Origin of the sequence: Micromonospora vulcania, from assembly GCF_042658605.1 — a bacterium.
In the GTDB taxonomy this organism is placed as follows: Bacteria; Actinomycetota; Actinomycetes; order Mycobacteriales; family Micromonosporaceae; genus Micromonospora; species Micromonospora vulcania.
Map to the genome: position 1 here is coordinate 19,363 of NZ_JBHSQS010000002.1, position 57,671 is coordinate 77,033.

Sequence of the window (57,671 nt, forward strand, 5' to 3'; positions counted from 1 at the left end):
CAGCGCGGGCAGCGCGGGCAGCGCAGGCAGCGCGGGCAGCGCAGGCAGCGCGGGCAGCGCGGGCAGCGCGGGCAGCGCGGGCAGCGCGGGTTATCCACAGGGGCGGCGTGCGGCGGCGGGATCGGCCAGCCTGGATACCATGTCGAAGGCTCCCCGCAGGCCGCCGCAGTTGCGCGGCCGGATCTTCCGTGGCTCAGTCGCCGTTCAACGCGGCCTGCTGACCCGCAACGACCTACGCAGCTCCGCATGGCGCCCCCTGTTCCGCGACGTCTACGCCGACGCGCGGATGCGGATCACCCATCGGACCAGGTGCGCCGCCGTCGAGCGCTGGCTGATTCCAGCCGGCGCGGCCATCGCCGGACGCGCCGCAGCGGCGCTGTACGGCTGTGCGACGCCAGCTCCGGATGATCCTGTTGACGTACTGGTGCCCAAGGACAGCCGGATCGGGCCTGCCGCTGGCCTCCGAGTTCGCCATGGGGAGATCGACCCGGACGACGTGGTCGTCCGAGCGGGGGTCAGGGTCACCGGTCCGGCTCGGACCTGCTGGGACCTCGCCCGCTGGCTCGGCGTGGTCGAGGCGGTCGTCGTCATCGACCGTCTGCTGGCCCGCCGGATCACCGACATTCCGGCACTGCGCGAGTACGCGCTGAGGCGGGCCGGCCGGCGCGGCTGGCGGCCACTGCTGCGCGCCGTCGACCTGGCCGATCCGGGTGCCGAGTCACCCCAGGAGTCCCGCACCCGGGTACGGCTTGTGCTCGCTGGCCTGCCGAAGCCGGAAACGCAGTGGGTCGTCGCCGATCACGGCCGGTTCGTGGCCCGGCTGGACCTGGCCTGGCCGGAGTACAAGGTCGCGGTGGAGTACGACGGGCTCTGGCACGACGATCCCGAGCAGTTCCACCGGGACCGCCGACGGCTGAACCGTCTGCTCGGCGGCGAGTGGATCGTCCTGCACCTCACCGGCAAACGCCTCCGGGAGGACTTCGACGGCTTCCTCGCCGAGGTCCGGGCCGCGTTGAGGTCGCGATCCCGCTCAGCCGGGCACAGCGCTCGTGCTTGAACATGGATGTAGTGGCCTCCCGAACGCGGGAAGGCCACTACATCCTGGATCGAGCGTGATCACCGACGGGGGGCGCGCGACGCGCCGGGGCGCGCGGCGCGCGGCGCGGGCGACGCGCGGGAGCGGGTGGGGGGTCAGGCGGCGGGGAGGTACTTGGTCAGGTCGTCGATGATCTTGTTGGCGGCGCCGACACCGATGCCGGTCATCCAGACCTCGTCGGCGACCGGGTACGCCTTGCCGGCCTTGACCGCGCCGAGGCCCTTCCAGAGGGTTCCGCCGGTGACCTTGGCCTGCTCCGCGGCGGTCTTCTCGCCGTAGGTGCTCACGAAGATGACGTCACCGTCGACCTCGTTGACCCGCTCGGGGCTGACCAGGTCGAAGCGCTTGTCCTCCTTGTTGGCGAGCAGCTGCCGCTCCGGGCGACCGAGGCCGGTGTCACCGATCACGATGCCGGAGAACGAGGCCGGGCCGTACACCCGGATGTTGCCCGGGAGGAACCGCACGATCGACACCTTGCGGGCAGCGGCGTTGCCGAGCGTGGCACCGAAGTCCTTGGCCCGCTTCTCGTACGCGCCGAGCAGGTCCTTGGCCTGCTGCTCGCGGCCGAGCGCCTTGCCGTCCAGGAGGAAGTTCTCCTTCCAGGTGATGCCCACCTTGTCGGTGAACACGGTCGGCGCGATGGCGGCCAGCTCGTCGTAGAACTTTTCCTGGCGGAACTTGCTGCCGAGGATGAGGTCCGGGTGCAGCGCGTTGATTGCCTCCAGGTCGGGCTCGGTGAGCGTCCCGACCTCCTTGATGCTGGCGAGCTTGTCCGCGCCGAAGTAGGTCGGCCAGCTCTTGGCCTCACCCGCGACGGCCGCGCCGACCGGCGTGACGCCCAGCGAGAGCGCCGTGTCGATCTTGTCGGTGTCGAGGACGACGACCCGCTTGGGTTCCGCCGGGACCTTGGCGGTGCCCATGGCGTGGGTGATCTCCCGGGTCTCCCCGGTGGTGGAGCCGGCGACCGGGTCGCTCTCACCGCAGGCGGTGAGGCCGACGCCGAGGGCGACGGCCGCGGCGAGGGCGGCGACGAGACGACGCATCAGAGTCCTTTCGAGAGGTGCATGTCGGCGAGCGGGTTGGCCGCTTCGCCGGTGACGGGTCGGGCGTCCGGCACGGACGTACCCGACGGATCGGAGCCGTCCGCGGCAGCGGACGGAACGACGGGGCCGAGGCTGCCGCCGGTGTACGCGGGCACGACCAGCGGTGCGCCGGTCACCGGGCACGGCACGACCACGCAGGCCAGCCCGAAGACCTCGCGGACCAGGTCCGCCGTGAGGATCTCCCGGGGTGGGCCGGCGGCCACCACCGCGCCGTCGCGCATCGCGACCAGGTGGTCGGCGTAGCGGGCGGCCTGGTTCAGGTCGTGCAGCACGGCGACCACGGTGCGGCCCCGCTCGACGCGCAGTCGGTGCAGCAGGTCCAGCACCTCCACCTGGTGAGCCAGGTCGAGGAAGGTGGTCGGCTCGTCCAGCAGCAGGGCGTCGGTGTCCTGGGCCAGCGTCATGGCGATCCACACCCGCTGCCGCTGGCCGCCGGAGAGGCTGTCCACCGGCCGGTCGGCGAGGTCGGCCACGTCGGCCAGGCTCATCGCCTCGTCCACCGCCGCGCCGTCCTCGGGCGACCACTGCCGCCACCACCGCTGGTACGGCTGCCGGCCCCGCCCGACCAGGTCGGCCACGCTGACGCCCTCGGGGACGAGCGGGCTCTGCGGCAGCACGCCGAGCCGGCGGGCCACCTCCCGGGTCGGCAGGTCCCTGATGGCGGTGCCGTCCAGCAGGACCGTCCCACGCCGGGGGGTGAGCAGCCGGGCCATGGTCCGCAGCAGGGTGGATTTGCCGCACGCGTTCGGTCCGACGATCACGGTGAACGCGTCGGTCGGCAGGTCCAGGTCGAGCCCGTCGAGCACGGTCCGCTCGTCGTAGCCGGCGACCAGGTCGCGCGTGGAGAGCATCACGACTCCTTCGAGGGGCTGGTGTCCGTCACGAGGACCGCCGGGCGGCGGTTGGCGGCCGTCACGACGACCGCCGGGCCGCGGTTGGCGGCCGTCACGAGGACCGCCGGGCCGGGGCTGGTGGCCGTCACGACGACCGCCGCCGGCCGCGCAGCAGCAGGAAGATCAGGTACGGGCCGCCGATCGCGGCGGTCAGCACGCCGGCCGGGAGTTGGGTAGGTGCGAACAGCCGCCGGCCGGCCAGGTCGGCCAGCACCAGCAGCAGCGCGCCGACCAGCGCCGCGCAGATGATCGGTGGCCGCTCGGCCCGGACCAGTCGGCGGGCCACCTGGGGGGCGACGAGCGCCACGAAGTCGACGGCACCGACCTGGGCGGTGACCATCGCGGCGATGAGCACGCCGGTGCCGGCCAGCCCGATCCGGCGGGCCACCGGCCGCAGCCCGACCCCGCGCGCGGTGTCGTCGTCCAGCGCGGTGCTGTTCAGCGCCCAGCCGGCCCAGGCCAGCACCGGCAGTAGCGCCACCAGGGTGTAGGCGATCCATTCGGCCTCGTGCGTGCCCTTGCCGGCCAGCGTGCCGATCAACCAGAGCTGCGCGCGCAGCCCGTCGACCGGGTCGGCGGTGAGCATGACCACCTCGGTCAGCGCTCGGAAGGCGAAGGCGACCGCCACACCGGCGAGCACGAACCGCTGGGCGGCCAGCCCGTGCCGGGCCCCGAGGGCGAACAGCAGCACCGCGGCGACCACCCCACCCACCAGCGCGGAGGGTGCCACCACCACGGCGGCGGCGCCGGTGGTCAACGCCACCGTCGCGGCGAGGCCGGCGCCCTGGGTGATGCCGATGACGTCCGGGCTCGCGAGGGGGTTGCGCGCCACGCTCTGGATCAGGGTGCCGGCCACGCCGAAGGCCGCGCCGGCCACCGCGGCCAGCAGCGTCCGGGGCAGCCGCAGATCAAAGACCACCAGGTCGTACGGGGTGCCGGCGCCGGAGAGGGCGCGCAGCACGTCGGCCGTGGCGACGTACGGGGTGCCCAGGGAGAGGCTGAGCAGGATGGCCAGTAGGAGCAGCACGGTCAGCACGGCGGCGACGAGCACCGAGCGGCGGCGGATCTGCACGCTCACCGGGCCGACGTGCAGCAGCGACCGTCCGGGCAGCCGGGCCGTGCCGGCACCGGACGACGCGGCGACACCGGACGACGCGGCGGCGGCCGGGGAGTCGGCGGCGACCGACGGGTCGGCCGAGGAGTCGGGCCGACGGTGGATGGTGGTCACGCGGTCACCACCTTGGCGCGGCGGACCAGCACGGCCAGCAGCGGCGCGCCGATCAGGGCGGTGACGATCCCGGCCGGTATCTCGCCGGGCGGGGCGATGATCCGGCCGACGATGTCCGCGCCGAGCAGCAGCGCCGGGCCGAGCAGGGCGGAGACGGCGAGGGTCCAGCGGTGATCCGCGCCGACCAGGGCGCGGGCCAGGTGCGGCACGGCCAGCCCGACGAAGGCGACCGGCCCGGCCGCCGCCACCGCGGCACCGGTCAACAGCACCGCGGCGAGACCACCGCCGAGGCGGACCAGGCCGACCCGGTGGCCAAGGCCCCTGGCCACGTCGTCACCCAGGGCCAGCGCGTCCAGACCTCGGGCCACCAGGGCGGCGAGCAGCAGACCGGTGAGGACGAAGGGCAGCACCTGCGCGGTGACCGACAGGTCCCGGCCGGCCAGCCCGCCGACCACCCAGAACCGGTACTCTTCGAAGGTGCGGGCGTCGATGCTGAGCAGCGCGTACACCCCGGAGGCCAGGCTGGCGTCGAGCGCCGCGCCGACCAGCGCGAGGGTGACCGGGCTGGCGCCCTCGCGAGCCCGGGTGGCGATGGCGAAGACCAGCAGCCCGGCGAGCAGCGCCCCGGTGATGCCGAACCAGACGTACCCGGCGAGCGTGGAGACCCCGAAGACGGAGATGGCCAGCACCACGCCGAACGACGCGCCCGCGCTGATGCCGAGGATGCGCGGCTCGGCGAGGGGGTTGCGGGTGAGCGCCTGGAACAGCACGCCGGCCACGGCGAGCGCCAATCCGACGGCGAGGCCGAGGGCGGTACGCGGGATCCGCAGTTCGCGGACGATGGTGCTGGCGTCGCCGCCATCGGGCGCGACGAGGGCGTGCCAGACCTGGTCGACGCCGAGCTGACGACTACCCAGCGCGAAGCTGGCCAGCACGGTGAGTAGCAGGGCCAGCGCGGCGGCGACGGTGACGGCCACCCGACGGCCGGTACGGGTGCCGGACCGGCTGGGGGCCGGAGCCGGCCGGGTGGCGAGGGTGGTCACGACTCTCCTACACGTTCACGCTTAGGTTCGCCTTACCTTAGCCGACGTGCTGAGGGCGACCTAACAGGTGGCGGTCGATCCGGAGGCGGGTGACCAGCGCGGACGCCTGCCGAGGGGTGGTCACGCACCTAGGGTGGGTGCATGCGATTCGACCAGCACACGGTCGTGCTCCTGGTCCGGCCGCCGGACGCCCCGGAGCTGCCGCAGGACGCCGCCGACCTGTTGCAGGACGCCCACCTGGCCCACCAGGCGGGGCTCGTGGAGCAGGGCCTGGTGCTCGCGGCCGGGCCGTTCCTGGACCCCGACGACGTCGCGCTGCGGGGCTTCGTCGTGCTCTCCATCGCCCCGGACGAGGCCCGCGCGCTCTACGGCAACGACCCGGCCGTACGGGCCGGTCAGCTGGCCGTGCGGGTGATGAGCTGGCTGGTGCCGGAGGGCAACGTCCGGTTCGAGGGCGTGCCGATCCCCCGGTCGATGCTGGAGACGGCGGCCGGCGACTGACGCCGAGCCGACCAGCGCGCCGACTCGGTCAGCCGGCCACGGCGCTCGGCGCCACCGGGGGCAGCTCGGCGACCGGCACCACCCGCAGGTCGTCCACCGGGCCGACGATCACCCGCAGGGACGGGAAGTAGTCGCCCAGCAACCGCAGGCACCGGCCGCACGGCGGAACGACCGCACGCCCCCGGTCCGCCACCGTGACGAGCGTCTCCAGACCGGTGACCCCCTGCGTCGCGGCGGTGCCGACGACGATCACCTCGGCGCAGGTCCCGCCGGTGTCGTGGTGGACGTTCACCCCGGTGAAGACTCGTCCGTCCGGAGTGCGTGCGGCCGAGGCGACGGTGTGGTTCTGGCTGCGGCAGCGCAGCTTGGCGACCGCCGTGGCGGCCTGCACCAGTGCCCGGTCGGTGTCCCGCAACTCCATCCCGGCCCCCCGGCGCTCGACGTCGGCCGCCAACTCTAGACGGCCGAGGAGTCGCCGGGAGATCGACTACGCCGGTAACCCAGGGGCGGTACGCGGCCGGGCTGCCTATCCTTGCGTACGACATGCAGAATCCAGCCGCCTCCGCCGCGACCGATCCCGTTCGCGAGCTGCACAGCCGTCTCGCCCCACTGATGTTCCGCGACCAGCGCCGGCTCCAGCGGCGGCTGGACGGTGCGCGCAAGCTGCGCGATCCGCAGCGCCGGGAGACGGCGCTGGCCGAGATCACCGCCGACGTGACCCGGGCCGAGCAGCGGCTCGCCACCCGACGGGCGGCTGTTCCGGTGCTCACGTACCCGGCCGGACTGCCGGTGAGTGAACGCAAGGACGACATCGCCGCCGCGATCCGTGACCACCAGGTGGTGATCGTTGCCGGCGAGACCGGCTCCGGCAAGACCACCCAGCTCCCCAAGATCTGCCTGGAGCTGGGGCGTGGGGTGCACGGACTGATCGGGCACACCCAGCCGCGGCGGCTGGCGGCCCGGACGGTGGCCGACCGGATCGCCGACGAGTTGGGCACCGAGCTGGGCGACGTAGTCGGCTACAAGGTGCGCTTCACTGATCAGGTCAGCGAGCGCAGCCTGGTCAAGCTGATGACCGACGGCATCCTGCTGGCCGAGTTGCAGACCGACCGGATGCTGCGCCAGTACGACACGCTGATCATTGACGAGGCGCACGAGCGCAGCCTCAACATCGACTTCATCCTCGGGTACCTGCGCGAGCTACTGCCCCGGCGCCCCGACCTCAAGGTGATCATCACCTCGGCGACCATCGAGACCGACCGCTTCGCGCGGCACTTCGCCGGGCCGCCCACGGCCGACGAGCCGCAGGGCGTACCGGCGCCGGTGGTCGAGGTCTCCGGGCGGACCTATCCGGTCGAGGTGCGCTACCGGCCACTGGTCGAGGTCGCCGACGGCGAGGAGGACGGCGACGGCGACGAGGAAAACGTCCGCGACCAGATCCAGGCGATCGGCGACGCCGTCGAGGAGCTGGCCGCCGAGGGTCCCGGCGACATCCTGGTCTTCCTCAGCGGGGAACGGGAGATCCGGGACACCGCCGACGCGCTGGGCAAGCTGGTGCAGACGAAACGTTCCCTGCTCGGCACCGAGATCCTGCCGCTGTACGCCCGGCTCTCCAGCGCCGAGCAGCACCGTGTCTTCGCCGCGCACACGTCGCGGCGCGTGGTGCTCGCGACCAACGTCGCGGAGACCTCGCTGACCGTGCCGGGGATCAAGTACGTGGTGGACCCGGGCACCGCCCGGATCTCCCGCTACTCCAGCCGGCTCAAGGTGCAGCGGCTGCCGATCGAGCCGATCTCCCAGGCGTCGGCGAACCAGCGCAAGGGGCGCTGCGGCCGTACCTCGGACGGCATCTGCATCCGCCTCTACGACGAGCAGGACTTCCTCTCCCGGCCGGAGTTCACCGACCCGGAGATCCTGCGAACCAACCTGGCGTCGGTCATCCTCCAGATGACCGCGATCGGGCTCGGCGACCTCGCCGCGTTCCCGTTCATCGACCCGCCGGACCGGCGCAACATCACCGACGGCGTCAACCTGCTGCACGAGCTGGGCGCGCTGGACCCGACCGAGCCGGACCCGGCGAAGCGGCTCACCACGCTGGGTCGGCGGCTGGCTCAGCTGCCGGTCGACCCGCGGCTGGCGCGGATGGTGGTCGAGGGCGAACGCAACGGCTGCGCCACCGAGGTGCTGGTGATCGCCGCCGCGCTCTCCATCCAGGACCCGCGCGAGCGGCCGGCGGAGAAGCAGGCCCAGGCCGACCAGGCGCACGCCCGGTTCGCCGACAAGGAGTCCGACTTCGTCGCCTTCCTCAACCTCTGGCGGTACCTGCGCGAGCAGCAGCGGGCGCTGTCCTCCAGCGCGTTCCGGCGGATGTGCAAGGCGGAGTACCTGAACTACCTGCGGGTCCGCGAGTGGCAGGACATCGTCGGTCAGCTGCGCCAGGTTCTGCGTACCCCCGGAGACGGCGACCGGCGCGGTGGGCGACCGGCGCGGGACGCAGCGGCCGGCGCGGACGCCGGCCCGGGTGACGGCCGCCGTGGCGCCGACCTGCCGGAGGAGATCGACACCCCGAAGGTGCACCAGTCGCTGCTGCCCGGCCTGCTGTCGCACGTCGGGCTGAAGGACGCCCAGAAGCACGAGTACCTGGGCGCCCGAGGGGCGAAGTTCGCGCTCTTCCCGGGCTCGGCGCTGTTCAAGAAGCCGCCGCGCTGGGTGATGGCCGCCGAGTTGGTGGAGACCTCGCGGCTGTGGGGTCGGATCGCCGGCCGGGTCGAGCCGGAGTGGGTCGAGCCGCTCGCGCAGCACCTGGTCAAGCGCAGCTACAGCGAGCCGCACTGGGAGAAGAAGCAGGCCGCCGTGATGGCCTACGAGAAGGTCACCCTGTACGGCATTCCGCTGGTCACCTCCCGCAAGGTCAACTTCGGTCGGATCGACCCGACGATGAGCCGGGAGCTGTTCATCCGGCACGCGCTGGTGGAGGGCGACTGGCAGACCCACCACCAGTTCTGGGGCGACAACAAGCGGCTGCTGGGCGAGATCGAGGAGTTGGAGAGCCGGGCCCGACGCCGGGACATCCTGGTCGACGACGAGAGCATCTTCGGCTTCTACGACCAGCGGATCCCGGCCGACGTGGTGTCCGGCCGACACTTCGACACCTGGTGGAAGAAGACCCGCCGGGAGCAGCCCGACCTGCTCACCTTCACCCGCGACCTGCTGGTCAACGACGGCCGGGAGGGGGTCGACGAGACCGACTACCCGGACGAGTGGCAGACCAACGGGGTGACCCTGCCGCTGACCTACACGTTCGAGCCGGGCACGCCGACCGACGGCGTCACCGTCGACATTCCGCTGCCGCTGCTCAACCAGGTGCCGGCGGAGAGCTTCGACTGGCAGGTGCCGGGGCTGCGCGAGGAGACGGTGATCGCGCTGATCCGAACGTTGCCCAAGGCGGTACGCCGGAACTTCGTGCCGGTGCCGGACTACGCCCGGGCCGCGCTGGCGGCGATCACGCCCGGCGAGGAGCCGCTGCTGGACGCGCTCACCCGGCAACTGCGCCGGATGACCGGCGTGACCGTGCCGCGCGACGCGTGGGAGCCGGGCAAACTCCCGGCCCACCTGCGGGTGACCTTCCGGGTCCTCGGCGACGACGAGAAGCCGGTCGCCGAGGGCAAGGACCTGCCGGCCCTGCAACGCCAGCTCCGCCAGGAGGTACGCCAGGTGGTGGCGGCCGCCGCTCCGGAGGTGGCCCGTACCGGGCTGCGCGAGTGGAGCATCGGCACGCTGCCCCGCACCATCGAGCAGGTCCGGGCCGGCTACGCGGTGACCGCGTACCCGGCGCTGGTCGACGAGGGCGCCACGGTCGGGGTGAAGGTCTTCGACTCCCCCGCCGAGGCGGAGGCCGCGCACTGGGCCGGCACCCGCCGGCTGCTGCGGCTCACCGTGCCGTCCCCGGCACGGTTCCTGCAGGGCCGGCTCAGCAACGAGGCGAAGCTGGCGCTGAGCCGCAACCCGCACGGCGGCGTACAGGAGCTGATCGAGGACGCCGCGGGCGCGGCCATCGACCGGCTGATCGGTGCCGCCGGTGGGCCGGCGTGGGACGCCGAGGGCTTCGCGGCGCTCCGCGAGAAGGTCCGCGCCGACCTGGTCGACACCGTGGTCGAGGTGATGGACCGGGTACGTCGGGTGCTCGCCGCCGCGTACACCGTCGAGCAGCGACTCGGCGCCACCCGGAACCTCGCCGTGGTGGCCGCGCTGGCCGACATCCGCAACCAGCTCGCCGGGCTGGTGCACGCGGGTTTCATCACCGACACCGGGTACGCCCGCCTGCCCGACCTGTTGCGCTACCTCACCGCGATCGAGCGCCGGATGGAGCGGCTGGGTGGCAACCCGCAGCGGGACCGCCAGCAGCAGGACCGGGTCGCGGTGGTGCAGAAGGAGTACGCGGACCTGCTCGCCGCGTTGCCGCCGGCACGTCGTCAGGAGACCGCCGTCCGGCAGATCCGCTGGATGATCGAGGAGTTGCGGGTGAACGTCTTCGCACAGGCGCTCGGCACCCCGTACCCCGTCTCAGAACAGCGGATCTACCGAGCAATGGACGACGCCGAAGGCCGCTGAGGGCGATCGACCCGCGCCGGCGGCCGGGACCCCCTCCCCCGCGCCGGTGGCCGGACCCCCTCCCCCGCCGGCGGCCGGGACCCCCTCCCCCGCGCCGGTGGCCGGACCCCCTTCCCCGCCGATCTAGGGCAAATCGCTGCTACCTGATCTCCAATGACGACGATTTGCCCTAGATCGACGCGGGCAGGACGCGGGGCAGGACGGGCGCGCGGGCAGGGCGCGGGCGGGACGGGCAGGACGGTCGGCGCGGGCAGGACGGGCGCGCGGGCAGGACGGGCGCGCGGGCAGGACGCGGGGCAGGACGGGCGCGCGGGCAGGACGGTCGGCGCGGGCAGGACGGGCGCGCGGCAGGACGGGCGCGCGGGCGGGACGGGTGCGCGGGCAGGACGGGTGCGGGGCGGTGCCGGACGGTTAGTGTGCCTGGACCGAGAGCCCTCGGGACGCCGGGACGCCGCGGACCGAGCTGGTCAACGGGGCGCTGCGGGCCTCCGCGTCGGGCGACCACCACGCCCGGTTCTCCCGGTACCAGCGGAAGACCTCGGTCAGCCCGTCCTCGAACCGGATCTGCGGCTCGAAGCCGAGCTCATCGGTGATCTTGCGGAAGTCGAGCGAGTAGCGCTGGTCCTGCACCTTGCGGTCGGGGACGTGCCGGACCCGTTCCCAGCCGGCGCCGGCCAACCGCAGGATCCGCTCGGTGAGCGCCCGGTTCGTCAGCTCGATGTCGCCGCCGATGTTGTAGACCTCGCCGGCCCGGCCCTTGGCCAGCACCAGCGCGATGGCCCGGCAGTGGTCCTCCACGTGCAGCCACTCGCGGACCGCGCTGCCGTCGCCGTGCAGGGGGATGTCCTGCCCGGTGAGCAGGCTGGTGACGAACCGAGGGATGACCTTCTCCACGTGCTGGTAGGGCCCGTAGTTGTTCGCGCAGCGGGTGATGGAGACGTCCACGTCGTAGGTACGCCAGTAGGAGCGGACCACGCAGTCGCTGGCGGCCTTGGACGCCGCGTACGGGGAGTTGGGCTCCAGCATGCAGCTCTCGTCCCACGAGCCCTCGCTGATCGAGCCGTACACCTCGTCGGTGGAGACGTGCACCACCCGGCCGACGCCGCTGCGCGCACAGGCGGCCAGGAGGTGGTGCGAGCCCATCACGTTGGTCTCGAAGAACGGCGCCGGGTCGTCGATGGACCGGTCGACGTGTGACTCGGCGGCGAAGTGCACGACCGCGTCGTGCCCGGGCACCACGTCGGCGAGCAACTGCCGGTCACAGATGTCGCCGCGCACGAAGGTCAGTCGAGGGTGCGTGGCCGGCAGGTTGGTGCGGTCGCTGGCGTAGGTCAGTTTGTCGATCACCGTGACGTCGGCGTGCTCGAACCCGGCATAGCTCCCGGCGAGCAGACTTCGGGCGAACTGCGACCCGATGAATCCTGCTCCACCGGTAACCAGGATCCTCATGTGTTGCCTCCCTGCCGGCGGGAGAGAAGCCCACCGGTGAGCTCTGCCGAGACGAATGGGGCTTTTGCCCCCCACGTGCAAGAACCCACCTTAGGTGACCACATTCCGTACCGACGGTGATATTGCCAGCTCGATGGCGAATTGGCCCACCAGGTTGAAAACCGGACCCGATCAGCGTGGATCAACGCCCGGGGGGAGGTCGTCCTGGTCAATGGCGTTCTGTACGTAGTCGAGCAGGATCCGGCGGAGTTCTCGACCGGCGTGGGTCGGCACGACGTCGCGTCGACGGGCCACCGCGATGGTCCGCCGTACCCCGGGCGGCGCCAGCGGGGTGATCCGCACCCCGGGCCGCCGGGCCAGCACGATGCCGGGTACCAGCGCGATACCGAGACCCGCCTCGACGAAGCTGAGCACCGCGTCCATTTCGCCGCCGTCGACCGCGAAGGTCGGCTCGAAGCCCGCCTCGCGGCACGCCTGGATGGTGGCGTCACGCAGGTCGTAGCCCTCGCGGAACATCACCATCGGCTGGCCCCGCAGGTCGGTGATCTGAAGTTCCCCGGTCGCCGAGGCGGTCGGCACCTCCCCCACCGAGGCCACCACCAGGCTCTCCCGCAGGATCGGATCGACGCGCAGCCCCGGGTCGGCGCCCTGGGCGGGCATGATGATCAGAGCCAGGTCGAGGTCACCGCGCAGCAGGTCACGCACCAGGTCCTGGGAGCCACCCTCCTCGACGCGCAGGTCGACGGTGGGATGGGCGTCGCGGAACCGGCGCAACACCGGCGGGGCGAGCGAGGTGGCGAGGCTCGGGGTCGCGCCGAGTCGGACCCGACCCCGGCGCAGGCCGACCAACTCCTGGACCTCCCGCGTCGCGGTCTCCACGTCGGCGAGGATCCGGGTGGCCAACGGCAGCAGCACCTCGCCGGCGGCGGTCAGCGTGATGTTGCCCCTTACCCGCTCGAAGAGTGGGGCCCCGAGGTCGGTCTCCAGGGCGTGAATTTGCTTACTGAGCGAGGGCTGAGTTATGCCGACGATGTCGGCGGCTTGGGTGAAATGTCGTACTTCGGCCACCGCAACGAAGTACCGGAGCTGATGGAGCTGCATCTACATAGCTTATGGCTATCAACACTGCTGGTTCGATGCATTGGACGACTGATCCAAGTGCTCCTAGCGTCGGACCCGTGGTAATCACGAAAACTCGGTCGCCCATCCGCTCGAACGTCGGCCTCAAGGCCGTCATGGCGGTGACGGGCATCCTGCTGGCGCTGTTCCTCATCGCACACATGCTCGGGAACCTGAAGGTGTTCACGGGGGAGACCTCGTTCGACCACTACGCGCACTGGCTGCGCGACATCGGCACGCCGCTGCTGCCGCACACCTGGTACCTGTGGATCCAGCGCAGCGTGCTCACCGTGGCCGTCCTCGCGCACATCGTGGCCGCCACCGTGCTCGCCATGCGCGCCCGCGCCGCCCGTCCGGTGCAGTACGCCCACCGCAAGAAGGTCCGGGGCAGCTACGCGGCGCGCACCATGCGCTGGGGTGGCGTGATCATCCTGCTCTTCGTGATCTACCACATCCTCGACCTGACCACCGGTCACCTGAACCCGCAGGGCGACGCCAGCAACCCGTACGGCAACGTGGTGGCCGACTTCGCGCCGGAACGCTGGTACGTCACGCTCTTCTACACCCTGGCGATCGTCACGCTCGGCTTCCACCTGCGGCACGGCGCCTTCAGCGCGTTCCGCAGCCTCGGTCAACAGACGCCGAAGGGCGAGCGCCGGGCGCGCAACGCCGCGCTGGTGCTCGCCGTCGCGCTCTGCGCCGGATACCTGGTGGTCCCGTTCGCCGTACTCACCGGATTGGTGTCCTGACATGGAACTCTTCACCGAGGGCGACCCGATCGCCGACACCAAGGCTCCCGACGGCCCGATCGAGAAGCGCTGGGACACCCGGCGCTTCGAGGCCAAGCTGGTCAACCCGGCCAACCGCCGCAAGATGACGGTGATCGTGGTCGGCACCGGTCTGGCCGGCGGCTCGGCCGCGGCCACGCTGGCCGAGCAGGGCTACCACGTGAAGTCCTACTGCTACCAGGACAGCCCGCGCCGGGCACACTCGATCGCGGCGCAGGGCGGCATCAACGCCGCCAAGAACTACCGCAACGACGGCGACTCGGTGCACCGACTGTTCTACGACACCGTCAAGGGCGGCGACTTCCGCTCCCGCGAGTCGAACGTCCATCGGCTGGCCGAGGTCTCGGTCAACATCATCGACCAGTGCGTGGCGCAGGGCGTGCCGTTCGCCCGCGAGTACGGCGGTCTGCTGGACACCCGCTCGTTCGGCGGCGCCCAGGTGCAGCGCACCTTCTACGCCCGGGGCCAGACGGGCCAGCAGCTGCTGCTCGGCGCGTACCAGGCGCTGGAGCGGCAGATCGGCCTCGGCAATGTGGAGATGAACGCCCGGCACGAGATGCTGGAGCTGGTCATCGTGGACGGCAAGGCCCGGGGCATCGTGGTCCGGGACCTGGTCACCGGCGAGATCAGCACCGAGATGGCCGACGCCGTGGTGCTCGCCTCCGGCGGCTACGGCAACGTCTTCTACCTCTCCACCAACGCCAAGGGCTGCAACGTCACCGCCACCTGGCGCGCGCACCGCAAGGGCGCGTACTTCGCCAACCCCTGCTACACGCAGATCCACCCGACCTGCATCCCGGTCTCCGGCGACCACCAGTCGAAGCTGACCCTGATGAGCGAGTCGCTGCGCAACGACGGCCGGGTCTGGGTGCCCAAGGCCAAGGGCGACGACCGCAACCCCCGGGACATTCCCGAGGACGAGCGCGACTACTACCTGGAGCGGATCTACCCCTCCTTCGGCAACCTGGTCCCCCGGGACATCGCCTCGCGTGCCGCGAAGAACGTCTGCGACGAGGGCCGTGGCGTCGGCCCGACCAAGCTCGGCGTCTATCTCGACTTCGCCGACGCGATCGGCCGGCTGGGCCGCCCGGCCATCGAGGCCAAGTACGGCAACCTCTTCGAGATGTACGAGCGGATCACCGGCGAGGACCCGTACGAGGTCCCGATGCGGATCTACCCCGCCGTGCACTACACGATGGGTGGCCTCTGGGTCGACTACGACCTGCAGTCGAGCATCCCGGGGCTGTTCGTGATCGGCGAGGCGAACTTCTCCGACCACGGCGCGAACCGGCTCGGCGCCTCGGCGCTGATGCAGGGGCTGGCCGACGGCTACTTCGTGCTGCCGACCACCATCGCCAACTACCTGGCCTCCGGCCCGCTGGACAAGGTCGACGCCAGCCACCCGGCGGCGGTCGAGGCGCGCACCGACGTCGAGGACCGGATCCAGCGGCTGCTGGCGGTCAACGGGGACCGGACCGTGGACTCGTTCCACCGCGAGCTGGGCCAGATCATGTGGGAGCACTGCGGCATGGAGCGCAGCGACGCCGGGCTGCGCAAGGCGATCGGCGAGATCCGCGACCTGCGCGAGTCGTTCTGGCAGCGGGTCAAGGTCTCCGGCACCGGCGAGGAGCTGAACCAGTCGCTGGAGAAGGCCGGCCGGGTGGCCGACTTCTTCGAGCTCGCCGAGCTGATGTGCATCGACGCCCTGCACCGGGAGGAGTCCTGCGGCGGTCACTTCCGGGCCGAGCACCAGACCCCGGACGGTGAGGCGCAGCGCGACGACGACCGGTTCGCGTACGTGGCGGCCTGGGAGTTCACCGCCACCGGCGAGCCGTCGGTGCTGCACAAGGAAGACCTGAAGTTCGAATACGTCCACCCCACGCAGCGGAGCTACAAGTGAACCTGACCCTGCGCATCTGGCGCCAGAAGGGCCCTGAGGACAAGGGTCAGATGGTGACCTACCAGGTCGAGGACGTGTCCCCGGACATGTCGTTCCTGGAGATGCTCGACGTGCTCAACGAACGGCTGATCCTCGCCGGCGACGACCCGGTGGCGTTCGACCACGACTGCCGCGAGGGCATCTGCGGCATGTGCGGCCTGATGATCAACGGCGACGCGCACGGGCCGCAGCGCGGCACCACGGCCTGCCAGCTGCACATGCGGCAGTTCAAGGACGGCGAGACGATCGACATCGAGCCGTGGCGGGCCCGCGCCTTCCCGGTCATCAAGGACCTGGTGGTCAACCGGAACGCCTTCGACAAGATCATCGCCGCCGGTGGTTACATCACCGCGCCGACCGGCAGCGCGCCCGAGGCGCACTCCACCCCGGTGGCCAAGGCCAACGCGGACGCCGCCTTCGAGTCGGCTGCCTGCATCGGCTGCGGCGCGTGCGTGGCGGCCTGCCCGAACGGCTCCGGCATGCTCTTCACCGCCGCCAAGCTCACCCAGCTCTCGCTGCTGCCGCAGGGCCAGCCGGAGCGGTACACCCGGGTGATCGGCATGGTCGACGCGCACGACGAGGCCGGCTTCGGCGGCTGCACCAACGCCGGTGAGTGCACCTCGGTCTGCCCGAAGGGCATCCCGCTGAACACCATCGGCCGGCTCAACCGCGACTACCTCCAGGCCACCGCGAAGGGCGCCGGCAACACGCCCGGCGCCTGACACGCCGCCGCCCAGACCGCCGTACCTCTTTCGGGGTACGGCGGTCTGGCGTTTGGCGTTCGTCGCCCGGTTCAAGTGCCCTCGCCCGGGTAGCAGTCGGGGGACGGCGGCGAGAGGGGCGAGCGGACATGAAGGCGTTGACCTGGCAGGGCAAGCGGGACGTACGGGTCGAAGAGGTACCGGACCCCCGGATCGAGGAGCCGACCGACGCGATCGTGAAGATCACGTCGACTGCGATCTGCGGCTCCGACCTGCACCTGTACGAGGTGTTGGGACCGTACCTGGAGCCCGGCGACATCCTCGGCCACGAGCCGATGGGCATCGTCGAGGAGGTCGGGCCGGAGGTGACCCGGCTCAAGCCCGGCGACCGGGTGGTGGTGCCGTTCAACATCGCCTGCGGCAGTTGCTGGATGTGCCAGCGCCAGCTGTACGCCCAGTGCGAGACCACCCAGGCCGGCGGGCAGGGCAAGGGCGCGGCGCTGTTCGGCTACACGTCGCTGTACGGATCTGTGCCGGGCGGACAGGCCGAGTACCTGCGCGTGCCACAGGCCCACTTCGGACCCATCACCATCCCGCAGACCGGGGCCGACGAGCGCTACCTCTACCTCTCCGACATCCTGCCCACCGCCTGGCAGGCGGTGCGCTACGCGGACACCCCGCCCGGCGGAACCCTGGCGGTGTTCGGGCTGGGCCCGGTCGGCCAGTTCTGCGCCCGGATCGGCCGCCACCTCGGCGCCGGCCGGGTGATCGGCCTGGACCTGGTCCCCGAGCGGCTGGAGTTGGCTCGGCGGCACGGCATCGAGGTGCTCGACGTCGGTGAGCTGACCGACGTGCCCGGCGCGCTGATCGACCTGGTCGACGGGCGCGGCCCGGACGCGGTGATCGACGCGGTCGGGATGGAGGCGCACGGCTCGCCAACCGGCAAGCTGGCCCAGGCCGCCGCCGGGCTGCTGCCGGACAAACTGGCCCAGGCGATGACCGACCGGGTCGGCGTCGACCGGCTCAGCGTGCTGCACGCCGCGGTCAAGGCGGTCCGCCGCGGCGGCACCGTCTCGCTCTCCGGCGTGTACGGCGGCGAGATCGACCCGATGCCGATGATGGAGATGTTCGACCGGGGCATCCAACTGCGGATGGGGCAGTGCCACGTGCGCCGGTGGACCGACGAGATCCTGCCGCTGCTCGCCGGCGACGACGACCCGTTGGGCGTGGAGGACCTGCGTACGCACCGGATGCCGTTGACCGACGCGCCGAAGGCGTACGAGATGTTCCAGAAGAAGGAGGACGGCTGCATCAAGGTCGTACTCGCGCCGTGAGTCCGGTGCCGAGCCGTCGGGGGACGTCTTGAATCGATCAACTCGCCTAGGGTGGTGGGCCGGCAAGCGTTACGCCGCACCACGACGGGAGAGACGATTGACTGTCCGACTGAACCGAAGGACCGCGCTCGGGCTGGGCACGGTGGCCACCGCCGGTACGGTGCTCGGCACCACCGCCCCGGCCAGCGCCGCTGAGGCCGCCCCGACCACCCCGGCCCAGGCCGCCCGTCGGATCGCCGCCAGCTTCACCCGGCAGAGCACCGAGGCCGGCGGCAACTGGCAGGCGTACGTCAGCGTGGCCGACCCGGCGGGCCCGCCGGTGATCGCGGTGGCCGCCGACGCGGACCGGCGGATCGAGGCGTACAGCGTCAACAAGATCGCGGTGGCCACGGCGGTGCTCGACAAGGTCGACCGGGGGCTGCTGGCCCTCGATCAGCGGGTCGAGGTGACCGCGGCGATCGTCGTGCCAGGCGGGGACGGCATCTTCAGCCTGGACGGCGCGTACCCGAGCAGCGTGACCATCGGGCACGTGCTGGCCAACCTACTGACCGTCTCCGACGACACGGCGGTACGGCTGTGCGGTCTGGTCGCCCCGGCCGCCGAGATCAACGCCATCCTGGTCGCCAAGGGATTCCCGAACACCCAGGTCGAGCCGGTCGCCAACCCGAACCGGTTCTTCCTCGGCACCAGCACCCCTCGGGAGACGCACGACCTGCTGCGCGCACTGGTCGCCGGCACCCTGCTCTCCCCCGCCTCGACGGCGTACCTGCTCGGGATCCTGCGCTCGCCGGTGGCCTTCACGGACGGCATCCGGCGCACCATGTCCTCCGACGAGCGGGCTCGCATCGCCACCAAGGCCGGTTGGTTCGCCGACGCCCGGCACGAGGCCGGCGTGATCTTCGACCGGTCCGGTGCCGCGGTGCTCACCTACGCGCTGTTCGCCGACGGGCAGGCCAACCCGGACGACTTCGGGGCCACTCACCCGGCCGTGCAGGCCCGGGCCGCCATGGGCCCCCGTTTCCTGGCCGCGGTGGACCGGCTCGCCGGTGCCGGGACGGCGTACCGGACGACTGCCCGCCGCCCGAGCAACGGCGGCTGAGCACGGTCGACGGACCGGCTTCCCCACCCGGGCTTCGGCCCGGGTGGGGCGCCCGGCGGGGGTTCGCCGGGGCGCGGGCGTGCCGAGGTGGCTACCGTGTAGTGCGGGACACGGCGGAGGGACAGCGATGGCACCAGCGCGGCGCACGGAAGTCGAACGGTCGCTCGGGCGACGGATGCGAGGCGCGGCAGGGTTGGCCGCGCTGGCCGGCCTGGCCTGGGCCGCACGGGACGTGCCGGCGGCGCTCGGTGGCCGACTGACCGGAGCCCGGGCCGAGCGGGCGGCCCGCTCGCCACAGTTCCGCGACGGCACGTTCCACAACCGGTCCACCGTCCGAACGATGGTGACCGATCCGGGCCGTAACGTGCTCCGGGAGCTGATCTTCGGCAAGCAGAAGCGGCGGCCGACCACCCCGGTGCCACTGCTGCGGACGGCCGAGGAACCGGCCGACACCGCCACCCACCAGGAGCTCGGCGTCGTCTGGTACGGCCACGCCTCGGCGTTGGTGCAGATCGAGGGCCACCGGGTGCTCATCGACCCGGTGTGGAGTGAGCGCTGCTCACCGTCGGACCTGGTCGGTCCGCGCCGGCTGCACGAGCCCCCGGTACGCCTCGACGAACTGCCCCCGCTCGACGCGATCCTGATCTCCCACGACCACTACGACCACCTCGACATGGCCACCGTCCGGGAGCTCACCGCCCTCGGTTCGGCGCCGTTCCTGGTACCGCTCGGGGTGGGTGCGCACCTGGACCGGTGGGGCGTACCGGCCGGCCGCATCATCGAGCTGGACTGGTCCGAGGGTGCCGAGGTCGGCGGCCTGACGATCACCGCCACGCCGGCCCAGCACTTCTCCGGCCGGGGGCTGCGCCGCGACGGCACGCTCTGGAGTTCCTGGGTGATCGCCGGCGCCCACCGCAAGGTCTTCTACACCGGCGACTCCGGCTACTTCGACGGGTACGCGGCGATCGGCGCCGAGCACGGGCCGTTCGACGTGACGCTGATGCAGATCGGCGCGTACGACCGGGCCTGGCCGACCATTCACATGTTCCCCGAAGAGGCGGTCAGCGCCCACGTCGACCTGCGGGGCGGGCTGCTCATCCCGGTGCACTGGGGGACGTTCAACCTGGCCCTGCACGACTGGTCCGAGCCGGTGAACCGGCTGTGGGCCGAGGCGAAGGCCCGCGACGTCCAACTGGCCGTGCCCCGACCGGGCGAGCGGGTGGTCGTCGACGACCCGCCCGCCGTGGATGGCTGGTGGCAGGCGGTCGCCTGAGGTGTAAGGAAGGGTCCCTTGTTAACGCCTGGCGTTGTACAAGGGACCCTTCCTTACATCTCAGAGCACGAAGGCGTCGGTCCAGAGCGCGCCGGACCGGCCGGAGAGCGCGTCCAGCATGGCCACCGCCTGACCGTCGGTGAGCTGCGCCACGAAGTCCACGATGGCCCGCCCCCGGGCCCGGCCGATCCGGTCCGGGGTACGCGGGTGCAGCTCCGCCTCGGCCAGCTCGACCAGGTCGTGCAGGCGGCGGGGCAGCCGGGACTCCTCCGCCGGGTCGAGCAGCCACTCCCACAGCGCCTCGACCAGGGTGCCCAGCAGTCGGGCCTGGCCGCGCTGGTGCAGGGCGAGGTCGGGCCGGGCCAGCACGAACCGGTGGTGGACGAACTTGAGCACCTGCACCTCGTGCCACTGCGCGCAGCCGAGCAGCACGTACCCGGAGCGTACGGACGGCGCCTCGGTCACCGTGATCGCCTCGACGAAGCGGGTGGACCAGCGGGCCGAGAATCGCGCCACGTACTGCTCGGCCTCGATCGAGCCGTCGAACGGCATCGCCAACAACCCGTCGACCAGCTCCTGGCGTACGTGCTCGACGGCGGCGGCGAACGCATCGTCGTCGGCGATCCAGGCGTCCTTGCGGTGCAGCTGCCGGCGTAGCCGCTCGATGGCCGCGCCGGGTCGCCGTGCCGCGGCTGCCAGCGCCGCGTCGGTGATCGCCCGGAGCTGCCCGCTGTCGCGCTGCCAGGCCATCAGCTCGGCGGACACCGCTCCCTGCTGGAGCACCCCGACCCGGTAGAAGTCCTCCACGTCGTGGATGGCGTACGCGATGTCGTCGGCGGTGTCCATCACGGACGCCTCCACGGTCTGCTGCCAGTCCGGGATGCGGCCGACGAACGGCTCGCGGGCCTGCCGCAGGTCGTCCAGCTCGGTCCGGTACGCGCCGAACTTCGACGAGCCGCTCTCCGGGTCGTCCGGCGGCGGGCTGGCCCCGCGCGGCGGCGGGTCCAGCAGTCGAGGGTGCGGGTCCGGGTAGTCCTGCCGGGTCCACGGGTACTTCAGCATCGCCGCACGGACCGCCGCGGTCAGGTCCAGCCCGGTGGTCGCCGCGCCGCGGATCTCGGTGCTGGTGACGATCCGGTACGACTGCGCGTTGCCCTCGAAGCCGTCGGCGAGGCCCAGGCGCTGTCGAGCCAGCCGGTCCAGTACCCGCTCACCGAGGTGCCCGAACGGCGGGTGACCGAGGTCGTGCGCGAGCGCCGCGGCCTCCACCACGTCCGGGTCGCAGCCGCCGAGCTTGTCCAGCAGGTCCCGCCGCAGGTCGTCGGCGGTCAGCCGTTCGGCGATCGCGCGGGCCACCTGGGCGACCTTGAGACTGTGGGTGAGTCGGTTGTGCACCAGCAGACCGGACCCGACCGGGCTGATCACCTGGGTGACGCCGCCGAGACGGGCGAAGAACGGTGAGCCGACGATCCGGTCCCGGTCGGCGCGGAACGGGTTGGCGGCGAGATCGCCGAGGGCCCGGGCGCTGCCGCCGAAGAGCCGCCGGGCGCGCGGCTCCGCAGCTGATTCCATGATCGCCACGCTAGCGCAGGCCAGTCGGTACCGCGGCAGCTCGGCCCGGCGGGCGCCGGCGGCTCGGCCCGGCCGGGCGCGGCGACAGCGTCCGGGACGGCCCGGCACAATGCAGGGCGGTACCCACTTCCGAAGGCGGATCGAGATCGTGACCCAGTCTGTTCATTCCCGGATCGCCGACGAACTCGGCGTGGCCGAGCGTCAGGTGCGGGCGGCCGTGGAGCTGCTCGACGGCGGCGCCACCGTGCCGTTCATCGCGCGCTACCGCAAGGAGGCCACCGGCCTGCTCGACGACACCCAGCTGCGCACCCTGGAGGAGCGGCTGCGCTACCTGCGGGAGTTGGAGGAGCGGCGGGCCGCCGTGCTGGAGTCGATCCGCGGCCAGGGCAAACTGGACGACGCCCTGGAAGCGCAGATCATGGCCGCCGACTCGAAGTCCCGGCTGGAGGACATCTACCTTCCGTACAAGCCGAAGCGGCGGACCCGGGCGCAGATCGCCCGGGAGGCCGGGCTCGCGCCGCTGGCCGAGACGCTGCTGGCCGACCCCAGCCAGGACCCACGGGCCACCGCCGCCGGGTTCGTCGATGAGGAGAAGGGCGTCGCGGACGCCGCCGCCGCGTTGGAGGGCGCTCGGGCGATCCTGATCGAGACCTTCGCCGAGGACGCGGACCTGATCGGCACGCTGCGCGAGCAGATGTGGTCGCGGGGCCGGCTGGTTTCCCGGGTACGCGAGGGCCAGCAGACCGCCGGCGCCAAGTTCGCCGACTACTTCGACTTCGCCGAGCCGTACCCGAAGCTGCCCTCGCACCGGATCCTGGCCATGTTCCGGGGCGAGAAGGAGGGCATGCTCGACCTGACCATGGACCCGGAGGACGCCGGCGACTCGGACGCCGCACCGACCGGCCCCACTCGATACGAGGCCGCCATCGCCGGCCGGTTCGGGGTGTCCGACGCCGGCCGACCGGCCGACCGTTGGCTGACCGACACGGTCCGCTGGGCCTGGCGTACCCGGATCCTCATCCACCTCGGCGCGGACCTGCGGATGCGGCTGTGGCAGGCGGCCGAGGAGGAGGCGGTCCGGGTCTTCGCCACCAACCTGCGCGACCTGCTGCTCGCCGCGCCGGCCGGCACCCGGCCCACGATGGGGCTCGACCCGGGCCTGCGTACCGGCGTCAAGGTGGCCGTGGTGGACGCCACCGGCAAGGTCCTGGCCACCGACACCATCTATCCGCACGAGCCACGCCGGCAGTGGGACGCGTCGGTCGAGACCCTGGCGCGGCTCGCCGGGGCGCACGGCGTGGAGCTGGTGGCGATCGGGAACGGCACCGCCTCCCGGGAGACGGACAAGCTGGCCGCTGACCTGATCAAGCGGCACCCGCAGCTCAACCTGACCAAGGTGATGGTCTCCGAGGCCGGCGCGTCGGTCTACTCGGCCAGCGCGTACGCCTCGCAGGAGCTGCCCGGGATGGACGTGTCGCTGCGCGGCGCGGTGTCCATCGCCCGACGGCTCCAGGACCCCCTCGCGGAGCTGGTCAAGATCGACCCACGGTCCATCGGCGTGGGGCAGTACCAGCACGACCTGTCCGAGGTGAAGCTGTCCCGGTCGCTGGACGCGGTGGTCGAGGACTGCGTCAACGCGGTCGGGGTGGATGTCAACACCGCCTCCGCCCCGCTGCTGACCCGGGTCTCCGGGATCGGCGCCGGGCTGGCCGAGAACATCGTGCTGCACCGGGACGCGAACGGGCCGTTCCGCTCGCGTACCGAGCTGAAGAAGGTGGCCCGACTCGGGCCGAAGGCGTTCGAACAGTGCGCCGGCTTCCTGCGTATCCCCGACGGGGTCGACCCGTTGGACTCGTCCAGCGTGCACCCCGAGGCGTACCCGGTGGTGCGCCGGATCCTGTCCAGCACCGGCCAGGACCTGCGCTCGGTGATCGGTAAGAGCGGCATCCTGCGGGGTCTGCGGGCGACCGACTTCGTCGACGACCGGTTCGGCCTGCCCACGGTCACCGACATCCTCGCCGAGTTGGAGAAGCCGGGCCGCGACCCCCGACCGGAGTTCCGCACGGCCATCTTCGTCGAGGGGGTGGAGAAGATCGGTGACCTGACGCCGGGCATGGTGCTGGAGGGCGTGGTCACCAACGTGGCCGCGTTCGGCGCGTTCGTGGACGTCGGCGTGCACCAGGACGGCCTCGTGCACGTCTCGGCCATGTCCCGGACCTTCGTGAAGGACCCTCGCGAGGTGGTGAAGTCCGGTGACGTGGTCCGGGTCCGGGTGCTCGACGTGGACGTACCCCGCAAGCGGATCTCGCTGACCCTGCGCCTGGAGGACGAGCCGGGAGCGGGGACCGACCGCGCCCGGGACGGACAGGGCGCCCGCAGCGGCCGCCCCGGCCAGGGCGGCCAGGATGGGCGCGGCGGCCCGGACCAGCGCGGCAGCCAGGGCGGACGCGGCGCACAGGACCAGCGCGGCAGCCAAGGCGGACGCGGCGGTCAGGACCAGCGCGGCAGCCAAGGCGGACGCGGCGGTCAGCAGCGGCAGGGGCGGGGCGGCGGGGCGCCGGCACCGGCCAACGACGCGATGGCGGAGGCCCTGCGCCGCGCCGGGCTGGCCTGACCGACCGGCCAGCGGCGCAGGGTCACCCCGTCGCCCGGGGCAGCGTTGATCACTTTGTCCTGAGTAGTTGCGGCGAGCCTCCTGCAACTGCTCAGGACAAAGTGCTCTTGGCGGCGGGGCTGGGCGCGGGACGCGGCGCGGCTGGGCGCGGGGCTGGCGCGGGACGCGGCGCGGGGCTGGGTGGGGAAATGGTTCGCGTTACGCGAGGGTGGGCGGTGATGATCTCGCGGTGAAGATGCATGCCGATCAGGTCGACGTCGGCGCGGACGTGGTCGCCGCGCTGGTGGCCGAGCAGTTCCCGCAGTGGCGGGGTTACCCGGTGCGGCCGGTCGTCTCCAGCGGCACGGTCAATGCGGTGTTCCGGCTCGGTGCGGACATCGTGCTGCGGTTTCCGCTGCAGCCGAACCTCGGCCCCGAGCTGCGCGCCGAGCTGCGGCAGGAGCAGGAGCACGCCCGGCTGCTCGCCGCACACCTACCGGTCGCGGTGCCCGAACCACTCGGCCTCGGCGAGCCGGGCGAGGGGTACGCCGGGCCGTGGACGGCGTACCGCTGGATCGCCGGCGAGACGGCCCGGCCCGACCGGGTCGGCGGCTCGGACACGTTCGCCCGCGACCTCGCGGGCGTCGTGACCGCCCTGCACGGCATCGACACCGGCGGGCGGACCGGGTCCGGAACCGGGCGGGGCGGTCCACTGGCCGCACAGGACGCCGACGTGCAGGCCGCCCTCGCCCGCAGCGGCGGCTTCACCGACACCGCCCGGCTCGCCGTGGTGTGGGACAAGTGCCGGGACGTCCCCCGGTACGACGCAGGCGACGTGTGGATTCACGCCGACCTGATGCCGGGCAACCTGCTGATCCGCGACGGTCGGCTGGCCGCGGTGATCGACGTCGAGTTGGTCCGTGTGGGTGACGCGGCGATCGACCTGATGCCGGCGTGGAATCTGCTCGCCGCGGGGCCACGGGAGACGTTCCGGCGGGCGCTCGGCGTGGACGACGCCACCTGGGAGCGCGGACGCGGTTGGGCTCTGGTGCAGGCGATCAACGCGCTGCACTACTACGTCGAGACCAACCCGGGGATGGCCGCCACCGCCAGACACACGCTGGCGGCCGTACTCGACTGAACCGGGCCGCGCTCGCGGGCGTACCGTCGCCGTCGTGGGTGAGCGCGACGGCCGGGAGTGGCGGGATCAGCAGCGGCAGGCGGTACGGGCGCACGCCGACGCGGACGCGCGGCGGCGGGCCGCCGAGCAGGCGGAGGCGGCCGAACTGGTGGCCTGGTTCGTGGCCGAGGCGACCCGGCGAGGCCTGCCCACCACCCGGCTGACCGCCCGGGGCTACGACGGTCGCGGGCGCTACCGGACCCGGCTGACCGGCTGGTACGTCGACCGGGCCGAGACCCGCGCGGTGGACGTGGACGGCCGGTTCCACCTGCTGACCGTGCCGGGCGGGCTGCGTGCCCGGCTGTTCGGCGTGGACCCGGAGCCCAGCCCGGCGCCGCTGGTCATCGGGGCGGGCGGTCGCGACGGAGAGTCGATCCCGCTGCGGACCCTACTCACCCGGTTGCTGAACTTCTAGGCCGTTCGGGTCGATTCGGCGCGCTGTCGTCGAAATCGCCCATGCACCGCCATAGCCTCTGCTACAACCATTTTGGTCTTTTATCACGTCCGATCGGAGGCACCCGTCCGTGGACCTGATCCATCACCAACCGCCCGTGGGTCCGCGAAGCGGCGGCCCGACCGTGACCGACCCGATCTTCCTCTCCCCACCCGACATCGGCGAGTTGGAGGAGTCCTACCTGCTGCGCGCCATCCGCGCCGGCCGCTTCGACCCGGACGGGCCGGAGCTGAGCGCGTTCGAACGGGAGGTCGCCGCGCGGGTCGGCGCCGGCCACGCGCTGGGGCTCGCCTCCGGCACCGCCGCGCTGCACATGGCGCTGCTCGCTGTCGGGGCCGGGCCGGACACGGTGGTGGTGGTACCCACCCTCACGTTCGCCGCCACCGCCAACGCGGTCACCTACACCGGAGCCGAACCGGTCTTCGTGGACTGCGACGCGGCCACCGGCAATCTCGACGTCGACCTGCTGGCCGACCTGCTGGGCCGACTCGCCGAGGCCGGCCGGCAGGTCGCCGCCGTGGTGACCGTGGACCTCAACGGCCGGTGCGTCGACTACGACCGGCTGCTGCCGCTCTGCGCGGCCACCGGCGTACCGGTGGTGGAGGACGCCGCGCAGGCGCTCGGCTCCACCTACCGTGGCCGGGGCGCCGGCACCTTCGGCCGGGTCGGGATCTACTCGTTCAGCCACAACAAGGTGATGACGACCTCGGCCGGGGGGATGCTGGTCTCCGACGACGCCGCCCTGATCGCCCGAGCCCGCCACCTGGCCACCCAGGCCCGCGAGCCGGTGCCGCACTACGAGCACCGGGACATCGGCTACAACTACCGGCTCAGCACGCTGCTGGCCGCTCTCGGCCGGGCCCAGCTCGGCCGACTGGACGCGATGATCGCCCGGCGGCGGGCACTGCGGGACCGGTACGAGAGGCTGTTCGCCACCGTGCCGGGCACCCGGATCCTCGGTGCCGGCGACAGCGGCTCGAACTGCTGGCTGACCTCGGTGGTGGTCGAGCCGGAGCGGACCGGCTGGGCGCCCGCGCAACTCGCCGAGCACCTGGCCGGCCGGGGCGTGGAGAGTCGCCCGATGTGGAAGCCGATGCACCGTCAACCGGTCTACGCCGACCGCCAGGTCGCCCTCACCGGCGTCGCCGACCAACTCTTCGCCACCAGCCTCTCCCTGCCCAGCGGCTCCGCACTCACCGACGACCAGGTGGACCGGGTGTTCGCGGCGATCGCCGAGTTCCTGGACGGACGCCGGTGAGCCGCCACGCCCGGCGGTACGACACCGGCAAGCGGGTGCTGGACGTGCTCGTGGCCGCCGTCGGGCTGGTGCTGGCCACGCCCGTACTCGCCGCGGTGGCGCTGGCCGTACTGGTCACCATGGGTCGACCGGTGCTGTTCCGGCAGGCCCGCCCGGGCCGGCACGGGCAACTGTTCCGGCTGGTGAAGTTCCGCTCGATGACCATCGGTGGCGAGGACAGCGCACCGGCGAACGACGCCGCGCGGCTCACCCGTTTCGGCCGCTGGCTGCGTACCACCAGCCTGGACGAGCTGCCGCAGCTGTGGAACGTGCTGCGCGGCGAGATGAGCCTGGTCGGGCCGCGGCCGCTGCTGCCGGCGTACCTGACCCGGTACACCCCGCAGCAGTTCCGCCGGCACGACGTCCGTCCGGGCATCACCGGGCTCCAGCAGGTGTACGGGCGCAACACGCTCACCTGGGAGGAGCGCTTCGAGCTGGACGTGCGGTACGTGCGGACCCGCTCGCTCCGGCTGGATCTGCGGATCCTGGCCCGCACGGTGTGGATCGTGCTGCGCCGGGAGGGGATCACCGCGGCCGGCGCGGCCACCGCGCACGAGTACCTCGGCTCGAGCGAGCTCGCCGCCGCCGGCGCGGGTCACGGCCGGGCGGGGCGCAGGACGTGAGCGCGGGCCTCGTCGTCGTCGGGTGCGGCGGGCACGGCCGGGAGGTGCTCGGCATCGTCCGGGCCATCAACGCCACGGCGGATGCCGGCCCGGTGTGGCGCGTCCTCGGCTTCGTCGACGATCGGCCCAGCGAGGTGAACCTGAAGCGGTTGCAGCGGCTGGAGGTGCCCTACCTGGGCGGCACCGGTCAGCTCGCCGAGCAGCCGGCCGGCACGTACCTGGCGCTCGGCATCGGGGACCCGGCCGTCCGACGGGCCGTGGACCGGCGGCTGTCGGCGTACGCGCTGCCGGCGGCGGTGCTGGTGCACCCGGACGCCACCGTCGAGGCGGACGCCGTCCACGGCGAGGGCCTGATCGTGTTCGCCGGTGCGCGGGTCACCACCAACGTCACGTTCGGGCGGCACGTGCACCTGAACCAGAACAGCGCCGTGGCGCACGACTGCGAGCTGGGCGACCACGTCTCGGTCAATCCGTTGGCCGCGGTCTCCGGCGAATGCGTGCTCGGCGATGGCGTCCTGATCGGTGCCGGGGCGGTGGTGTTGCAGCGGCTGCGGGTGGGTGCCGGTGCGACGGTTGGCGCGGGGGCCTGCGTGGTCCGGGACGTGCCGGCCGGCGTCGTCGTCAAGGGAGTGCCGGCCCGGTGAGCGCGCTCGGTGGTCCCGGCGGTCGCGGTAAGGACCACCCGCTCGGCGTCCGCCGACTGCGGATCGCGGTGCTGGTCAAGACGAACGCCGGTGGGATGTGGCTGCTGCCGCAGGTCGAGGAGCTGCGGCACCGGGGCCACGAGGTGACCGTCGTGCTGCCGCGCGGGGCCGGTCGACTCACCGACGAGTTGGAGCACCGGGGCATCGAGGTGCTCGCCTCGCCGTACGACTTCACGCTGGGCCGCTCCGCGCCGCTCGGCTTGCTGCGGCTACGCGCGCTGCTGCGTCGGCTGCGCCCGGACGTGGTGCAGTACCACCTGATCGCCTCGGCGTACGCCGTCCGACTCGCCACCCTGGGTCTGCCGGTGCGCCGGGTGCACATGGTGGCCGGCCCCGCGTACCTGGAGTCCCGGCTGGTCCGGTCGGTGGAGCGGTTCCTGTGGCGGATGGACGACGTGGTGATCTGCGGCTGCCGGTACGCCTCGACCCGGTACGGGGAGCTGGACTGCCCTCCGCAGCGGCGCCCGGTCGCCGTGTACGGGGTGGACACCGACGCGTTCAGCCCGGACACCACCGGCCCGGACCAGCGGGCGAAGCTCCGCGCCGAGTTGGGCATCGACCAGAACGCCTTCCTGGCGGTGATGGTCTCGTACGTCTATCCGCCCAAACGGCTGGTGCACTCCGGCCGGGGCGTGAAGGGGCACGAGGTGCTGCTGGCCGCCTGGCGTACGTTCCGCCGTCGGCAACCGGACGCACACCTGCTGCTGGTCGGAGGCGGTTGGACGGCGGCCGGGGAGAGCTACCGGCGGCAGCTCGGCGAGCGGTTCGGCGTGGCCGGCGACCCCGGGGTCACCTGGGTGGAGTCGGTGCCGGACGTTCGGCCCTGTTACGCCGCCGCGGACGTCAGCGTCTCCCCGTCGCTCTGCGACGGGCCGGGCGCGGCGGTGGAGGCTGGCTCGATGGGCGTGCCGAGCATCGTCAGCGCGGCCGGTGGCCTGCCCGAGGCGATCACCGAGCGCTCCGGCTGGGTGGTGCCGCCGGGTGATCCGGCGGCGTTGGCGGACGCGCTCGGCGCGGCGTACCTCGGTTGGGTCGCTGGCACGCTGACCCTGCGCGGCCGGCTGGCCCGCCGGCACGTGCTGGCGTCGTTCGACGATCTGCGGGCGGCGGCCGAGGTGGCGGACATCGTCGAGGACGTGGCGGCCCGCCGGAGCTGAGCGCGACGACGGGCGGCCGGTGGCCGGTCCCGCCGGACCACCGACCGCCCTACGCCGCGCCACTCAGGTCCGGATGCCAGCCCAGTCGTGGTGCCGGCGCACGGTGGACAGGATGAAGTCGACCACCCGCCGGGAGGTGTCCGGCACCTGGTAGTCGACCGGGCAGGGCACTCCCTGCTCGGCGACCTGGGCCACCGTCACCTCGACCGCCTCGATGACGCCCTGCGGGTCGAGGCCGGTCATGATGATGCCGCCGGCGTCCAGCGCCTCCGGGCGTTCGATCGACTCGCGTAGGGTCACCGCGGGGAAACCGAGGATGGCGGCCTCCTCGCTGATCGTCCCGCTGTCCGACAGCGTGCAGTACGCCTTCGTCTGCAGGTGCACGTAGTCGAGCAGGCCGAACGGGTCGTGGAAGGCGATGCCGTCCAGGGCGGTGGCGTCCGGGGCCAGTGCCTCCAGTCGCTTGCGGGTCCTCGGGTGGGTGGAGACGAGCACCGGGAGGCCCCACCGGTCGCGCACCGCGACCAGGCAGTCCAGCAGCCGCCGGAGCCGGTCGGGTTGGTCCACGTTCTCCTCCCGGTGCGCGCTGACCAGGAAGTACCGGCCCTGGTCGAGCTCCAGCTGGCGCAGGATGGTCGAGCTGGCGATCGGCGCCCGGTAGTGCTCCAACACCTCTCGCATCGGTGAGCCGGTGTGCAGGATTCGGCGCGGGTGCAGGCCCTCGGCGAGCAGGTTGCGCCGGGCGTGTTCGGTGTAGACCAGGTTGAAGTCGGCCACGTGGTCGACCAGCCGACGGTTGGTCTCCTCCGGCACGTTCAGGTCGAAGCAGCGGTTCCCGGCCTCCATGTGGTAGACCGGCACCCGCATCCGGCGGGCCATCAGCGCGGCGATGCAGCTGTTGGTGTCGCCGAGCACCAGCAGCGCGTCCGGCCGCACCTCGGCCAGCGCCGCCTCCATGCCGACCAGCACGCCGCCGAGCACCCGGCCCAGCGAGGACGTGTCGACCCGCAGGAAGCGGTCCGGCGTACGCAGCCGCAGCTCGGTGAAGAAGACGTCGGAGAGGGTGCTGTCCCAGTTCTGCCCGGTGTGCACCAGCACGTGGTCGACGGTCTCGTCGAGCCGGCTGAGTACCCGGGACAGTCGGATGATCTCGGGACGGGTGCCGACGACGGTCATCACGCGGGTCATGTGGTCTCCCTCCGTAGGCCGCTCACCGGGCGCCCGCCGGCACCCGGTGTTCCGCGCCAACCGGCTCCGGCCAGGTGTCCGGCCGTTCCGGGTCGAACAGCTCGTTGGTCCAGAAGAGGGTGAGCAGCTCGTCCGGGCCGGTGTTGGTGATGTTGTGCGCCCACATGGTCGGCATGTCGACGACCACCGGTTCGTCCCCGCTGACCGGGAACCGCAGCACCTCGGTGTCGCCGATCCGGCGCAGGCTGATCACGGCGGTGCCGCGCAGCACCACGAACCGCTCCACCTTGGCCAGGTGGAAGTGCTCGCCCCGGGTGATGCCGGGCCGGGTGGTGGAGCAGAAGGTCTGGCCCGCTCCCCCGTGCGCCTTGACCGTCTCGACCAACGCACCCCGCGCGTCGGCCCGGGTGGGCAGGGCGAGGGGGTAGTGCGCCGGGAAGCAGTGCGACCGGTAGGTGTTGAACAGCCGGACGTCGTGCCGGTCGCGCAGCGGCGGTATCTCGCCGGTGCGGTAGGTGCCGGCGTACGCGGTGAGCTGGTCGGCGAGGTCACGGACCCCGATCCGCAGCGCCGGCATGGCCGGGTCCCACGATCCGCCGACGGGCACGCCGGCCAGCCGGGCCGCCGCGTCGGTGACGTGCACCAGGCTCATCTCCCGGTCGGCGTGCACCTCCGGATGGCCGCCCTCGGCGAGCACCCGGCAGAAGGTGGCGACCGCCGAGTTGTACCAGGGACGGCCGTGCTCGCCGTACAGGTTGGGCAGCAGCAGGTCGTCCAGCGGCACGCCGGTGTCCGCGAGGATGCTCGCGGCGGTGGCCTTGGCGTCGCCGTACGGGGTGCCGTTGCCGGCCTGGACCGAGTTGGCGAAGACCACCTCGCGCGGCGGGTCCGGGCAGTCCCGCAGGCCCTTGGCGAGTTGGGCGGCGAGCTGGACGTTGCCGGCGGCCACGTCGGCGGGCTCGCCACGGTTGACCCCGGCCAGGTGCAGGACCCGGTCCACTCCGGCGACCTTGCGGGCGACCACCGCCGGGTCGGCGAGGTCGGTGCCGGTGAGCACGGTCGGCTCGGGCCAGCCGAGCGCGCGCAACAGGACCCGCACGTGCCAGCCGAGGAAACCGCCGGCTCCGGTGACGGCGAGGCTCAGCACGCCAACACCGGGTCGCGCAGGGCCAGCTCCGCCCGGATCTCCGGCAGCGTCTTGAGCAGCTGCACCACTTCGGGTACGCCGAGTCGGCTGGCGTTGGCCGAGTTGAAGTCCTCCCGGGGCACCTCGCCGAGCTCGCCCTCGGAGACGTAGAGCGCGTAGTTGAGGTCCCGGGCGTCCAGGGGCACCCGGAAGAACTCGCCGAAGTCCTCGGCCTGGGCCAACTCCTCCCGGCTGGCCAACGTCTCGTGCCATTTCTCACTGTGCCGTACGCCGATCACCTCCAGCTTGAACGGCACGTCGAAGAGCTGGCAGACCGCCTCGGCGAGATCGCTGATGGTGCAGGCCGCGGCCTTGCGGATGAACACGTCACCGGGGCGGGCATGGTGGAAGGCGTGCTCCACCAGGTCGACCGAGTCGGCCAGCGACATCAGGAACCGGGTCATGGTGGGGTCGGTGACGGTGGGCGCGCGGCCAGCCTTGATCTGCTCGATGAACAGGGGGATCACCGAGCCACGCGAGTACATCACGTTGCCGTACCGGACGCAGGAGACCGTGGTGGCACTGTTCGGGTTGTTCCGCGCGTACGCCTGGGCGACCTTCTCCATCAGCGCCTTGCTCATGCCCATGGCGTTCACCGGGTAGACGGCCTTGTCGGTGCTGAGCACCACCACCGAGCTGACCCCGTTCTGCGCGGCGGCCTCGACCACGTTGCCGCTGCCGAGGATGTTGGTGCGGACCGCCTCCAACGGGAAGAACTCGCAGGACGGCACCTGCTTGAGCGCCGCCGCGTGGAAGACGAAGTCGACGCCCCGGGTGGCGCGCAGCACGGTGTCGATGTCGCGGACGTCGCCGACGTGGTAGCGGACCCGCTCGTCGCCGAGGGCGCGCCGCATGGCTTCCTGCTTCGCCTCGTCCCGACTGAGGATCCGTACCTCACCGACGTCGCCGGCCAGGAGCCGGCGCGCCATGGTCTGTCCAAAGGATCCGGTTCCGCCGGTGATCAGCACCCGGCGGCCCGCGGTCTTCACGCTCATTGGTTCTCCCGTTCGTCACCCGACGGGCGGCTACCACCCGCCGGCCCGGACGGAGCTGCGGCGTCCGTCCCGAGCGCCGGCCTCCGGCGGTCAGGCGGCAGCCCCGCCGGATGCGGCACCCGGGTCAACGAGGGCCCATAGCAGCAGATACGCGTTTGGTACAAACGGCCTAAACATGCGGTCGGGCGGTCAAACAACATGTCGCCTTAATGCGAGGAATCGGACTCTTCGCGATGCTCGACCTGATAGAAACGGTTCCGTGCCGTTCCCCGGTCACCGGCCGGCGTACGCGGACACAACTCCGAGGCCCACCGCGACGTGGCGCCCGTCCGGTCGTCCACCGAAGGAGTCCCATGCCGCGCGGTCACACGTCAGGCCCGACTCGGCGCGGGACGGCCCCGGCCCGACGCGTACCGCTCGGCGGCGTGCGGCCGGCACCATCCGATCCGCCGCCAGGGCGTACGCGGTGACCGCCGCGCCACCGCGAAACGGCTCGCCCGATGCCCTTCGTCAGCACCCCGCGCCCAGCGCGGGGCTGGCGCCCGCACCGCTGACCGCTGTCGGACGGCGGTCCGCCGCGACCGCCAACCCCGGCCTCCGGCCGGCCGGACCCACCGGCAGCCTGCCCGCCGTGCTGGTCCTCTGCGTGGCCGCGTACCTGGTGGCCCGCCCGCCCTGGTGGTCGTTCAACTACGTGGCGATCCTGGCCGTGCTCGCAGTCGTGCTGACCGGCCGGCTGCCCCGACTTCGCGCGCTCGACACCGTCGCGCTGCTCACCGCCGGCTGGGCTGCCGCCAGCGTGCTCTGGAGCAGCCGCACCGATCTCACCGGGGCCGCCGCCTACCGGTACATCTCGGTCTGCCTGCTCTTCGTGGCCTGCCGACACGTCGTCCGTGGCCGACGCGACCTGCTCCTGGTGGGCTGGACCTACCTGGCCGGCTGCACGGTGGTCGCCTTCGAGGTGGCCACCGGCGCCCGGGCGCAGGGGGAGGTGGTGCTCTTCGCCGAGCGCTACGGGATCGACGGAGCGGAGGTCAACGGCACCGCGTACACCCTGGCCGTCGGGGTGGTGCTGGCCCTGGTGCTCGCCGCGGCCGGCCGGGGTCGGGCCGTCCTGCGCGTCGCTCCGCTGGCGCTGGCCGCCCTGCTCGGGTACGGCGTGCTGCTCACCGGCTCGCGTGGTGCGGCCATCGGCATCGTGTTCGGCGTCGGCGCCGCGCTCGCCACCCGCGTGCTGCCCCGGCTGACCGGTGTCACCGTCGCCGCGGTCGCCACCGCGCTGATCGTGCTGGTGCCGTGGGGTCTGACGCCGAGGGCCGAACTGCTCTGGCTCGACAATCTGTACGGGCGGCCCACCGGCGACATCTCCGGCCGTCTGTCGATCTGGCCCTACGCGCTGTCGACCTGGTCGGAGTCGCCGCTGGCCGGTTCCGGAGCCGGGGTGTTCATCGGCACGAACCCGTTCGACATCGGACCACACAATCTGCTGCTCACGGTCGGCAACGACCTGGGGCTGATCGGTGTGCTGCTCTACTTCGGCACGATGGCCGGGGCGCTGGTCGTCGCCGCCCGCACCGGCCGGGCCGGGCTCCTGCTGGCCTGCGCGTTCACCGGGGCCATGCTGCCGATCTGGCTGACCGGGCAGTGGGAGACGTCGCTGGCCTTCTGGCTGGTCCTCGGGCTGGTCACGGTGCTGCCCGGGATCTGGGGCCCTCCGCACCCGCCGGTGGCGCCCCGGCACGCACGCGCCCGCCACCGGCATCCCCACGTGCCCGTGCCGCTCGCGACCAGGACCACGACGCTGGCCGCCGCACGGTCACGGGTCAGTCGCCGCACCGCTGCCTCCTGAGCGACGGTCAGCCGGCGTCCGCTCTCGTCAACGTCTCGTGGCGGCCCGCCCGGGGCGTCGGCGGGCCGCCGACCGGGAGGTGCGCCGCTTCCCTGAGCACCTGCGCGAAGCGGGCCGCCACCCGATCCGTCCGGTGATGCCGCACCGCGTACGCCAGCCCCTGCCGGCCCAGCCGGGCCCGCATTCCGGCGTCGGTGCAGAGCGGAACGAGCGCGCCCGCGAGCATCCTCGGGTCGTCGATCCCGACCACCGTGCCCGCGTCGGCCGCCGCCAGGTGCGCCATCGAGGCAAGCTCGGCCGGGCCGAACCCGAGCACCGGACGGCCCGCGGCCAGGTACTGCGGGATCTTGGTGGAGAGCGAGTAGCGGGTGTACCGACGGTTCTCGGCGGCGAACGACTCGACGTGCACCAGCACGTCGGCCTCACGCAGCGCCCCGGGGACCTCGCCGCTGGCCAACGACCGGCCCAGGTGCACCGCGGGCAGCCCGGCGAAGGCGCCCGCGTAGCGGGCGACGTCGACCGCCGGGGCGTGCACGGTCAACCGGGCTGGCGTCCCCTGGGCCGCCAGCCGGTCGACCGCCTCGCCGACCCGGCGCAGCGACCGCCACCGGTCCAGGTGCAGCCCACCGACGTAGACCAACTCGACCGGGGTCCCCTCCGGACGGTCCGGCGCGCGCTGCTCGGGGTCGGCGAAGTCAGCGGCGTCGACACAGTTGCCGAAGGCGGCGAAGGGCAACCGGTAGCGGCGTTCGAACTCCCGTGCCATCGCCTCGCTGATCCCCATCCCGTACGAGGAGTGCCGCAGAACCTCGCGGAACCCGGCACGCACGGCGAGCCGAGGCAACCCCAGCACCTGACCGCCGGTGTAGAGCGTCGTCGGCCAGTCGTCCATGAAGTGCGGGACCAGCGGCACCCGGCACTCCTGCGCGGCGACGACCGCGAGGCGCATCATCCGAATGCTGCCCAGCGTCGCGTAGACCACGTCCGGTCGTTGCTCCCGCAGCCACCGCCGGACGTCCTCGGGAACTCGGACCGGGCTCAGGTCGACGAAGGCCCGCAGCTGGGTGCGCAGGTGGGCGCGAACCGTACCGGGCGCGGGGTTCAGCGCCGGGCCGGTCGAGCCGGTGGAGCCCGCAGGGCCAGCCGCGCCCAGCATGACGGCCCGCAGCGGTCGGCGGATGCGTTCCCACTGCCGGAACAGGTGGTACTCCATCGGGGCGTTGCGCGGCGCGAACTGGGCGAACGTTCCGACGGCGTCCGGGCCCGGGGCGCGGTCCTCGGCGTAGAGCTGGGCGAGCCGGTCCGCCGGCCAGCCGGCGAACAGGTTCGACAGGGTGATGCCGGTTCCGGTGGAGCGGTCGAACACGGCCGCACTCACCACGAGCACGCGGGGATGTTCGTCAGCGCACACTTTCGACAGGTCCCTCCTCGACGGCCGGGCTGCGGTGCCGCCGCAGCGTCCGGCGATATCCGTACAGCGCCGCCGGTGCGACGGTCAGCGCGTACCCGACCGCGCCCACCCAGGGCACGGCCGCGACGCCGACCCGGTCGGCCGCGTACCACTTGCCGAGCACCGACAGCACCACGAACGCACCCCACCCGACCAGCTGCGGAACGAGGACGCCGCCGGCGTTCTGCACCATGAACCGCGGCGAGAGCGCCGACTGCAACAGCCACCAGACGCCGAGCCCGGCGAGCAGCCACCGGTCGCCGCCCATCGGCACCGGCAGCCAGGCCGCGAACAGCCGGTCACCGAAGGCCACCAGGGCGACAGCGGGCAGGCCGGCGGCGAGCACCGACAGCACGGTCATCCGCCGGGTGGTCCTCCGTACCCAGTCGACCTGGCCCTGGGCCAGGGCTTCGCCGTTGGCCGGCCAGAGCGGCACGTTGACCAGGACGACGAGCTGACCCAGCTGGGACAGCAGCTTCGCGGGCACCACGTACCCGGCCACCGCGGACAGGCCGAGCGCGTGCGCGATGATCAGCGTGTCGGCGTTGGTGGCGAACGAGATCACCACGGTGAGCACGAAGAACAGCCCACTGAGCCGGGTCAGCTCCAGTGCGGCCTCGGCCTGCACGGCCCGCGGTGTGGGTCGGATCTGTGGCGCCTGTCGACCGAAGAACCAGAGCGTGTTGAGCAGGTTGACCAGCAGCGGCGCGACGACCGACACGGCGACCACCAGGATCGGCGACCAGTCGGCCCAGACCACACCGAGTACCGCGCCGAGCGCGGCCAGGCTGCCGCAGGTCTGCCAGACGTTGCTCCGGCCGACCTGCTGGTAGGCGTACTGGACCCGGGCGATCAGGCTGAGCGGGACGTTCAGCGCGAACGCGGTGAGGCAGATCAGCGAGACCATTCGGGTCTGCTCCGGAGTGACCTGACCGGTCACGTTGAACAACGCCGACCACGGCACCGCGCCGGAGAAGATCCAGAGCAGGCCGGTGAGGGTGAGCGCGAGCCCGGACAGGGTCAGGTAGGCGCTGGAGATGTAGCGCCGGGCCTGGACGGTGTCGCCGTGCGCGTAGCAGGGCGCGAGCTTCGTCATCAGCCCACTGCCCAGCCCCAGGTCGGCGAAGGCCGCCATGCCGGCCAGCGCGGCGACCGCCATCCACAGGCCGTACAGGTCGTTGCCGAAGTAGGGCAGCGTCACCGGCACCAGCACGATCGGCACGATGAGCCCGGCCACCCGGCTGAGCAACGCGGTGGCGACGCCGGAGAGCAGCCGGCGACCACGCTCGGAGCGGCGGCGGTGCGCGCCCGGCGGGTGGACGCGCCGGGTCCGCTCGGCGACCCCGGACGACATTGACGTCCCTACTGGCCGGCGAGCACGTGGCCGGACATCCAGGCCACGGTGCGCTCGAGACCGGTGCGCAGAGGCACCGGCCGCACCGCGGGAAACAGCTCCCGCAGCCGGGTGCAGTCCGCCTGCGAGTCCCGCACATCGCCCGGGCGCGGCGACTCGTGCACGACCGGCAACGGCCGACCCAGGATGTGCTCCAGCTCGTCGATCAGGTCGAGCAGCGAGATCCGCGCGCCGAAGGCCAGGTTGACCACGTCGGTGGTGGACACCCGACGCACGATGGCGTCGACGAGCACCGAGGTGACGGTGCCGACGAAGGTGAAGTCGCGGGTCTGCCGGCCGTCGCCGTGCACCCGCAGCGGCTCGCCGGCGAGCGCGGCGGTGACGAACCGCGGCAGCACCGCGGCGTACGCGTGGTGCGCGGCCTGCCGTGGGCCGAACACGTTGAAGAAGCGGAACGGCAACACGCCGAGGCCGTAGCAGGCGGCGTAGGCGACCGCGTACGCCTCGGCAGCCAGCTTGGAGACCGCGTACGGGGAGACCGGTATGGGGCGCAGCCCCTCCTGGCGGGGCAGCACCGGATTGGCGCCGTAGACCGACGAGGACGACGAGAGGATCACCTGCCGTACGCCGTGCCGGCGGGCCGCCTCCAGAACCATGAGTGTCCCGGTGGCGTTGGCGTGGTGGCTGGGCAGCGGTTGGTCGATGGAGCGCGGCACCGAGCCGAGAGCACCCAGGTGCACCACGCTGGCCGCGCCGGTGAACGCCTCGTCCAGCAGGTCCGGGTCGAGCACGGTGCCGCGATGCAGCCGGACCGGCTGGTCGTGCAGGTTGTCCAGCAGGCCGGTGGACAGATCGTCGACGGCCACGATCTCGTGCACCTGTGGGGTCTCGTGAAGTGCCCGTACCAGGTTGGCGCCGATGAAGCCGGCACCCCCGGTCACCACTACCTTCAACGCGTATCCCCGTTCGCCTCGGCCTGCGGGCTCGGCTGTCCTGCGTGCCGGGCGTGACGCCGCGCGGTGGCCACCAGTGTGACAACGAGCGCTGTTCCCGCAAGTCACGCGGGACGGACCGTGTGGCGCGTGTCTTTCATTCCCTTCCGTCCGTTGTCTGCCCTGGTGGGCGAGTTGTTGTCGACGGGAGTACCGGGCACATGCGAATCGGACTGATCAGTCAGTGGTACCCGCCGGAGAGCACCTTCGTGCCGGGTCAACTGGCCAGGGAACTGGCCCGACGCGGGCACGACGTACGGGTGCTGACCACCTTCCCGAGCCTGCCGCTCGGGCGGACCTATCCCGGCTGGCGGCAGCGCTGGAACCATCGGGCGACCGACCAGGGGGTGACCGTGCGCCGGGTGCCGTCGTACCCGAGCCACGACCGCTCCGGTCTGCGCCGGGCGGCGAGCTACCTCTCGTTCGCGGCCACCAGCACCCTGGCCGCCCCGCGACACCTGCGCGGCGTCGACGCGCTCTACGTCTACCATCCGCCGCCCACCGCGTACGCCGCCGCCGGCCTGCTGCGCCTGCTGCGGGGCGTACCGACCGTGCTGCACGTGCAGGACCTGTGGCCGGAGTCGGTGACGACCTCCGGGATGGCCCCGTCCGGGCTGGCGGGCCGGGCGCTGGACCGCCTGCTCACCGCGACCATGCGCCGGATCTACCACTCCTGTGCGGGCCTCGCGGTGATCGCGCCGGCGATGGCCGAGCAGGTGATCGAGCGGGGCGTGGACCCGGGTGCGGTGCGTACCGTGTTCAACTGGACCGACGAGGCGCTGTTCCGGCCGGTGGCCGGCACCGACGCGGCCCGTACGACGATCGGTCACCGGGGCCGGACCACGGTGATGTTCGCCGGCAACCTGGGCCTGTTGCAGGGCGTCGACGTGGCGATCCGGGCGGCGGCGGCCGTGCCGGACGCGGTGGACCTGGTCTTCGTCGGCACCGGGCTGGGCGCGGAGCAGGCCCGGCAGCTCGCCGACGAGCTGGGCGCGGACAACGTCCGGTTCCTCGGCCGCCGTCCCGCCGCCGAGATGGCCGACCTGTACGCCGCCGCCGACTACCAGTTGGTCATGCTGCGTGACCTGCCCTGGCTGCGCGGGACGGTGCCGTCGAAGTTGCAGGCCGCGCTGGCCTGCGGTGCCCCGGTGCTGATGTCGGCCGACGGCGACGCGGCCCGGTTGGTCACCGAGGGCCGGGCCGGCCTGCTCTGCCCGCCGGACGACTGGCGGGCGCTGGCCGACCAGTTCGTCGCCGCGGCCGGGTTGCCGACCGAGCAGCGGGTGGCGATGGGCCGTCGAGGTCGCCAGCTCTATCAGGACCGGATGTCGCTGCGGGTCGGTGTCGACCAGATCGAGGACCTGCTCAGCAAGGCCGCGGCCGGCAGGCGGAGCTGATCCGGCCGATCAGCCCGCCCGTTCCCGGACGGCCGCGCCGACGTCGGCGGGAGCGCCACGCTGGGCGTACGGCCCGGTCAGACCGGCGAGGAAGTCGTGCATCCGCCGGCCCTGGGCGGCCGGGCTGCGGGTCTCCCGCACGAAACGGGCCCCTCCCGCCCCGAGCGCTCGCGCCTGCCCCGCCGGCAGGTCCAGCACCCGGCCGATCGCCCCGCGCAGTCCGTCGACGCTGTCCGGTTCGGCATAGGACAGCCACGGCGAGTACTCGGCCGGGATCCCGGACAGTCGGGTGCTCACCACCGGCACACCGGTGGCGAGGTACTCGATGATCTTCGACGGGAACGACCAGCGGACGAAGTCCTGGCCCACCGGGCGTGGGTTCACCAGCACACTCGCGCGGGTCAGCCGGGGCAGCAGCTCCGCCCGGGGCAGCAGCTCGGGAGCCAGGATGCGGCGGTCCACGGCGGCCTGCTCGCGCAGCCACTCGACCAGCTCGCCCCGGCCGTACAGGCACAGCCGCAGGTCGTCCCCGGGCAGACCGCGGAACGCCTCGACGAGCCGGTCGACGCCGTACGCGCGGCTGAGCCCGCCCGCGTAGACGATGTCCCGGGTCGCCCCGGCGCCCGCGGTCGGATCGTCGTCGGCCCGGGCCGGCTCGGCCGCGCAGATCCCCTCCATCACCAGCCGGGGACGGCCGGGGGCGAAGTCGTCGGCGAGCGCGGGTGTCAGCGCGATCACCCCGGAACAGCGGGCGAGCGCCGCCCGGACCAGCGCGACGTCGAGCCCACGCAGCAGCCGGACCAGCCGGCCGTCGGTGGGCAGCGCGACACCCGGTGGGTCGGTGAGCACCGGCACGACCCGGACGCCGCGGCGCCGGGCACCCAGCACCCCGAACCACAGGAAGGGCGAGTGCACCCCGTGCACCAGCAGCACGTCGGTGTTCCGTTCCCGCAGCGCCCGGCTTCCGGTCCGCCAGGCGGCCACGAAACGGGTCAGGTGCTTGAGGCCGAGCAGGTTGACGAACGCCAGCAGTTGACCGTCCACGTCGTCCTGCCGGAAGGTGCCGGCGCGGAAGCGGATCTGGCGGTTTCCTGGCCAGCCGGACACCGGCGCGGCGGAGAGCATGTGCACCGGACAGTCGGCGGCGCGAAGGCCACGGACCAGAGCCCAGGCGAAGGTGTGGGTCTGTGTGGGCATGATGCGGTCACGCGCGATGATCTCGGCGAGCACGTCGTCCGGCACGGTGAAGCCCAGCAGCGTCACTCGTGGACCGAGTCGCCGCTCCCCGCTCACTCCCCGATCACCCGCTGGTAGACGCGGTCCAGGGAACCCAGCATGACGTCGAGGCTGTAGCCCTCGGCCACCACCTTGCGGCCCAGATCCCCCAGGTGGTTCCGCTCGGCGGGGTCGTCGAGCAGCGGTGCCAGCGCGGCGGCCAGCGCGTCCGGGTCGCCCGCCGCCACCAGACGGCCGCCGCCGGAGCGCAACACCTCCACGTTGCCGCCCACCGCGGAGGCGACCACCGGCAGCCCGTGCGCCATCGCCTCCAGCAGCGCGTTGGAGAGGTTCTCGTGCAGGGTCGGGAAGACGAAGAGGTCCGCCGCAGCGAGCAGGTCGGGCACGTCGAGCCGGTTGCCGAGCAGGCGTACCTCGACCTCGCCGGCATCGGCCAGCGCGGCCGAGACCCCGGCCCGGTCGGGTCCGTCGCCAGCGACCAGCAGCACCCTGCGCGCGGCCGACGACTGCGAGCGGGCGGCGGACGGCGGCAGCCGGCGCAGCGCATCGGCCAGGACACCGAATCCCTTCTCCCAGGTCAGTCGCGACACCGCGATCATGGCCACGTCGTCGGGGCGTAGCCCCAGGTCGGCGCGGAGGCGGTCCCGGGCCGCGCGCGGGCGTGTCGGCAGCGGAACACCGTTGGGGATCACCCCGACGAACTTCGGACCCAGGCCGCGGAGGAAGTCCCGGCCGGCGGCGTACTCGCAGACGGTGCCGACGTGGGTGGCCAGCCGCAGCGTCGCGGGCTCGGCCCCGTGCACGAGCGCCCGACGCTTCCAGGCCCGCCCGGGCTGACCGAGGTCACGTACCGTGCCGTGCACGGTGACCAGGACGCGCGGGCAGCCGGCGAGGCGGGCGGCGAGCACTCCGTGGAAGCCCTCGTTCTGCAACCCCCGCACGTGCACCAGGGCGGGTCGGACCCGGCGCAGCAGCCGCACCCACTTTCGCAGCAGCGGTACGTTCAGGCCACCGTTGCCCGCGTCCTGGTGCATCCGGACGAACTCGTACCGGTTGGCCAGGGGCGAGGCGAGCACCCGCTGCACGGCGGTCAGCGGACCGTTGGCCCCCGGGGTTCCGGCCGAGTGCTGCACCACCACCGGCCGCGTCACGGCTCGGCTCCGACCGGTGCCGGACGGCACCGGTGCTCGCACACGGCGAGACGCTGCATGGCCCCCCATTTCGACGACGGCTCGGCGACGAGCCGATGCCGCCTGCCGACAGCACATGTACGGCAACTGCGGCACACGCCGCGAGGTGACGGCACGCCCTCCGGATCGCCGCCTAGACTAAACGGCCATATCGGTTAATTGACCTGAGTCTCCCAAGGGGGAAGACCGTGGGCGAGTCCACCACCGTCGCGGGCCTGCTCCCCGCCCCGCGGCCCGCCGCGACGCCGCAGATGCTGGCGCTGGCGGCCTACCGGTTTCCGCACGGCGACGCCATGTCCAACCGTCTGCTACAGCTGGCCCGCTCCGCCACCCCGCCGGGCGGCATGACCCTGGTGGTCAACGACTGGCCCGAGGACGGATCACGCCCGCCGGACGCACCGGACCTGCCGCCCGGCGTACGACTGATCGAGTTGCCCCGCCGCCGCATCGGCGGCGGCGTACTGGGCCGCTGGCTGCACCGGAGCCTCCGCCCCCTGCGGGTGCTGGCCGCGCTGCGCCGAGTGGGAGTCCGTCCGGGTGAGCTGGCCGGCGTCTACCTGCCGCTCGGCCTGTTCAACCTCATCATGTGGGCGGTGCTCCGGGCGGCGGTTCGCTGCCCGGTGACCGTGGACGTCCTGGAGCGGCACGATTCGGCACAGTTTCCCCGAGGGTGGCTGACGCCCTACTTCGTCCGGCACCGGTGGGCATCGTTTCTGGCCGGGCGACTCGCGGACCGGATCATCGCCATCTCCGAAGCGTTGGAGCGGCACTTCGTCAGCCGGGGCCGCCCGACACTGGTGGTGCCGCCGCAGGTGGACCGCGCCGACTTCGCCGACCCCGCGCCGCCCTCGCTCGACGACGGGCTCCGGCTGCTCTACGCCGGTTCGGCCGGCGCCAAGGACCAGTTGGCCGTGGTGCTGGAGGGGATCCGTCGCCTCGCACCCGACGACCGTGCCCGGGTGCATCTGGCGATCGCGGGGATCAGCCGGGAGCAGGCGGGTCGCCTGTCCGACCTGGAGGAGGCCGGCCCCGCCGACCTCGACGACCAGGTCAGCTTCCTCGGCCGGATCCCGCGGGACCGGGTGCTCGCCGAGCTGCGCCGGGCACACTTCTCGGTCCTGGTCCGCCCGGCGGTCGGATACGCGCAGGCGGGCTTCCCGTCCAAGGTGCCGGAGAGCCTGACCGCCGGCTGCCCGGTGCTGCTCAACCACACCAGTGATCTCCGACGCTACGTCGTGGACGGCCGGGAGGGCATCGTGCTCGACGGCTCGGGTGCCGAGGACGTCCGGCGCGGGATCGAGCGGGCGCTACGGCTCGACGACCCGGGCTGGTGGGCGATGAGCCGCGCGGCCCGCGAGCGGGCACACTGCTTCGACTACCGGGCCTGGAGGCCGGTGGTCAGCGACTTCGTCACCGGCGTCGAGCGCGGCTCGGGCACCGGCAGTTCGGCCAGAGCGGCCAACTCGGCGGTGGACAGTCGCCGGTCCGGCGGATAGAGCTGCCGCTCGTGGGCCCGGATGGTCTCCACCGGCCAGCGCAGACGGATCACCCGGGCCGGGTTGCCGGCGGCAACCGCGTACGGCGGCACCGATCGCGTGACGATCGCGCCGGCGCCGATCACCGCGCCCCGGCCGATGGTCACGCCGTGCAGGATCACCGCCCGGGTGCCCACCCAGACGTCGTCGCCGACGGTCACACCCTGGTCGTGGGCGTCGTCGCCGGGCGACTTCTCGACCGCGATCATCGGCACACCGACCTGGTCGATGCGGTGGTTGCCGCCCCGGATGGTCACCTCGGGGCCGAACATGACGTTGTCACCGATCCGGATCCGGGCGCGGGCCGCCATCAGGATCGGCCGGTAGCCGAGATCCACGTTGTGCCCGACCTCGATCGTCTCGCAGGTGTAGACACCGTCGGGATCGAACGTGAAGTTGTCGCCACGGGCAGCGAACCGGCCGGCCAGCGCGAAGCCCCGGACGGCCCGACGGGCCCGGACGCCGGTGGACAGGAGGCGGTCGAGCGCCACGATCACCGGGCCGATGACGGCGCCGCGCGGGCCCGCCGCCACCCGCATCAGAAGCCCGCCCGGCCCGCTCCGGCCCGCTCCGGCACCCCGTAGACCTGGCGGATCACGGCGGCCTTCTCGGCGGCCGGCAGACGACCGCAGCCCAGCGACCGTGCCCGCAACCGCTCTGGGTAGTCGTCCACGCTACGGATGACACGGGCCGGCACCCCGGCCGCGACGCTGTCGTCCGGGATGTCCCGGGTCACCACCGAGCCGGCACCGATCACGCAGCGGTTGCCGATGGTCACACCGGCGAGGATGGTCGTGCGTACGCCGAGATGGACGTCGTCACCGACGCGGATCCGCCCTCGCAGGTCGACGCCGAGGGACCGGGCGAATCCCTCCGGGGCCAGGGCGGCGGCCCAACGGTCGCGCAGCGCCAGCCGTACGCCGTGCAGTGCAGTGAGCATCTGCCTCACCCTCCGCGGTCACCGGTCAACTGCGCATCCACGGTAGACCGGTCGACTCGGCCAATTGGCCAAATATCCTTAAAGTCGCCTATTTAGCGATGCAACCCGAATGCTTTACACACTCCAGCAAGGGGGTTCGCCTAATTTTATAATGATTTGGTAATCAGTGTCCGCTTCGTCGCTACCCTGGTCCGCACGGCACCGCACCCCGAGCCGCCCCAGGCAGGGAGACCGAGATGACCAGAATCCTGATGCTGACCGACTACCGGGGCACGTTCTACTCCACCGCCCGGACGCGGCACGGTCTGTGCACGATGGACGTCGACAGGATCGTCGCGTACTTCACCCGCGCCGGCCTCGAACCCGAGGTGACCCGGTTCGCCGACCTGGACCTCAGCGACGATCTGCGTGGGGTGCCGGTGCTCTACACCTCGTCGGAGGACCGCGGGCTGCACTACAAGAGCTGGATCGAGGACCTGGTGCTGTCGCTGGAGACCGCCGGCGCGCAGACCATCCCGGGCTACCGCTACCTGCGCGCACACCACAACAAGGTGATGATGGAGGCCCTACGCACCCGACTCTTCCCGCAGGACGCCCGCTTCCTCGGCACCCGCACCTTCGGCACCTACGAGGAGCTCGCGGCGACGGAGCTGGACGGGCCGTGGCCGAAGGTGCTCAAGTCGGCGTACGGCGCCGGGTCGCAGTTCGTGGCTCGTGCGACGGACCGGCGTGAGCTGCTGCGCACCGCACGTACCCTCAGCGAGACCCAGGACCGCGGCGAAGCCGTCCGCGAGCACGGCCGGCGCCTGCTGCGGCGCGACCACCATCCCCGCTCCCTGCACCGACAGAAGTTCCTGGTGCAGGCAATGGTTCCGGGGCTGACCGGGGACTTCAAGGTGCTCCGGATGGGTGAGCGCTACTACACGCTCTACCGCCGCAACCGTCCCGGCGACTTCCGGGCCAGCGGCAGCGGCGACTTCGACGTGCGGGACATGGCAGGCGTCGACCGGGACGCGCTGCTCGACTACGCCGAACAGGTCTCCGACGCCCTCGGCACCCCACTCACCTCGCTGGACATCGCCCACGACGGTGACCGCTTCCATCTGATCGAGTTCCAGTGCCTGCACTTCGGCACGGTCACCGCCGAGAAGTCGACCGGCTACCACCTCCGGGCCGGCGACACGTGGCGACACATCGAGGACGAGTGCGACATCGAGGCGGTGTTCTGCGAGGCGATCGTGGGGCACCTACGGCGCTCGGGGCCGCCCCTGCCCCGGCAGTCGCACGAGGCGGCCACGTCGGCCCGTTCCGTCGCCCCCCGCCCGGCGAGCCATTGACATCGTTGCTACGCCGCCGCGCGGTCCGGTGAGCGCAGGGTCGCGGATGGCGGCTCTGGCCGTGTCCACCTGGGGTCTTTGACGGTTTACCAGCCGAATGCTGACTGGCCGCGAGCATTCGACGCTTCTGCGCCGTTTGGTTTCGCGTGACGCCGGCAAGCGAATTGTCCCCTGTCGCGGAGGTCGCAACATGCCGGTGCCTGACGGTCTCGTGGATGCCGCCGATTCCGCGCTCGGCCAGGACCCGAGCGGCACCGTGCACCTGTCGCCGCCCGACATCGGTCCGCTCGAAGAGTCGTACCTGGTCGCCGCCCTGCGCTCGGGTTGGGTCGCACCGGTCGGCCCGGACCTCCAGGCGTTCGAACACGACGTCGCCGAACGGGTCGGCACCGAGGGCGCCGTCGCCGTCAACTCCGGGACGGCCGCTCTGCACCTGGCTCTGCTCGGTGTCGGAGTCGGCCCCGGCGACGTGGTCATCGTGCCCACCCTCACCTTCGTCGCCACCGCCAACGCGGTGCGGTACATCGGCGCGCGCCCGGTCTTCGTCGACTGCGACCCCCGGACCGGAAATGTCGACGTCGGGCTCGCCGCCGACCTGCTGCGTCGGCTGCGCGCTCAGGGCGAGCGGGTCGGCGCGATCGTCCCGGTGGACATGTTCGGCAGCTGTGCCGACTACCGCAGCCTGGTCCCCATCTGCGCCGACGCCGAAGTCCCGCTGGTGGAGGACGCCGCGGAGGCGCTCGGCGCCGGCCATGGGGGGCAGCCCGCCGGCTCCTTCGGGCGCGTCGGCGCGCTGTCCTTCAATGGCAACAAGATCATGACCACCTCCGGCGGAGGAATGCTGGTGTCCGACGACACCGCGCTCCTCGCCCGGGCTCGCCACCTCGCCACGCAGGCTCGCGAACCGGCGCGGCACTACGAGCACCGGGAGATGGGCTACAACTACCGACTCAGCAACCTTCTCGCGGCACTCGGTCGGGCCCAGTTGGTCCGGCTGGACGGAATGATCGCCCGACGCCGCCAACTGCGCGACCACTACGCCAAGCTCTTCGCCCCCGTGCCCGGCGTCGGGGTGCTCGGCGTCGAGGACGACGAGTCCAACTGCTGGCTCACCGTCGTCACCGTCGAGCACGAGCAGTGCGGTTGGCGGGCGGACGACCTGGCCGCCCACCTGGCCGAGCGGGACATCGAGACCCGGCCGGTGTGGAAACCGATGCATCTGCAGCCGATGAACGCCGGCGCCCAGAGCCTGCTCACGGGCGCGGCGGAGCACCTCTTCACCCACGGGCTCACCCTCCCCAGCGGAAGCGCCCTGACCGAGCCGCAGATCACCCGGGTGTTCGCGGCCATCGACGAGTTCCTGCGGGTCCGGACCGGACCGTCCACGGCGTGACGGATCGCCCTCGTGGTGGTCGGGCAGCCGGGGCGGCGTGGGCGCTCCCCCACTCGACACGGAATGTGGCCGTTCAGGTGGTGGCGACGGGCGTACCGGTCGCCGTGTTCCGCCAGCGCGGCAAGGATTCGGTTATCCAGTTGCAAAACATCCAAACGCTTAAAGAATGGACGCAACAAGGATAAGGGCCGCAATTGGGCGTTCCCGCCACTCGCGGCGGAAGTAGTCGGGGGACGGACAGGAAGCGAGCACATGCTGCAGGACACAGAGCACAGGGAACGCGCGGACCGCTGGACGCGCTGGGCCAGGGGCCGCCGCCGCGCCACGGCCTTCCTCGCCACCGACACCGCCGCCTGGATCGGCGGTTTCGTCGCGGCCGCCTGGACCCGGTTCGAGTTTCAGCTACCCCCGGGCCAACTGGGCCGGGCCGCCGCGATCGGCGTGCTCGCGGCAGTCGTGCACGTGGCGGTGGTGGCGGTACGCCGGCTCCACTCCGGACGGCACCCACTGGGCAGCCTGCACGAGGCCCGGGGTGTCGCCGGCACCGCCATCCTGGCGGCCGCCATCGTGCTGCTCGGTCTGCTGCCGTCCGACGACCGGCCGGTACCGGCGAGCACCCCACTGGTCGGCGGCGCACTCGCCCTGCTCCTGATGCTCGGCGCCCGGTTCGCGTACCGGCACCGGCGGGACCTGTCCATGCGACCGGACGTCCGGTCGTCGACACCGGTGCTGCTGTTCGGGATGGGCGATGCCGGGCAGGAGTTGCTGCGGGCGATGCTCGGCGATCCGCGCGGCCGGTACCTGCCGGTGGGTGCCCTCGACGACGATCCGGACAAGCGCGACCTCCGCATCCGGGGGGTTCGGGTGCTCGGCGGACGGCGCGACGTGGGCGCCGCGGTGCGACGTACCGGCGCGGGGGCGATCATCTTCTCGGTGGCCAACGCCGACGCCGCGCTGATCCGCGAGATTCGCGAGGCCGCACTCGCGGCCGGCGCGGTGTTCAAGGTACTGCCCCCCGTGCGGGACCTGGTCGACCACCGGATCACCGTCACCGACGTCCGGGACGTGCAGATCGGCGATCTGCTCGGCCGCCGCCAGGTGGTCGGTGACCTGCCGCTGCGGACGAACAGCCTGACCGGGCGGCGGATCCTGGTCACCGGCGCCGGCGGGTCGATCGGCTCCGAACTCTGCCGTCAGGTGATGAAGGCCAACCCGGGTGAGCTGATGATGCTGGACCGGGACGAGTCGGCCCTGCACGGCCTTCAGATGTCGCTCGCCGGACGGGCCCTGCTGGACGGTCCTGAGCTGATCCTCGCCGATCTTCGCGACGACGAGGGCGTCCGACGGATCATCCGGGAACGCCGTCCGGAGATCATCCTGCACGCGGCGGCACTCAAGCACCTGACCCTGTTGCAGCGGCACCCGGGCGAGGCGGTCAAGACGAACATCTGGGGCACCCTGTCGGTGCTGGACGCCTGCCAGGACGTCGCCCGGTTCGTCAACATCTCCACCGACAAGGCGGCCAACCCGATCAGCGTGCTCGGTTACTCCAAGCGGATCACCGAGCAGCTGACCGCGCACGCCGCGTCCCGGTTTCCCGGGACCTTCCTGAGCGTCCGGTTCGGCAACGTGCTGAGCAGCCGCGGCTCGGTGGTGACGGCCTTCCAACGGCAGATCGAGCAGTCCCAGCCGTTGACCGTCACCCACCCCGAGGTCACCCGTTACCTGATGACCGTCCAGGAGGCGGTTCACCTGGTGCTCCAGGCCGCCGAGATCGGCCGGGACGGGGAGGCGTTGGTGCTGGACATGGGCGAGCCGGTCCGCATTGCCGACCTGGCCCGGCAGATGGCCGAGCAGGCGTCCAGCACGGTGCCGATCGTCTACACCGGCCTGCGCCCCGGGGAGAAGCTGCACGAGGACCTGCTCGGCACCGGTGAGACCGACACCCGACCGTTCCACCCGCTGGTGTCCCACGTGGCGGTGCCGCCGCTCGACCCGATCGAGGTGAGCGGACTCGACCCGTACGACGATGCGGCGAAACTCACCGAGCACCTCGCGCTGCTCTGCGCCCAGCCGATCGAGCCGACGGTGGACGGTCCGGTGGGCGTACCTCTGCAGTCGCGTTGATCGACCCCGCACCCAAACGCCCACGACGTCAGTTATGTCGGTGAGGAAGCCTCAGCGTGAGGCCGCGTCGCGGCATCCGCAGCGCAGGCGAATCCCTCCGCCGCAGATCGATAGGACCGAACGATGCGGGCCCCCGACAGCAGGTTCGAGTGGCAAGATCAGCCGGCCGCCGCCGCATCACCCGAGCCTGGGCTCGCCGTGCGGACCGTTGAGCCACCGGTGCCAACCACCTCCGCTCCCCCGACCCCGACCCCGACCCCGAGTCGGGGTCGCCGACTGCTGTCCTGGATCGCCACCGCGGCACTGAGCCGGGCGGTCAGCGCTGTCGTACCGCTCGTCCTCCTTCCGGTGACCCTGTCGTACCTGGGCACCGATCTGTACGGGCTCTGGGCGGCGGTCCTCGCCGTCACCGGGATGGTCGCCTTCGCCGACCTGGGCGTCGGCCTCGGACTGATGACCAGGCTCGCGCCCTGCCGGGTGGACGGTGACTCGGCCACCGCCCGGCGGTACGTGTCCAGCGCGTACGCCGCAGTGTGCGGCGTCGCGCTGCCCGCGTGCGGCCTGCTCTGGCTGCTCGGCGGGTTCGTACCGTGGCCGGTGCTCTTCAACGCCACCGGGGCGGCGGCGCGGGACGCGCACCTCGTCGCCCTGGTCTGCCTGACTGCTTTCCTGCTCAACATCCCACTGTCGCTGGTCGCCCGGGTGCAGTACGCCTATCAGCAGGTGGCGATCAGCAACATCTGGCAGGCGGCCGCGAGCGCGCTCTCGCTCCCACTCGCGCTCGGCGCGGTGTACGCGAAACTCCCCCCCATTGCGGTCATCGCCTGCATCGCGGTCTCCCCGCTCCTGGTCAACATCGCCAACACGGTGTGGACGTTCGGCTGGCGTCTGCCACACCTGGCGCCTCGCCTGCGGTTCGTCGACGGCCGCGGAATTCGTGACCTGTTCGGCCTGGGCGGCCTGTTCTTCCTGGTGACGCTGGTGATGGTTCTGGCGGACAACGCCGACCCGTTGATCATCGCGCACGTCCTGGGGCTGGCCAGCGTCACCGCGTACGCGGTGCCGGCCCGAGTGTTCACCCAGCTCGGTGCACTCGTGACGCTGGTCAACCAGCCGCTGTGGCCGATGCACGGCGAGGCCCTGGCGCGCGGGGATCTCGAATGGGTGCGCCGGACCGTTCGTCGCATGACGATCGTCTCGACGCTCGTCGCACTGGTGCCCTCGACCCTGCTGGTGCTGTTCGGCGAGCAGTTCTTCGCCGCATGGCTGCCGATCCCGATCGGGAACCGCTCCCTCCTGCTGGGGCTCGGTTGCTGGTGGATCGTGCTGGCCGCGATCTCCCCGCGGTTCATGGTGCAGAACGCGGCCGGCGTCGTACGCCCACAACTGTGGGGATATCTGTTGTATCTACCGATTTCCATTCTCGGAAAGCTGTTCGGCGTGCACTGGCTGGGAGTGTCCGCGGCGCCGTTCATCGCCGTCGTCGTCTACAGCCTGACGGTCGTCCCGGCCGCCATCTACGGCTACCGGCGCGCACTGACCCCGCGAACCACCTGAGAGAGGCGGACGTACCGATGCTGTTGGACGAGGAATTCCCGCGGGTGCTGGTGGTGAGCCACACGCCCTTCAGCCGCGTCAGCGGCACCGCCATGACCCTGTCGAATCTCTTCTCCGGCTGGCCCAAGGACCGCCTCGGGCAGGTGCACACCGGGAACATCACGCCGTCGACGGAAGTGTGCGAGAACTTCTTCCACTTCCCGCCGCGCGACCACTACCTGCCCATCCAGTACTACTCCATGCGGATGTTGGGGTGGAACGGTCAGACGCCGCTGCAACAAAGCCGGCCGATCGCCGCCGTACACGCCGCGGCGGAGAGCCGTGCCACCGTGGCCAAGGTCTACGCGCAACTGCGCGCGAGCGCCGATCTCAGCCCGATCCGTGTCCCGCCGGCGCTGATCGACTGGATGCGTGACTTCCGCCCCGACGTCGTCTACTCGATGCTCGGCAGCGTTCGCCTGACGAGGATCACCGCTCTCGCGGCGCGCACCTGCGACGTTCCCGTCGTGCCGCACTTCACCGACGACTGGCCGGCGACCCTGCACGCCAACGGCGAGCTCTTCGGCCGGGCCACCCGATCCGTCCAGGACACGATCGCCCGGCTCATCCGCCTGGCCCCGCTCGGCATGGTGATCAGTCAGCCGATGGCCGACGAGTACGCCCGGCGGTACGGGATCCCGTTCAGCGCCTTCGCGAACTGCGTCGACGAGACCTTCTTCGCCGCGCCCCGGGGCGCGGCGAATCGGCAGGGGACGACGGAGCTGGTCTACGTCGGCGCCCTGCACCTCAACCGCTGGGAGTCGCTGCGGGACATCGGCGCCGCGCTGGACACCCTGGCCGAGGCGGGTCTGCCCGTCCGGCTGACCATCCACGCGCCGGAGAAGGACCTCGCCCAGTACGCGAGACACTTCGCGCACCTGGAGCGGGTGCGGCTCGGGCCCTCGCTGGCCAGTGACGAGGTGCCCGCCGCGCTGCGATCCGCGGACGTCCTCGTCCACATCGAGTCCTTCGACCAGGAGATCCGGCGCTACACCCGCTACTCGGTGTCGACGAAGATCCCCCAGTACCTCGCGTCGGGCCGTCCCATCTTCGGCTACGGCCCCGCCGAGGTGGCGTCGATGAACCACATCCAGGAGGCCAACGCGGGTGTGATCGTCGGGACGAACGACGCCGCCGCCCTGGCCCGCGGCCTGACGGACCTCTGCCGCGACGCGGCGCTGCGGGAGCGGCTCGCCCGCAACGGGACTGACTTCGCCCGGCAGGAACACGCCAAGGACAGCGTGGCCGCGCGGTTCGCCGCCACGCTGCGCTCGGCGGCGCGATCCGGATCCGCCGCGTCCGAGGCCGCTCCCGGGCAACTGGCTTAGAGGCAGGTTGAGGTGCTGCGATGAGACATTCAGGATGGGTTGCCTGCGTAGGGCCGTTCCTCTTCCCGTGGGGCGAGGCAGGTTCACGACGGGTTCACGGTCTGGTGGCGTCGTTGGCCGCCGCCGGCCACGACGTGGTGGTCGCCAGCGGCGGCGCCGAGCCACGGACGTTGACCCCACTGCCGGGCGTCGACGGGCCGGGCTCGATCCGCCACATCGGCCTCGCGGAGAGGCCGCCGCCGGACGCCGGGCCGGTCGGCAGCTCGATCCAGACTCTGCTGCGGTGGGGCCAGCGCACCGCCCGTTGGCTCGATGCCCAACCGACCAAGCCGTCGCACGTCCTGGTGCACGGCGGTCAGGCCCAGTACATGTTCCATCTCCAGCGCTGGTGTCGTCGGCACCGGGTGCCGCTGATCGTCGACGTCGTCGACTGGTTCAACGGGCGCTACGTGCGCGGTGGCTACCTCGGCCCGCTGCACGCCAGCATGAAGCTGGCCATGCACCACTACTACCCGCGCTGCGACGGCATCATCGCGATCAGCTCCTACCTGGAAGATCACTACCGGCGCGGCGGCAAGCCGCTCCTGCGGGTGCCACCCACTCTCGACGTCAAGAGCCTGACGCTGGACGCCCGGCAGACACCGGGCGACTCGTCGCCCCTCACGCTCGCCTACGCCGGCAATCCGCACGGCAACAAGAAGGATCTCCTGGGCACCGTCATCGAGGCGGTGGACCGCGTCCAGCGCGACGGCGCGAGGGTCGAGTTGCGCATCTACGGCCCGACGCTGGACGAGGTGCGCGGCCTCTTCGGTGGCCGGTCGTTGCCGGACGGTGTGCGGTGTCTGGGTCGCCTACCGCAGGCCGAGGTCGCCGGCGCCCTGCAGGGAGCGGACTTCACGGTGCTCATCCGCAGGCCGGAGCGGGCGACGGACGCGGGCTTCTCGACGAAGTTCTGCGAGAGCCTGGCCAGTGGCACACCGGTGATCGCCAATCTCACCAGCGACATGGGGAGATACCTGCGCCCCAACCTTGAGGGCCTGGTCTGCCGGGACCACACGGTCGCGGAGGTCACCGAGGCGTTCCGCGCGGCGGCGCGGCTGAGCTCCGCGCAGCGGAGCGTCATGCGCCAGGCCGCGCGGAGCCAGGCGCTCGAGTCGTTCGACTACCGGGCGTACGCGGAGCCGCTCGGCAGGTTCTTCCGACACTGGAGCTGAGCCACCGACGTCCGGTGCCAGCTTGGCGTGCGGCCTCTCACCGCGCGGCGATCCAGGTAACGGATCCCGGGTCCGCGGGGAGCTCCCGATGCCCGCCGAAGAGCGACTGCAGGCCGTACAGGGCGAGGAGTGTGGCCATCCCGACGATGGAATCCGGCGCCATCCCGAGTTGGTTGTTCGCCGGCACGTAGATGATCAGAATGCAGAGCTGCGCGAAGATCAACGTTGGGACCACCCGTCGGGAGGACACCGCCGCGCGCCACGAGCCGGCGAAGAGCCACCCGACGAATCCCATGAACAACGCCGCACCCGGGAAGGTGAGGTCCGAGGCGAGCCAGGGATAGATGGTGGCCCAGTACTGGCGTGCCGGCCACCCCTTCTCGTGTTCCGTCCGGTCGGGGAAGGGCGGATGTTCGGACAGGTCCGCGTCGAAGGTCTGCTCAGCGAAGATCGCCGCGGACGGCGAGCTACCGAGGCCACGGGACCACTCGAAGGGCAGCTGCAGGTTGTAGGACAACCCGAGATAGCCGTGCGTCGGGTAGCCGATCATGGCGGCGATGCCCTCGGCCATCGGCGTACCCACCACACGTTCCACCGTGGGGTTCACGTGCACCACGTCGCCCGTGGTGCCGAACTCGTCCGCTCGCGTCGCGTGATTGTGGATCATGTAGCTGGCCAGGAGCACGAACGCCCCGACGACCAACAGGAGAGTCCTGCGACGTCGGGAGTAGGTCCGCGGCCGGTGCCGGAGCGACGCCCGTGCGATCAACATCCCCGCCGCGAGCATGATGACGACGTCGCCGAGCCCTTTCATGGTGCCGATGAAGAGGTAGAACGCGATGTGCGTCGCTGTTCCGACCAGCCCGGCGAGCCGCAACCAGCCGGACAGACTTCGCCAGTGCAGCACCAGCAGCGGGACGAGGGCCGCGCTGAGCACGCCGAGCGGAAACAGGATGTTCATCCACGGGCTCGTGCTCCCGGGACCCTGCTGATAGACATCGAACTTGTTCACGTACCCGGCGGCGGGCTCCTGAATGTTCGCCCACACGCTCTGCGGCCCGGTGGCGCCGAACTGGGCCAGCCGGGTCAGGTTCACGATGACGTAGTAGACGGCGCTGGCCAGGACCAGTTGACGCACCAGCCGGATACGGTCGATGGAGTGTGTCGGGGCGGCCACCGAGGGTGGGCGACGCGCCATCTGCGCCACGTACCCACCGGCGAAGAGCGCGGTCGCGGTGAGCACGAACGCGCAGAGCTGGCCCGGGTTCCCGACATCGCGGGCCAGCCTCGTCATCCAGAAAACGCCGAACGTGCCGAGCATCCACACCAAAGCCAGCACCAACGGGAGCCACGTCGCCGATCGACTCGTCGGCGCGCTGCGTTCCGCCGCCGCTTGCGGGTGTACGCGGCGCGCAGGCGGCGGCAATGCCGGAAGCCGCCAGTCGCCGAGCGGCGACCGGTGTCGGCCGTGGCTGATTCTGTCGACGGCGGTCACCGAGGACCACCCCCGGCCGTACGGCCAGCCCTGGGCGGTCGCGAGTCGACCCGGACGGGATTCCGAGATGGCACTCGCCGACCCTCCACACTGTTAGGCGCCCAACGACCCCGCGCGGTACGGCGTCGTGCGAGGGCGCGGTCCAGCGGCGGAGACGGCGCTGCACCATGCTGCGGGTCAACCGGCTGGCTGTCAGTAGTCACTGAACGAGCCAACGACCGTGGATTCGGCGGGTGATGGCCCGAGGTCAGTTGGAGACGGTGCCGCTCGCCACAGGCACCGGGGGACGCGCACCGAACCGGCCCGGCGGGCGGGTCACCCGCCGGGCCGGTTCGCCCTCCATCCGGCGGGCCGCGACCTGGACCGGCAGCATCGAGAGCAGGGCGAGTGCCAGCCACGGCCCCCGCTCGAACTCCCAGACTCCGGTCAGCCAGATCGGAAATCCACCCACCAGGAAGAGTCCGGCGATCCGGAGCCCGACCGGACACTGCGCGGCCCGCGTGGCGAGCACCGCTGCGAACAGGGCAGCAACGCCCAGCAGCCCCACCAGGCCCAGGTCCACGGCGACTGCGAGGACGGCGTTGTGCGGGCGGATTCCCAGCGGGTTCCCGAGTTCGAAGATCCCCGCGCCGCCGCCCACCCAGAGGGCGTCCCACCAGTAGGACGACGCGTACCGCCACATCTCGACGCGACTCAGCACGTCGCCGGTCGCCGCCGAACCGATGGTGCCGTCCGCCCACCGCAGCGCGCTCTGCCCCAGACCGAGTGGCACCGTCAGCAGCAGCGTCGGCACGACCGCCGCCGCGGCCACCCACATCGCGCGCGGAATGAGTTCGCTGAGCAGCGCGTACACCACGACGAGCAGCAGGGCGACCAGGGCGCCCTTGGTCCTGTTCAGGAAGACCCCGGACGCCAGCACCGGCAACGCGACGGTCAGACCGATCCTGACGAGCCGCGGTTGCGCACGGATCTTCAACAGACCCAGCGCCAGTACGAACGCGGTGACGCTCGAGTACGCCGTGAAGTTGATGTTGGTGCCCTCGATGCCGAAGCGCACGGCCATGTCCATCGCGCTGGCCCGTCCGCCGGGCCCGCGCGCCTCGATGATCAGGTGCCACGCGGCGATCGCGCACCCGACGATGTACGAACCCCCGACCGCGAGCAGGCGCCCCGGCGTCGTGGCGACGTGACGGACCGCGAGGAAGAGGACGCAGGCCGAGGTGTACGCGAGGGCCACGCTGCGCGTCTGCGCCACGTCACTGGTCCAGAGGACCGTCAGCTGTGCCCAGGCCGCAACCGCGACAGCCAGCACGTCGGGCAGCCGGGGACGGGGAATGCGGCAACTGACGAGGATCGCGGCGGCCGAGGCCGCAAGGACGATCAGCCAGGCGTTCGCCGAGGACGCCTGATAGGCCGCGACGCACAGCAGCCCGACGGCAAGGGTCGTCGCCGTCGTCCGCCAGCCTCTCTGCCCGCTCCCGGCCGGGGTAGCCGCAACCGCACCTCCGGGAGCGCTGCCGGCTCCGATCCGAGGCGACACCGGCGAGCGGGATCCGAGTTGCGACCGGAATTGCGATGTCAAGACCACTCCTCTTCGTTACTGAAGCGGCACCGGCGACGTTGGACACACGACAGACCGACGACCTGCCCGACCGGCACACACCAAAGCCGCAGAGCCCCGGGACGACCCGGGAGATGTGCGAAATGCCCGATTTGACCTGCAATTGCAGCTTCCCGGACCGGCGGCCGAAGGCGGGACGAAACGACAGAATTGCCGTCACGAGCCAATCGTCATTCGCGTTGCTGTGAGCTGCCCAAGCTCAGCACCCGGGCGCGGCCTCGCACTCACGCAGAGCGCAATCGCCCCCGTCGTCATGCCCGAGGGGAAGTTGATGGTGAAACCCGATCTCCGTGCGATCGCCGTGGACATGCGCGCCCTGGGCCTGTCGGCGCCGCTGCGCGCGGCGTACGAGGCGTCCAAGCGCAGCGGATTCCACGCCGTCCTGTTCCGCGGGGAAGCCCACCGGCACCATCCGGCCGCGCTGGTGCCACTGACCAACGTGCTGCCGATCGGCGACCGGGCGCGGCAGCGCTGCCTGGACGACGCCGCTC

Annotated in this window: 45 protein-coding genes and 1 pseudogene (1 of these 46 running past the window's edge); 26 read left to right on the forward strand and 20 right to left on the reverse strand. The window is 72.1% G+C overall.

The genetic code is table 11. The features are described 5' to 3' along the window. Nucleotides 1–139 precede the first annotated feature (139 nt). Nucleotides 140–1,057 (forward strand): hypothetical protein, encoded by a 918-nt coding sequence (locus ACFQGL_RS02720; protein WP_377504770.1) that lies wholly within the window; start codon nucleotides 140–142, stop codon nucleotides 1,055–1,057. Between the two features lie 134 nt (nucleotides 1,058–1,191). Here ACFQGL_RS02720 and ACFQGL_RS02725 read toward each other — a convergent pair whose 3' ends face one another. The 4 genes from ACFQGL_RS02725 to ACFQGL_RS02740 form a co-directional block, all read right to left on the reverse strand. Beyond that, nucleotides 1,192–2,139 carry an ABC transporter substrate-binding protein gene (locus ACFQGL_RS02725; protein ID WP_377504773.1) on the reverse strand — a complete coding sequence of 316 codons (948 nt, stop codon included), beginning with the start codon at nucleotides 2,137–2,139 and terminating at the stop codon, nucleotides 1,192–1,194. Then, the gene (locus tag ACFQGL_RS02730; RefSeq protein WP_377504776.1) at nucleotides 2,139–3,050 is read right to left on the reverse strand and encodes an ABC transporter ATP-binding protein; all 912 of its coding nucleotides are present in this window, start codon (nucleotides 3,048–3,050) and stop codon (nucleotides 2,139–2,141) included. Before ACFQGL_RS02730 ends, ACFQGL_RS02725 begins: the two co-directional genes overlap by 1 nt. Nucleotides 3,051–3,177: 127 nt before the next feature. Then, a complete protein-coding gene (locus ACFQGL_RS02735) occupies nucleotides 3,178–4,320 on the reverse strand; it encodes a FecCD family ABC transporter permease (RefSeq protein WP_377504778.1) in 1,143 nt (380 codons plus the stop codon). Continuing rightward, nucleotides 4,317–5,363 carry a FecCD family ABC transporter permease gene (locus ACFQGL_RS02740; protein WP_377504781.1) on the reverse strand — a complete coding sequence of 349 codons (1,047 nt, stop codon included), beginning with the start codon at nucleotides 5,361–5,363 and terminating at the stop codon, nucleotides 4,317–4,319. Before ACFQGL_RS02740 ends, ACFQGL_RS02735 begins: the two co-directional genes overlap by 4 nt. Nucleotides 5,364–5,504: 141 nt before the next feature. Here ACFQGL_RS02740 and ACFQGL_RS02745 point away from each other — a divergent pair, with 141 nt between their 5' ends. Further along, nucleotides 5,505–5,864, forward strand: a complete 360-nt coding sequence (locus ACFQGL_RS02745; protein WP_377504784.1) for a YciI family protein — start codon at nucleotides 5,505–5,507, stop codon at nucleotides 5,862–5,864. 28 nt (nucleotides 5,865–5,892) lie between these two features. On the opposite strand, the gene ACFQGL_RS02750 is transcribed toward ACFQGL_RS02745, so the two are convergent. Further along, nucleotides 5,893–6,285, reverse strand: coding sequence for a cytidine/deoxycytidylate deaminase family protein (locus tag ACFQGL_RS02750; RefSeq protein WP_377504786.1), 393 nt, complete (start codon nucleotides 6,283–6,285; stop codon nucleotides 5,893–5,895). Nucleotides 6,286–6,407: 122 nt separating this feature from the next. Here ACFQGL_RS02750 and hrpA point away from each other — a divergent pair, with 122 nt between their 5' ends. Continuing rightward, complete coding sequence (gene hrpA / locus ACFQGL_RS02755) at nucleotides 6,408–10,475, forward strand: ATP-dependent RNA helicase HrpA (protein ID WP_377504789.1); 4,068 nt, start codon at nucleotides 6,408–6,410, stop codon at nucleotides 10,473–10,475. Nucleotides 10,476–10,886: 411 nt separating this feature from the next. Here hrpA and rfbB read toward each other — a convergent pair whose 3' ends face one another. Then, a complete protein-coding gene (gene rfbB, locus ACFQGL_RS02760) occupies nucleotides 10,887–11,924 on the reverse strand; it encodes a dTDP-glucose 4,6-dehydratase (RefSeq protein ID WP_377504792.1) in 1,038 nt (345 codons plus the stop codon). A gap of 171 nt (nucleotides 11,925–12,095) precedes the next feature. Beyond that, a complete protein-coding gene (locus ACFQGL_RS02765) occupies nucleotides 12,096–13,025 on the reverse strand; it encodes a LysR family transcriptional regulator (protein ID WP_377504795.1) in 930 nt (309 codons plus the stop codon). Between the two features lie 35 nt (nucleotides 13,026–13,060). On the opposite strand from ACFQGL_RS02765, the gene ACFQGL_RS02770 reads away from it, so the two are divergent. The 6 genes from ACFQGL_RS02770 to ACFQGL_RS02795 all read left to right on the forward strand — a co-directional run bounded on the left by ACFQGL_RS02770 (nucleotide 13,061) and on the right by ACFQGL_RS02795 (nucleotide 20,177). Beyond that, a complete protein-coding gene (locus ACFQGL_RS02770) occupies nucleotides 13,061–13,792 on the forward strand; it encodes a succinate dehydrogenase cytochrome b subunit (protein WP_377504798.1) in 732 nt (243 codons plus the stop codon). 1 nt (nucleotide 13,793) lies between these two features. Then, the gene (locus ACFQGL_RS02775; protein ID WP_377504801.1) at nucleotides 13,794–15,731 is read left to right on the forward strand and encodes a fumarate reductase/succinate dehydrogenase flavoprotein subunit; all 1,938 of its coding nucleotides are present in this window, start codon (nucleotides 13,794–13,796) and stop codon (nucleotides 15,729–15,731) included. Next, the gene (locus tag ACFQGL_RS02780; RefSeq protein WP_377504804.1) at nucleotides 15,728–16,492 is read left to right on the forward strand and encodes a succinate dehydrogenase/fumarate reductase iron-sulfur subunit; all 765 of its coding nucleotides are present in this window, start codon (nucleotides 15,728–15,730) and stop codon (nucleotides 16,490–16,492) included. The genes ACFQGL_RS02775 and ACFQGL_RS02780 overlap by 4 nt, the downstream gene beginning before the upstream one ends. A gap of 128 nt (nucleotides 16,493–16,620) precedes the next feature. Next, entirely contained in the window at nucleotides 16,621–17,805 is a 1,185-nt protein-coding gene (locus ACFQGL_RS02785; protein ID WP_377504807.1) for a zinc-dependent alcohol dehydrogenase, read from the forward strand. Between the two features lie 97 nt (nucleotides 17,806–17,902). Beyond that, complete coding sequence (locus ACFQGL_RS02790; protein WP_377504810.1) at nucleotides 17,903–18,904, forward strand: serine hydrolase; 1,002 nt, start codon at nucleotides 17,903–17,905, stop codon at nucleotides 18,902–18,904. Between the two features lie 127 nt (nucleotides 18,905–19,031). Then, on the forward strand, nucleotides 19,032–20,177 hold the full coding sequence (locus tag ACFQGL_RS02795) for an MBL fold metallo-hydrolase (RefSeq protein WP_377504813.1): 1,146 nt from the start codon (nucleotides 19,032–19,034) through the stop codon (nucleotides 20,175–20,177). A 60-nt stretch (nucleotides 20,178–20,237) separates the two neighbouring features. On the opposite strand, the gene ACFQGL_RS02800 is transcribed toward ACFQGL_RS02795, so the two are convergent. After that, nucleotides 20,238–21,749 carry a deoxyguanosinetriphosphate triphosphohydrolase family protein gene (locus ACFQGL_RS02800; RefSeq protein ID WP_377504816.1) on the reverse strand — a complete coding sequence of 504 codons (1,512 nt, stop codon included), beginning with the start codon at nucleotides 21,747–21,749 and terminating at the stop codon, nucleotides 20,238–20,240. A gap of 148 nt (nucleotides 21,750–21,897) precedes the next feature. On the opposite strand from ACFQGL_RS02800, the gene ACFQGL_RS02805 reads away from it, so the two are divergent. The 7 genes from ACFQGL_RS02805 (at nucleotide 21,898) to ACFQGL_RS02835 (ending at nucleotide 29,757) form a co-directional block, all read left to right on the forward strand. Then, the gene (locus ACFQGL_RS02805; protein ID WP_377504819.1) at nucleotides 21,898–24,363 is read left to right on the forward strand and encodes a Tex family protein; all 2,466 of its coding nucleotides are present in this window, start codon (nucleotides 21,898–21,900) and stop codon (nucleotides 24,361–24,363) included. 235 nt (nucleotides 24,364–24,598) lie between these two features. Then, nucleotides 24,599–25,483 (forward strand): aminoglycoside phosphotransferase family protein, encoded by an 885-nt coding sequence (locus ACFQGL_RS02810; protein WP_377505968.1) that lies wholly within the window; start codon nucleotides 24,599–24,601, stop codon nucleotides 25,481–25,483. Nucleotides 25,484–25,517: 34 nt separating this feature from the next. After that, nucleotides 25,518–25,937: a hypothetical protein gene (locus tag ACFQGL_RS02815; protein ID WP_377504822.1), complete on the forward strand. Its 420-nt coding sequence runs from the start codon at nucleotides 25,518–25,520 to the stop codon at nucleotides 25,935–25,937. A 136-nt stretch (nucleotides 25,938–26,073) separates the two neighbouring features. Beyond that, on the forward strand, nucleotides 26,074–27,234 hold the full coding sequence (locus ACFQGL_RS02820; protein ID WP_377504825.1) for a DegT/DnrJ/EryC1/StrS family aminotransferase: 1,161 nt from the start codon (nucleotides 26,074–26,076) through the stop codon (nucleotides 27,232–27,234). Then, nucleotides 27,231–27,896, forward strand: coding sequence for a sugar transferase (locus ACFQGL_RS02825; RefSeq protein ID WP_377504828.1), 666 nt, complete (start codon nucleotides 27,231–27,233; stop codon nucleotides 27,894–27,896). The genes ACFQGL_RS02820 and ACFQGL_RS02825 overlap by 4 nt, the downstream gene beginning before the upstream one ends. Beyond that, nucleotides 27,893–28,540 carry a NeuD/PglB/VioB family sugar acetyltransferase gene (locus ACFQGL_RS02830; RefSeq protein ID WP_377504831.1) on the forward strand — a complete coding sequence of 216 codons (648 nt, stop codon included), beginning with the start codon at nucleotides 27,893–27,895 and terminating at the stop codon, nucleotides 28,538–28,540. The genes ACFQGL_RS02825 and ACFQGL_RS02830 overlap by 4 nt, the downstream gene beginning before the upstream one ends. Continuing rightward, a complete protein-coding gene (locus ACFQGL_RS02835; RefSeq protein ID WP_377504834.1) occupies nucleotides 28,537–29,757 on the forward strand; it encodes a glycosyltransferase in 1,221 nt (406 codons plus the stop codon). Before ACFQGL_RS02830 ends, ACFQGL_RS02835 begins: the two co-directional genes overlap by 4 nt. Nucleotides 29,758–29,820: 63 nt before the next feature. Here ACFQGL_RS02835 and wecB read toward each other — a convergent pair whose 3' ends face one another. Genes wecB through ACFQGL_RS02850 form a run of 3 tightly spaced genes read right to left on the reverse strand, consistent with a single transcriptional unit; the run spans nucleotide 29,821 to nucleotide 33,126 of the window. Then, nucleotides 29,821–30,945, reverse strand: a complete 1,125-nt coding sequence (gene wecB / locus ACFQGL_RS02840; RefSeq protein WP_377504837.1) for a non-hydrolyzing UDP-N-acetylglucosamine 2-epimerase — start codon at nucleotides 30,943–30,945, stop codon at nucleotides 29,821–29,823. Between the two features lie 22 nt (nucleotides 30,946–30,967). Continuing rightward, the gene (locus ACFQGL_RS02845; RefSeq protein WP_377504840.1) at nucleotides 30,968–32,092 is read right to left on the reverse strand and encodes a polysaccharide biosynthesis C-terminal domain-containing protein; all 1,125 of its coding nucleotides are present in this window, start codon (nucleotides 32,090–32,092) and stop codon (nucleotides 30,968–30,970) included. Beyond that, nucleotides 32,086–33,126 carry a polysaccharide biosynthesis protein gene (locus ACFQGL_RS02850; RefSeq protein WP_377504843.1) on the reverse strand — a complete coding sequence of 347 codons (1,041 nt, stop codon included), beginning with the start codon at nucleotides 33,124–33,126 and terminating at the stop codon, nucleotides 32,086–32,088. The genes ACFQGL_RS02845 and ACFQGL_RS02850 overlap by 7 nt, the downstream gene beginning before the upstream one ends. A gap of 466 nt (nucleotides 33,127–33,592) precedes the next feature. Here ACFQGL_RS02850 and ACFQGL_RS02855 point away from each other — a divergent pair, with 466 nt between their 5' ends. Next, entirely contained in the window at nucleotides 33,593–34,975 is a 1,383-nt protein-coding gene (locus ACFQGL_RS02855; RefSeq protein WP_377504846.1) for an O-antigen ligase family protein, read from the forward strand. Between the two features lie 7 nt (nucleotides 34,976–34,982). Here ACFQGL_RS02855 and ACFQGL_RS02860 read toward each other — a convergent pair whose 3' ends face one another. The 3 genes from ACFQGL_RS02860 to ACFQGL_RS02870 are packed head-to-tail and all read right to left on the reverse strand — an operon-like array spanning nucleotide 34,983 to nucleotide 38,723. Then, nucleotides 34,983–36,362 carry a glycosyltransferase family protein gene (locus ACFQGL_RS02860; RefSeq protein WP_377504849.1) on the reverse strand — a complete coding sequence of 460 codons (1,380 nt, stop codon included), beginning with the start codon at nucleotides 36,360–36,362 and terminating at the stop codon, nucleotides 34,983–34,985. Between the two features lie 13 nt (nucleotides 36,363–36,375). Continuing rightward, nucleotides 36,376–37,779 (reverse strand): lipopolysaccharide biosynthesis protein, encoded by a 1,404-nt coding sequence (locus ACFQGL_RS02865; protein ID WP_377504852.1) that lies wholly within the window; start codon nucleotides 37,777–37,779, stop codon nucleotides 36,376–36,378. 8 nt (nucleotides 37,780–37,787) lie between these two features. Continuing rightward, nucleotides 37,788–38,723, reverse strand: coding sequence for an NAD-dependent epimerase/dehydratase family protein (locus tag ACFQGL_RS02870; RefSeq protein ID WP_377505971.1), 936 nt, complete (start codon nucleotides 38,721–38,723; stop codon nucleotides 37,788–37,790). A 209-nt stretch (nucleotides 38,724–38,932) separates the two neighbouring features. Between ACFQGL_RS02870 and ACFQGL_RS02875 the strand changes: the two genes are divergently transcribed. Next, nucleotides 38,933–40,168: a glycosyltransferase family 4 protein gene (locus ACFQGL_RS02875; protein ID WP_377504854.1), complete on the forward strand. Its 1,236-nt coding sequence runs from the start codon at nucleotides 38,933–38,935 to the stop codon at nucleotides 40,166–40,168. A 9-nt stretch (nucleotides 40,169–40,177) separates the two neighbouring features. Here the strand turns inward: ACFQGL_RS02875 and ACFQGL_RS02880 are convergent, their stop codons facing one another. Both ACFQGL_RS02880 and ACFQGL_RS02885 read right to left on the reverse strand, forming a co-directional pair. Next, nucleotides 40,178–41,461: a glycosyltransferase gene (locus tag ACFQGL_RS02880; protein WP_377504857.1), complete on the reverse strand. Its 1,284-nt coding sequence runs from the start codon at nucleotides 41,459–41,461 to the stop codon at nucleotides 40,178–40,180. Continuing rightward, nucleotides 41,458–42,555, reverse strand: a complete 1,098-nt coding sequence (locus ACFQGL_RS02885; RefSeq protein ID WP_377504860.1) for a glycosyltransferase family 4 protein — start codon at nucleotides 42,553–42,555, stop codon at nucleotides 41,458–41,460. Before ACFQGL_RS02885 ends, ACFQGL_RS02880 begins: the two co-directional genes overlap by 4 nt. Before the next feature lie 623 nt (nucleotides 42,556–43,178). Between ACFQGL_RS02885 and ACFQGL_RS02890 the strand changes: the two are divergent. Further along, nucleotides 43,179–43,901: pseudogene (locus ACFQGL_RS02890) on the forward strand (glycosyltransferase); the annotation flags it as partial. A gap of 68 nt (nucleotides 43,902–43,969) precedes the next feature. Here the strand turns inward: ACFQGL_RS02890 and ACFQGL_RS02895 are convergent. Together ACFQGL_RS02895 and ACFQGL_RS02900 are read right to left on the reverse strand one after the other, a co-directional pair. Next, the gene (locus ACFQGL_RS02895; protein ID WP_377504863.1) at nucleotides 43,970–44,668 is read right to left on the reverse strand and encodes an acyltransferase; all 699 of its coding nucleotides are present in this window, start codon (nucleotides 44,666–44,668) and stop codon (nucleotides 43,970–43,972) included. Beyond that, entirely contained in the window at nucleotides 44,668–45,069 is a 402-nt protein-coding gene (locus tag ACFQGL_RS02900; RefSeq protein ID WP_377504866.1) for a DapH/DapD/GlmU-related protein, read from the reverse strand. The genes ACFQGL_RS02895 and ACFQGL_RS02900 overlap by 1 nt, the downstream gene beginning before the upstream one ends. A 236-nt stretch (nucleotides 45,070–45,305) precedes the next feature. Here ACFQGL_RS02900 and ACFQGL_RS02905 point away from each other — a divergent pair, with 236 nt between their 5' ends. The 6 genes from ACFQGL_RS02905 to ACFQGL_RS02930 all read left to right on the forward strand — a co-directional run bounded on the left by ACFQGL_RS02905 (nucleotide 45,306) and on the right by ACFQGL_RS02930 (nucleotide 54,064). Continuing rightward, a complete protein-coding gene (locus ACFQGL_RS02905) occupies nucleotides 45,306–46,406 on the forward strand; it encodes an ATP-grasp domain-containing protein (protein ID WP_377504869.1) in 1,101 nt (366 codons plus the stop codon). 190 nt (nucleotides 46,407–46,596) lie between these two features. Then, entirely contained in the window at nucleotides 46,597–47,799 is a 1,203-nt protein-coding gene (locus ACFQGL_RS02910) for a DegT/DnrJ/EryC1/StrS family aminotransferase (protein ID WP_377504872.1), read from the forward strand. 252 nt (nucleotides 47,800–48,051) lie between these two features. Next, nucleotides 48,052–49,926 carry a polysaccharide biosynthesis protein gene (locus ACFQGL_RS02915; RefSeq protein WP_377504874.1) on the forward strand — a complete coding sequence of 625 codons (1,875 nt, stop codon included), beginning with the start codon at nucleotides 48,052–48,054 and terminating at the stop codon, nucleotides 49,924–49,926. A 219-nt stretch (nucleotides 49,927–50,145) separates the two neighbouring features. Continuing rightward, on the forward strand, nucleotides 50,146–51,483 hold the full coding sequence (locus ACFQGL_RS02920) for a lipopolysaccharide biosynthesis protein (RefSeq protein ID WP_377504877.1): 1,338 nt from the start codon (nucleotides 50,146–50,148) through the stop codon (nucleotides 51,481–51,483). 17 nt (nucleotides 51,484–51,500) lie between these two features. Then, nucleotides 51,501–52,850: a glycosyltransferase gene (locus tag ACFQGL_RS02925; RefSeq protein WP_377504880.1), complete on the forward strand. Its 1,350-nt coding sequence runs from the start codon at nucleotides 51,501–51,503 to the stop codon at nucleotides 52,848–52,850. 20 nt (nucleotides 52,851–52,870) lie between these two features. Beyond that, nucleotides 52,871–54,064, forward strand: a complete 1,194-nt coding sequence (locus tag ACFQGL_RS02930) for a glycosyltransferase family protein (RefSeq protein ID WP_377504883.1) — start codon at nucleotides 52,871–52,873, stop codon at nucleotides 54,062–54,064. Nucleotides 54,065–54,101: 37 nt separating this feature from the next. Here the strand turns inward: ACFQGL_RS02930 and ACFQGL_RS02935 are convergent, their stop codons facing one another. Together ACFQGL_RS02935 and ACFQGL_RS02940 are read right to left on the reverse strand one after the other, a co-directional pair. Then, entirely contained in the window at nucleotides 54,102–55,406 is a 1,305-nt protein-coding gene (locus ACFQGL_RS02935) for a hypothetical protein (RefSeq protein ID WP_377504886.1), read from the reverse strand. A 400-nt stretch (nucleotides 55,407–55,806) separates the two neighbouring features. Then, complete coding sequence (locus tag ACFQGL_RS02940; RefSeq protein WP_377504889.1) at nucleotides 55,807–57,141, reverse strand: O-antigen ligase family protein; 1,335 nt, start codon at nucleotides 57,139–57,141, stop codon at nucleotides 55,807–55,809. Nucleotides 57,142–57,451: 310 nt separating this feature from the next. Here ACFQGL_RS02940 and ACFQGL_RS02945 point away from each other — a divergent pair, with 310 nt between their 5' ends. Further along, nucleotides 57,452–57,671 carry the 5' end (the start) of a heparinase II/III domain-containing protein gene (locus ACFQGL_RS02945; protein ID WP_377504892.1) on the forward strand. The gene runs 1,787 nt beyond the window's last position, so 220 of the gene's 2,007 nt are visible here — the first part of the coding sequence; it begins with the start codon at nucleotides 57,452–57,454; the stop codon falls past the right edge of the window.

Bases quoted from the DNA above. Each gene is read 5' to 3' on its own strand.
- ACFQGL_RS02765 (WP_377504795.1), bottom strand. From the start codon at position 13,025: ATGCAGCTCCATCAGCTCCGGTACTTCGTTGCGGTGGCCGAAGTACGA.
- ACFQGL_RS02775 (WP_377504801.1), top strand. From the start codon at position 13,794: ATGGAACTCTTCACCGAGGGCGACCCGATCGCCGACACCAAGGCTCCC.
- ACFQGL_RS02915 (WP_377504874.1), top strand. From the start codon at position 48,052: ATGCTGCAGGACACAGAGCACAGGGAACGCGCGGACCGCTGGACGCGC.
- ACFQGL_RS02725 (WP_377504773.1), bottom strand. From the start codon at position 2,139: ATGCGTCGTCTCGTCGCCGCCCTCGCCGCGGCCGTCGCCCTCGGCGTC.
- ACFQGL_RS02750 (WP_377504786.1), bottom strand. From the start codon at position 6,285: ATGGAGTTGCGGGACACCGACCGGGCACTGGTGCAGGCCGCCACGGCG.
- ACFQGL_RS02730 (WP_377504776.1), bottom strand. From the start codon at position 3,050: ATGCTCTCCACGCGCGACCTGGTCGCCGGCTACGACGAGCGGACCGTG.
- rfbB (WP_377504792.1), bottom strand. From the start codon at position 11,924: ATGAGGATCCTGGTTACCGGTGGAGCAGGATTCATCGGGTCGCAGTTC.
- ACFQGL_RS02850 (WP_377504843.1), bottom strand. From the start codon at position 33,126: ATGAGCGTGAAGACCGCGGGCCGCCGGGTGCTGATCACCGGCGGAACC.
- wecB (WP_377504837.1), bottom strand. From the start codon at position 30,945: ATGACCCGCGTGATGACCGTCGTCGGCACCCGTCCCGAGATCATCCGA.
- ACFQGL_RS02910 (WP_377504872.1), top strand. From the start codon at position 46,597: ATGCCGGTGCCTGACGGTCTCGTGGATGCCGCCGATTCCGCGCTCGGC.
- ACFQGL_RS02900 (WP_377504866.1), bottom strand. From the start codon at position 45,069: ATGCTCACTGCACTGCACGGCGTACGGCTGGCGCTGCGCGACCGTTGG.
- ACFQGL_RS02720 (WP_377504770.1), top strand. From the start codon at position 140: ATGTCGAAGGCTCCCCGCAGGCCGCCGCAGTTGCGCGGCCGGATCTTC.
- ACFQGL_RS02865 (WP_377504852.1), bottom strand. From the start codon at position 37,779: ATGTCGTCCGGGGTCGCCGAGCGGACCCGGCGCGTCCACCCGCCGGGC.
- ACFQGL_RS02795 (WP_377504813.1), top strand. From the start codon at position 19,032: ATGGCACCAGCGCGGCGCACGGAAGTCGAACGGTCGCTCGGGCGACGG.
- ACFQGL_RS02925 (WP_377504880.1), top strand. From the start codon at position 51,501: ATGCTGTTGGACGAGGAATTCCCGCGGGTGCTGGTGGTGAGCCACACG.
- ACFQGL_RS02800 (WP_377504816.1), bottom strand. From the start codon at position 21,749: ATGGAATCAGCTGCGGAGCCGCGCGCCCGGCGGCTCTTCGGCGGCAGC.
- ACFQGL_RS02810 (WP_377505968.1), top strand. From the start codon at position 24,599: ATGCATGCCGATCAGGTCGACGTCGGCGCGGACGTGGTCGCCGCGCTG.
- hrpA (WP_377504789.1), top strand. From the start codon at position 6,408: ATGCAGAATCCAGCCGCCTCCGCCGCGACCGATCCCGTTCGCGAGCTG.
- ACFQGL_RS02875 (WP_377504854.1), top strand. From the start codon at position 38,933: ATGCGAATCGGACTGATCAGTCAGTGGTACCCGCCGGAGAGCACCTTC.
- ACFQGL_RS02930 (WP_377504883.1), top strand. From the start codon at position 52,871: ATGAGACATTCAGGATGGGTTGCCTGCGTAGGGCCGTTCCTCTTCCCG.
- ACFQGL_RS02770 (WP_377504798.1), top strand. From the start codon at position 13,061: ATGCATTGGACGACTGATCCAAGTGCTCCTAGCGTCGGACCCGTGGTA.
- ACFQGL_RS02905 (WP_377504869.1), top strand. From the start codon at position 45,306: ATGACCAGAATCCTGATGCTGACCGACTACCGGGGCACGTTCTACTCC.
- ACFQGL_RS02785 (WP_377504807.1), top strand. From the start codon at position 16,621: ATGAAGGCGTTGACCTGGCAGGGCAAGCGGGACGTACGGGTCGAAGAG.
- ACFQGL_RS02745 (WP_377504784.1), top strand. From the start codon at position 5,505: ATGCGATTCGACCAGCACACGGTCGTGCTCCTGGTCCGGCCGCCGGAC.
- ACFQGL_RS02895 (WP_377504863.1), bottom strand. From the start codon at position 44,668: ATGCGGGTGGCGGCGGGCCCGCGCGGCGCCGTCATCGGCCCGGTGATC.